At 34.9% G+C, this 57,671-nt stretch carries 49 protein-coding genes (1 of these 49 cut by a window edge); 22 read left to right on the top strand and 27 right to left on the bottom strand.

Features of this window, described 5'->3' with window-relative positions; translation table 11 throughout:
- From H8R22_RS15695 to H8R22_RS00975, 4 genes are all read right to left on the bottom strand, one after another.
- Positions 1–3,228: putative Ig domain-containing protein (locus tag H8R22_RS15695; RefSeq protein WP_187016524.1), on the bottom strand; the 3,228-nt coding region annotated here is incomplete at its 3' end.
- Between the two features lie 1,756 nt (positions 3,229–4,984).
- Positions 4,985–6,829 carry a Rad2 family DNA repair protein gene (locus H8R22_RS00965; RefSeq protein ID WP_187009387.1) on the bottom strand — a complete coding sequence of 615 codons (1,845 nt, stop codon included), beginning with the start codon at positions 6,827–6,829 and terminating at the stop codon, positions 4,985–4,987.
- A gap of 319 nt (positions 6,830–7,148) precedes the next feature.
- Entirely contained in the window at positions 7,149–9,512 is a 2,364-nt protein-coding gene (locus tag H8R22_RS00970) for a DUF2309 domain-containing protein (RefSeq protein WP_187009386.1), read from the bottom strand.
- 12 nt (positions 9,513–9,524) lie between these two features.
- Positions 9,525–10,949 carry a proton-conducting transporter transmembrane domain-containing protein gene (locus tag H8R22_RS00975; protein ID WP_187009385.1) on the bottom strand — a complete coding sequence of 475 codons (1,425 nt, stop codon included), beginning with the start codon at positions 10,947–10,949 and terminating at the stop codon, positions 9,525–9,527.
- Between the two features lie 662 nt (positions 10,950–11,611).
- Here H8R22_RS00975 and leuC point away from each other — a divergent pair.
- The 5 genes from leuC to leuB all read left to right on the top strand — a co-directional run bounded on the left by leuC (position 11,612) and on the right by leuB (position 16,859).
- Positions 11,612–13,006: a 3-isopropylmalate dehydratase large subunit gene (gene leuC, locus H8R22_RS00980; protein ID WP_187009384.1), complete on the top strand. Its 1,395-nt coding sequence runs from the start codon at positions 11,612–11,614 to the stop codon at positions 13,004–13,006.
- A 50-nt stretch (positions 13,007–13,056) separates the two neighbouring features.
- On the top strand, positions 13,057–13,410 hold the full coding sequence (locus tag H8R22_RS00985; protein WP_187009383.1) for a four helix bundle protein: 354 nt from the start codon (positions 13,057–13,059) through the stop codon (positions 13,408–13,410).
- A 59-nt stretch (positions 13,411–13,469) separates the two neighbouring features.
- Complete coding sequence (gene leuD, locus H8R22_RS00990) at positions 13,470–14,066, top strand: 3-isopropylmalate dehydratase small subunit (protein ID WP_187009382.1); 597 nt, start codon at positions 13,470–13,472, stop codon at positions 14,064–14,066.
- A 136-nt stretch (positions 14,067–14,202) separates the two neighbouring features.
- A complete protein-coding gene (locus tag H8R22_RS00995) occupies positions 14,203–15,720 on the top strand; it encodes an alpha-isopropylmalate synthase regulatory domain-containing protein (protein WP_187009381.1) in 1,518 nt (505 codons plus the stop codon).
- A gap of 77 nt (positions 15,721–15,797) precedes the next feature.
- Positions 15,798–16,859: a 3-isopropylmalate dehydrogenase gene (leuB, locus tag H8R22_RS01000; protein WP_187009380.1), complete on the top strand. Its 1,062-nt coding sequence runs from the start codon at positions 15,798–15,800 to the stop codon at positions 16,857–16,859.
- 180 nt (positions 16,860–17,039) lie between these two features.
- Here leuB and H8R22_RS01005 read toward each other — a convergent pair whose 3' ends face one another.
- Entirely contained in the window at positions 17,040–17,708 is a 669-nt protein-coding gene (locus tag H8R22_RS01005; RefSeq protein WP_187009379.1) for a LytR/AlgR family response regulator transcription factor, read from the bottom strand.
- Positions 17,701–18,750: a sensor histidine kinase gene (locus H8R22_RS01010; RefSeq protein WP_187009378.1), complete on the bottom strand. Its 1,050-nt coding sequence runs from the start codon at positions 18,748–18,750 to the stop codon at positions 17,701–17,703. Before H8R22_RS01010 ends, H8R22_RS01005 begins: the two co-directional genes overlap by 8 nt.
- Positions 18,751–18,931: 181 nt before the next feature.
- Between H8R22_RS01010 and H8R22_RS01015 the strand changes: the two genes are divergently transcribed.
- From H8R22_RS01015 to H8R22_RS01035, 5 genes are all read left to right on the top strand, one after another.
- The gene (locus H8R22_RS01015) at positions 18,932–20,335 is read left to right on the top strand and encodes a CotH kinase family protein (RefSeq protein WP_187009377.1); all 1,404 of its coding nucleotides are present in this window, start codon (positions 18,932–18,934) and stop codon (positions 20,333–20,335) included.
- Between the two features lie 206 nt (positions 20,336–20,541).
- Positions 20,542–20,832 carry a penta-EF hand family protein gene (locus tag H8R22_RS01020; protein ID WP_187009376.1) on the top strand — a complete coding sequence of 97 codons (291 nt, stop codon included), beginning with the start codon at positions 20,542–20,544 and terminating at the stop codon, positions 20,830–20,832.
- Between the two features lie 32 nt (positions 20,833–20,864).
- Entirely contained in the window at positions 20,865–21,629 is a 765-nt protein-coding gene (locus H8R22_RS01025; RefSeq protein WP_187009375.1) for a YHYH protein, read from the top strand.
- Complete coding sequence (locus H8R22_RS01030; RefSeq protein ID WP_187009374.1) at positions 21,601–22,242, top strand: toxin-antitoxin system YwqK family antitoxin; 642 nt, start codon at positions 21,601–21,603, stop codon at positions 22,240–22,242. Before H8R22_RS01025 ends, H8R22_RS01030 begins: the two co-directional genes overlap by 29 nt.
- On the top strand, positions 22,232–22,861 hold the full coding sequence (locus H8R22_RS01035; protein WP_187009373.1) for an SCO family protein: 630 nt from the start codon (positions 22,232–22,234) through the stop codon (positions 22,859–22,861). Before H8R22_RS01030 ends, H8R22_RS01035 begins: the two co-directional genes overlap by 11 nt.
- 174 nt (positions 22,862–23,035) lie before the next feature.
- Here the strand turns inward: H8R22_RS01035 and H8R22_RS01040 are convergent, their stop codons facing one another.
- Positions 23,036–23,395 carry an RNA recognition motif domain-containing protein gene (locus tag H8R22_RS01040; protein WP_187009372.1) on the bottom strand — a complete coding sequence of 120 codons (360 nt, stop codon included), beginning with the start codon at positions 23,393–23,395 and terminating at the stop codon, positions 23,036–23,038.
- A 155-nt stretch (positions 23,396–23,550) separates the two neighbouring features.
- Positions 23,551–24,033, bottom strand: coding sequence for a DUF6252 family protein (locus H8R22_RS01045; protein ID WP_187009371.1), 483 nt, complete (start codon positions 24,031–24,033; stop codon positions 23,551–23,553).
- 186 nt (positions 24,034–24,219) lie between these two features.
- Here H8R22_RS01045 and H8R22_RS01050 point away from each other — a divergent pair, with 186 nt between their 5' ends.
- The 10 genes from H8R22_RS01050 to H8R22_RS01095 all read left to right on the top strand — a co-directional run bounded on the left by H8R22_RS01050 (position 24,220) and on the right by H8R22_RS01095 (position 34,937).
- Positions 24,220–24,780: a 30S ribosomal protein S16 gene (locus tag H8R22_RS01050; protein ID WP_187009370.1), complete on the top strand. Its 561-nt coding sequence runs from the start codon at positions 24,220–24,222 to the stop codon at positions 24,778–24,780.
- 14 nt (positions 24,781–24,794) lie between these two features.
- Positions 24,795–25,319, top strand: coding sequence for a ribosome maturation factor RimM (gene rimM / locus H8R22_RS01055; protein ID WP_187009369.1), 525 nt, complete (start codon positions 24,795–24,797; stop codon positions 25,317–25,319).
- Positions 25,320–25,575: 256 nt separating this feature from the next.
- Positions 25,576–26,667 carry a prenyltransferase/squalene oxidase repeat-containing protein gene (locus H8R22_RS01060; protein WP_187009368.1) on the top strand — a complete coding sequence of 364 codons (1,092 nt, stop codon included), beginning with the start codon at positions 25,576–25,578 and terminating at the stop codon, positions 26,665–26,667.
- A 21-nt stretch (positions 26,668–26,688) separates the two neighbouring features.
- Positions 26,689–28,470, top strand: a complete 1,782-nt coding sequence (locus H8R22_RS01065; protein WP_187009367.1) for an ABC transporter ATP-binding protein — start codon at positions 26,689–26,691, stop codon at positions 28,468–28,470.
- 26 nt (positions 28,471–28,496) lie between these two features.
- Positions 28,497–29,675 (top strand): glycosyltransferase, encoded by a 1,179-nt coding sequence (locus H8R22_RS01070; protein WP_187009366.1) that lies wholly within the window; start codon positions 28,497–28,499, stop codon positions 29,673–29,675.
- Positions 29,676–29,681: 6 nt separating this feature from the next.
- Entirely contained in the window at positions 29,682–30,662 is a 981-nt protein-coding gene (locus H8R22_RS01075; protein ID WP_187009365.1) for a glycosyltransferase family 2 protein, read from the top strand.
- Positions 30,659–31,669, top strand: coding sequence for a UbiA family prenyltransferase (locus H8R22_RS01080; RefSeq protein WP_187009364.1), 1,011 nt, complete (start codon positions 30,659–30,661; stop codon positions 31,667–31,669). The genes H8R22_RS01075 and H8R22_RS01080 overlap by 4 nt, the downstream gene beginning before the upstream one ends.
- A gap of 268 nt (positions 31,670–31,937) precedes the next feature.
- Positions 31,938–32,645: a tRNA1(Val) (adenine(37)-N6)-methyltransferase gene (locus H8R22_RS01085; protein ID WP_187009363.1), complete on the top strand. Its 708-nt coding sequence runs from the start codon at positions 31,938–31,940 to the stop codon at positions 32,643–32,645.
- Positions 32,646–32,813: 168 nt separating this feature from the next.
- A complete protein-coding gene (locus H8R22_RS01090; protein ID WP_187009362.1) occupies positions 32,814–33,992 on the top strand; it encodes an acyl-CoA dehydrogenase family protein in 1,179 nt (392 codons plus the stop codon).
- A 165-nt stretch (positions 33,993–34,157) separates the two neighbouring features.
- Complete coding sequence (locus H8R22_RS01095; protein WP_187009361.1) at positions 34,158–34,937, top strand: DUF3050 domain-containing protein; 780 nt, start codon at positions 34,158–34,160, stop codon at positions 34,935–34,937.
- Positions 34,938–35,010: 73 nt separating this feature from the next.
- On the opposite strand, the gene H8R22_RS01100 is transcribed toward H8R22_RS01095, so the two are convergent.
- The 7 genes from H8R22_RS01100 to H8R22_RS01130 form a co-directional block, all read right to left on the bottom strand.
- Positions 35,011–35,328, bottom strand: coding sequence for a 2Fe-2S iron-sulfur cluster-binding family protein (locus tag H8R22_RS01100; RefSeq protein ID WP_187009360.1), 318 nt, complete (start codon positions 35,326–35,328; stop codon positions 35,011–35,013).
- Positions 35,329–35,494: 166 nt separating this feature from the next.
- On the bottom strand, positions 35,495–35,734 hold the full coding sequence (locus tag H8R22_RS01105) for a NifU family protein (protein ID WP_187009359.1): 240 nt from the start codon (positions 35,732–35,734) through the stop codon (positions 35,495–35,497).
- Positions 35,735–35,771: 37 nt separating this feature from the next.
- Positions 35,772–36,899, bottom strand: coding sequence for an Mrp/NBP35 family ATP-binding protein (locus tag H8R22_RS01110; RefSeq protein ID WP_187009358.1), 1,128 nt, complete (start codon positions 36,897–36,899; stop codon positions 35,772–35,774).
- Between the two features lie 193 nt (positions 36,900–37,092).
- Positions 37,093–37,422, bottom strand: coding sequence for an MGMT family protein (locus tag H8R22_RS01115; RefSeq protein ID WP_187009357.1), 330 nt, complete (start codon positions 37,420–37,422; stop codon positions 37,093–37,095).
- 12 nt (positions 37,423–37,434) lie between these two features.
- The gene (locus H8R22_RS01120) at positions 37,435–38,070 is read right to left on the bottom strand and encodes a LysE family transporter (RefSeq protein ID WP_187009356.1); all 636 of its coding nucleotides are present in this window, start codon (positions 38,068–38,070) and stop codon (positions 37,435–37,437) included.
- A 50-nt stretch (positions 38,071–38,120) separates the two neighbouring features.
- Positions 38,121–38,798: a tRNA (guanosine(46)-N7)-methyltransferase TrmB gene (trmB, locus tag H8R22_RS01125; RefSeq protein ID WP_187009355.1), complete on the bottom strand. Its 678-nt coding sequence runs from the start codon at positions 38,796–38,798 to the stop codon at positions 38,121–38,123.
- Positions 38,799–38,935: 137 nt separating this feature from the next.
- On the bottom strand, positions 38,936–39,445 hold the full coding sequence (locus tag H8R22_RS01130; RefSeq protein WP_187009354.1) for a nuclear transport factor 2 family protein: 510 nt from the start codon (positions 39,443–39,445) through the stop codon (positions 38,936–38,938).
- Positions 39,446–39,605: 160 nt separating this feature from the next.
- Here H8R22_RS01130 and H8R22_RS01135 point away from each other — a divergent pair, with 160 nt between their 5' ends.
- Together H8R22_RS01135 and H8R22_RS01140 are read left to right on the top strand one after the other, a co-directional pair.
- Positions 39,606–41,192, top strand: a complete 1,587-nt coding sequence (locus H8R22_RS01135) for a L,D-transpeptidase family protein (RefSeq protein WP_187009353.1) — start codon at positions 39,606–39,608, stop codon at positions 41,190–41,192.
- 100 nt (positions 41,193–41,292) lie between these two features.
- A complete protein-coding gene (locus H8R22_RS01140) occupies positions 41,293–43,335 on the top strand; it encodes a M13 family metallopeptidase (RefSeq protein WP_187009352.1) in 2,043 nt (680 codons plus the stop codon).
- A 229-nt stretch (positions 43,336–43,564) separates the two neighbouring features.
- On the opposite strand, the gene H8R22_RS01145 is transcribed toward H8R22_RS01140, so the two are convergent.
- The 12 genes from H8R22_RS01145 to H8R22_RS01200 all read right to left on the bottom strand — a co-directional run.
- Complete coding sequence (locus H8R22_RS01145) at positions 43,565–43,879, bottom strand: HPF/RaiA family ribosome-associated protein (protein WP_187009351.1); 315 nt, start codon at positions 43,877–43,879, stop codon at positions 43,565–43,567.
- 311 nt (positions 43,880–44,190) lie between these two features.
- Complete coding sequence (locus H8R22_RS01150; RefSeq protein WP_225875995.1) at positions 44,191–46,281, bottom strand: prolyl oligopeptidase family serine peptidase; 2,091 nt, start codon at positions 46,279–46,281, stop codon at positions 44,191–44,193.
- A 119-nt stretch (positions 46,282–46,400) separates the two neighbouring features.
- Complete coding sequence (locus tag H8R22_RS01155) at positions 46,401–47,690, bottom strand: DASH family cryptochrome (RefSeq protein ID WP_187009349.1); 1,290 nt, start codon at positions 47,688–47,690, stop codon at positions 46,401–46,403.
- A 52-nt stretch (positions 47,691–47,742) separates the two neighbouring features.
- Positions 47,743–49,278: a cryptochrome/photolyase family protein gene (locus H8R22_RS01160; protein WP_187009348.1), complete on the bottom strand. Its 1,536-nt coding sequence runs from the start codon at positions 49,276–49,278 to the stop codon at positions 47,743–47,745.
- Between the two features lies 1 nt (position 49,279).
- Positions 49,280–49,417, bottom strand: a complete 138-nt coding sequence (locus tag H8R22_RS01165; protein ID WP_187009347.1) for a DUF2256 domain-containing protein — start codon at positions 49,415–49,417, stop codon at positions 49,280–49,282.
- Positions 49,404–50,138, bottom strand: coding sequence for a YqjF family protein (locus H8R22_RS01170; RefSeq protein WP_187009346.1), 735 nt, complete (start codon positions 50,136–50,138; stop codon positions 49,404–49,406). Before H8R22_RS01170 ends, H8R22_RS01165 begins: the two co-directional genes overlap by 14 nt.
- Entirely contained in the window at positions 50,138–51,628 is a 1,491-nt protein-coding gene (locus H8R22_RS15700; protein ID WP_187009345.1) for a cryptochrome/deoxyribodipyrimidine photo-lyase family protein, read from the bottom strand. Before H8R22_RS15700 ends, H8R22_RS01170 begins: the two co-directional genes overlap by 1 nt.
- Before the next feature lie 218 nt (positions 51,629–51,846).
- Complete coding sequence (locus H8R22_RS01180; RefSeq protein ID WP_187009344.1) at positions 51,847–54,054, bottom strand: TonB-dependent receptor; 2,208 nt, start codon at positions 54,052–54,054, stop codon at positions 51,847–51,849.
- A gap of 217 nt (positions 54,055–54,271) precedes the next feature.
- Positions 54,272–54,664 (bottom strand): hypothetical protein, encoded by a 393-nt coding sequence (locus tag H8R22_RS01185; RefSeq protein ID WP_225878963.1) that lies wholly within the window; start codon positions 54,662–54,664, stop codon positions 54,272–54,274.
- Between the two features lie 63 nt (positions 54,665–54,727).
- Entirely contained in the window at positions 54,728–55,723 is a 996-nt protein-coding gene (locus tag H8R22_RS01190) for an aspartate-semialdehyde dehydrogenase (protein ID WP_187009343.1), read from the bottom strand.
- Between the two features lie 163 nt (positions 55,724–55,886).
- On the bottom strand, positions 55,887–56,303 hold the full coding sequence (gene mscL, locus H8R22_RS01195; RefSeq protein ID WP_187009342.1) for a large conductance mechanosensitive channel protein MscL: 417 nt from the start codon (positions 56,301–56,303) through the stop codon (positions 55,887–55,889).
- Between the two features lie 90 nt (positions 56,304–56,393).
- On the bottom strand, positions 56,394–57,671 hold the 3' portion of the coding sequence (locus H8R22_RS01200; protein WP_187009341.1) for a bifunctional UDP-N-acetylmuramoyl-tripeptide:D-alanyl-D-alanine ligase/alanine racemase. Its footprint extends 1,167 nt past the window's final position; only the last 1,278 of its 2,445 coding nucleotides appear in the window; the start codon falls outside the window, past its right edge — the gene reads right to left on this strand; the stop codon is at positions 56,394–56,396.

Genomic DNA, 57,671 nt, shown 5'->3' on the forward strand with positions numbered 1-57,671 from the left:
ATCGGTCTTGTCTAAAGTCATTGTCGCAATTCCGCAAGCATCTGTTGAACCATTGTTTACATCTGATGCAACTATCGAAACAGTCCCTGCAGCATTAAGCTGAACTGTGATGTTTTTAGTAAGTACTACTGGCGCAATTTTGTCTTGAACTGTCACGGTAAACGAACTAACAGTCTGATTACCACTTGCATCTTTTGCTGCAAAAGTATTGGTAGTAGTACCCACTGGAAATATCATTCCACTTTTCAAACCTGTCGTCTGATTCAAAGGTACAGCTGATCCTAAACCATAATTAACAGCATTTACATATAATTTTTGTATATTTACATCTGACAATACTGTCGAGTTATTATAATTCCCAGCATGTTGAAAACCAACAGCTTTTCCTCCATTTTCAAACGTTCTAATAGCAACCGCATCTCCTTCTAAAGAGGTCATTAAAACGATTGGTTGGTTACTTTGGTAAACTCTGGCTAAACCAACATTTCCTCCAGCTCTTGGCAGAACAAATGACGATGGAACTGAAGCTAAAATAGGATGCGTCAACTGCTGACTAACTTGTGTATACGTTACATTTGAATCAAAACCAGAGGTCCTGTTAAGTACCACTATATCAGACATTTCTCGCATAGTTCCTTGTTCTACTTCATATGCTGACCATTCGTCAGTTATATACATTTTCCCTTTGTTTAATACAAAATCAATCAATGCATTTTGTCCATCCAACGTCATCCCTTCGGAGAATGTTGTACCATTCAAATGAATAACAGCTTCAAAACCATCCAATGATGGGTTACTTCCGTTATAACCTGTTTCTGAAGTAGCGCTTAATGTGACTAAAAACCCTGCCGTAGTCAATGAATTCATCAAACTTGTCGTATTCGAATTCAAAACATCCCATATCAATAATACATTCTTTCCAGCACCACAATTATCCGATGCAGTTGGCAGAACAAAGTCTACTATTGCTCCACATGATTCAGCACTACCATCAACTGTTATATTTCCAGGAATCGAAATAATAGGCGCAATTTTATCTTCAACAGTAACAGTTGCATCTTTAGTTGTGACATTTCCATTAACATCAGTAACTTTTAACGTCACGGTATTTGCTCCTAAGTTAGCACATGTAAATAAAGTCTTATCTAATTCTACTAGAGCGATTCCACAATTATCCGTCGAGCCATTGTTTATTTCAGAGGCAAGTATCGAAATAGTTCCTACAGCATTAAGTTGAACGGTAATGTTTTTAGTAACTACAACTGGAGCCACTTTATCTTCAACTGTAAATGTAAAAGTTGAAATTTCCCTTCCTCCTTGACCATCATCAACCGTAACTACAACAGTAGAAGTTCCAGATTGACCCAAAGCTGGCGTAAGCGAAATAGTTCTAAGAGCATCAGATCCTCCAAAAAGTATATTCCCATTAGGTAATAAATCTGTATTTGAGGATATAGCTGTTACAGTTAAAATAGCCGCCGAAGTTTCCGCATCAGAAACTGTAAATGCGAGGTCAGTAACAGTAGTATTAGGACAAGTAGATTGATTAGAAATTACTGATATTATTGGAGAAGTATTTGCAGTAACAGTAATCGAAACAACCTGAAATGGAATACCACCAATGTTGTCATGATGATTAATATCGTGAGCCTCTATTTTAAAAGTAGAAGTACCAACATCTGCAAGCGTTGGAGTACCTGTCAGGTTTCCTGAACCATTACCGTTATCCTTTAAGGTAAGCCATGAAGGTGCGCCAATAGCATATAGGCTCAAAATGTCGCCATATACAATATCAGCATCATTCGCCATGACTTCATAACTATAAGCCTCAGCTACTTTAGCTGTAGCAGTAGGTGGAGTAGAAGTAAAAAATGGGTTTGTATTTATTAAAATATTAACTTCATGACGTGTTCGATCCCCATAACTATCCTCAGCCCAAAAATAAACATGTTTGTGCCCCCAATCAGAATCTTGAGTAGCCCAAGAAAAAACACCATTGGTTGGATTAGCAGCTAACGAAGGTAATGCGCTAAAAGAGGCATTAGAATACAACGGAATTTCTTGCCCCATCATATCTTTTCCTTTGACATTAACAATCCGAACAACATCAACAGGATCTGGATCAGACACTTGCACAGGAAAAGTAATTATTTGTCCTGGAGTAAAAACATTATGAATGCCAGCAGCCGGAGTTGGTGGCACGTCAAAACTTGGCTTAAGACTAACTTGGATAGTAACAGAAGAAAACACTTGAACACCTACATTGTCCTGTGCCACAAAATTCAAAACATAGGCTCCAAAGTCATTTGAAGTCGGTGTCCAGTTAAAAGTAGAGGTGGCCGGATTACCTGAAGCGTTAGGAAAGCTAGCTCCACCGGGAATTCCAGTCGCATATAAGTTAGATATACTCCCCCCTACATCTAGGTCTTGAGCGCTTACTTGAAAATTTACATTTTGTCCAGGCGAAACTACAATCACACTCGCATTTACAGGTGTTGGTCCATAAAGAAATTCTGGAGGGGTTGAAGGCTGAGTAATAGCGATTAGAAAATCGACAAAAACAGATGTTTTACCATCAGATACAATGATACCTGCCATATACAACTGGCCAACCATATAATTAGTAAGAGAGGTATTTACTGTAGCTAAACCAGTTGTAGCATTAATAGAAAAACCTGCTGGTTGATTTCCATTTAATTCAGTTACTGTTGCAAGACGATATGATAATACATCACCGTCTAAGTCGTTAGCAGGAACCTGAAATGTTGCTGCGGATGAACCTACCGGAAGGTTAACAGTTGCCGGTAAAGAGCAAACTGGACTATTTTTATTACCTCCTCTAAGATCAACAATTGTAGACAAAACCATACTTCCAGAACTACCGCCCCCACTCAAACCATTAATCCTACAACAGCTGCTCCATGATACGGTGTACGGTCCTAAACCTGGATAGGTCACAACAAATTTTTGTACTCTTGTCGCAACTCCGTTCACGTCGCTAACTATCTGGTTAGATGTTTCTTGAACACCTGTTACCGCTGCACCGTAGTTTAAAAAAACGTTGTCAGCAGCACCACTTCTCCAAGAAGTAGTTACAGTAAACTCAACAACTTGAAGAGAAACTTCCCTCCATGTTATAGCACCAGATCTGTAATGGCTTGCAAATACAGTGGAAGATAAAGTTAGCAAGAAAATCAATGTCAAATAAATGTGTAATTTTTTTTTCACAGTTTTTTTTTAATTAGTTAGTTTCCGTTATCCCTACATTTTATTTCATTAACAATCAAAAAGGAATAACATTATTTTGATTGCTAGATTTGTTTATTAATTTTTAACTCACCTTTTGACCGTTCTATTCAGAATAAAAAAACCGATATACTCATATTCCACTAATTTCTCAATAGACAGGAGTCGTATTAATTCTATAAATAATAGATGATATATAAAACGAAATTTCAGCATTGCGCTTTTATACTCACGGGGGCGTCTTTTATAAATTTAAAAGATGCAAAGAGTCCCCTTTTTACACAAATATTATATTTATAGAAATTAAGTAGCAATTATTTTATCAAATCTTTATTTATTTATACAAATTCGTTACAAATATTATAAAACAGATGACAACCTAATAATAATACCGTTAAAATACCTGTAAATTCGACCATATACATGTATTGTTAACTTGTTGTTAAAATTATAAGTTTTAGTACTGTTAAAACACCAATATTGCCGCCCGTAAAGAATCTATTTCAGGTAAAAGAAGACAGACGAGCTATGATATTTTGGTATTTGTACATTATTAAGATTATAACCTTGTTCCTTATGTTAAAGAGAAGGCAAAGGCCACCACTTTACACTTACATAAATCCATCCTTCCACTATTAAAATCCCCTTCAAGCATGATTGCGTATCTAAAAACCACCTTCTTTTACCTAATTTTCCATTTATAAATTAAGATTATATTTAATCAATTGTACTCAGTCATTGCAAAAAAGCACAGCTAAATGTCATACTTTTTTATAAATCAAAATCACACTACTATCCAGCGTGTAGGCACAAAAAAGCAGGAAACAACTAATAATTCTCATTAAGATAATTAACATAATAATCGTTTTATAGACTATTTAGAAAAGAAAGGCACAACATCTTTAACATAATAAATACCAAACGCTTTTTAAATACTGAGTACTAATCCAACTCTTCAGAAACACATCTCAACAATACGGATGTTGTTTTCAAAAATTTTACCCCGTGAATAGTCTAAATTTTTGCACAAATGTATAAACTAGCTCTCCATTTAAAACACGTATAAATACTTGATTTTGATGAAGAAACTACAAAACTGCTCAAGCGAAGTTTGCGTTTATTTTTAATTAATATTAGACGGCTAGTATTAGCCTATGACTGCTATAAATTAGTCATGACTACCATTAACATCTTCCTCTGCTACCAATTCTTGATAAACATTGTAAATAATGACTCATGAGTTTTATATACTTGATTTTGAGGTAAAAAAACCGAACTATTTTGCACTACTTTAATCTATTAGTCATGACTAGCATTTTAAAAAAATCATCAATCCATTTAATCTTTACAAGCTAATAATACATGCAATAAAATTGCTTTTTAAAATCATAGAAAATAAATCTAACAACAAACTAACAGATTGAATAGCGATTTAAAGTATTACCCTTATTAAAAACTAAGTAATTTGAGGAAATAACAGGAAGTTACGAACTTCATTTTATGCTTATTTTACTTCATCAGATGGATCATTTTAGACACAAAGATCTTCGTCAAACAAAAGAGTATCAGTTATGGTAATTTAAGTTTGGGAATGACACCAATAAGAAGGCCGAAGACTTAATATCTTTTTATGTCAATTTTTCACAAAAAGCCAAGCGTGGTAAGTCAGTGTCACAAATAGGCCTTAGTGAAATTTAAAAATCATTTCGTCAATCACGAGGCCTTCAAGAAAACGCATCTACTTTTTTAATTGATAAAACCTTTCGATCATTGTATCACCTTTGGCTGATTGTCCAACTTTTTGCAAAGCAGTGCCATATCTAAAATAATAAACTGGATCTAACTGATCTGTTAAATAAAAAAGCTTTTCATACCAGAGAACTGCTGTTTCCATGTCTTCTTTAAAAAAATACGAATCGGCTATTTTTTGATACAAATCGGCAGATTTATATCCTTTATTAGCTACTCTTTCATAGACTTCAATAACATTGATTACCACCGAAGCTTGTTTAGCAGGAGGTAGATCATTTTTACTAACTGATTTAGGAATCATGTTACTTAAAATAAATACGGTAATAGGGTTAAGATTAGTAGCATTTTGAGGGATAATAGAATCGGTAGTAACGGATTTAATTTTACTGACCTCAGTAACTAATTCACGTGATTTAGTTACTACCTCATTTTTTGCATCAGATTCTTTTGAATCCTTAGTCTTCTTAGATTTATTTCTAGGAGAATCTAACGATGCAATCTTTGCTTTTATCTTTTGTTTATTTTTTAGAGTATTATTTCTACTACTAGCAGCAATATCAACTTTACTATCTTGTTTCAATTTCGTGTCTGTCGATTTACTATTACGTAATTTATTTACCTTAAAACTCTTGGCAGACAACTCCATTTTTTCTCTTTCCAATCCCTTAAGACTATCTTCTAAACTATTGATTGTAATACTGTCCTTTACATATTGTGTATTTGTATTGTATTTTGTTTTATCATAACGAACTCTCGATAAATCAGAACTTTCCTTTGCAACCTTAATTTTACCTGCTTTGCTAGATTTAGCCTTTTCCCTATTTCTATTTTTAAGCTCTTTCTGTGATTTTAGCTTTGGTTCTTTTATACGCGCTTCTTTTTTAGCTGTTTTTTTATCTACAACTTTAAGTAAAGTTTTTCTTTGCTTTTTTTCTTTTAAAAGACGTGACCTAATATTGTTCTTACTTTCGCTTATATTTCGGATTGCATTGGGTTTAGAGCTATTTTCTTTTTCACTTTGTAATTTTAAACTAGCTCCCTTTCTAGCCAAGAAGATGCTGTCACTTTTTTTTCTTCTATTTTCCTGAGCTTTATTATTAATCAATTTCGCATTAACAATACGTTCATTAAATCCTTTAAGTTTCACATCTCTCTCAGTTCGTATATCTATGTTACTTTTTTTCAGATTATCCTCTCCAACGTTTGAATTAGATTTAGTAGTGAGTTCTTTTTTAGGAACTAATTTATAAAGAGAAACTTGTTCAGGTGCCCTATTAGCTTTTTGAGTTGCCAATCTATTATTTTTTGACGTCAAAGCGCCTGCATTTTTATTAACAGCTATGTTTTTATTGGTATCTTTTATTTGAGGCTTAATATAAGGTCGCTTATTCATAGGAACCTTTTTATTTAAAATTTGTAGGAGAGCTGCTTTTTCTAAAGGATCAGCTTTAGCGTTATTCTGAATCTTAATTTTATTATTATCTGTTGTGATTTCATAGACTAAGTTTACCTCTCGACTTCTTGATCGCCCTTTTGCTGCAGTCATGGACTCAACATAATACTTTTTACTTGGCCTTCCATCTTTATAGATGGGAGTTATGATTCTAATATTTCCTGGTCCTAAGTCCACTTTGCTAATGAGTCTCAAATCCGAAACATTGTAATGTGTGCTACTACCTCCAAACCTCATCACGATAATTTCATCTACTTTGTAAGACAACACATTTTCAGTATCAATACCGCTATATATCGCACTTTTTTGGCCGTAACCAACATAAGTACAACATATATAGATAGTTGCCATTATCGCTGCTATATATTTAGATTTCATAGTGTATAAATTCACTTCTTTTAAACTTATAAAACAATTAAATTTAACAAGTAAAACAACAAAGATATAGCTCTAGATAAAATAACCGCAGTAATGAGACAAATATTAAAAGTAGAGTTCCACTACTTAACCAATTGCTGTTTTCAATAATTCACCTATAAAAACTTTTATTTACACTAATTTCCAGCAAAAATACTTGAAGCCATCGATACAATTAGAAACTAACTTTAGAACTTTACTTTATACACCACCCCCTTTTTTATTAAAAAAAAGCCGTTCCTAAATTAAGAAACGGCTTTCTATATAATTTGTTCGGTGGCTATAATACTACTTCGGCAACTGTGCTGCTAGAAATACTTAGTTTTTTAGTTTTTATCCAATTGCCTTTTTCACTGTACTGATATACTTCATTTCCCTCCAAAGGATCTATTACCATCAAATATATCCATTCGTTATTAAGTAAATCTTGAAGATGCTCGTTTCGTAACAGTATTTCGGATACTCTCGATACAGGCGCATGAATAACGACAGACAATCGCAAGGGTTGATGGTACATTTCGATATCAGATTGCATGAGTGACTGTAAAGGCAACCCCATCTTTAGATCGCCACCGTTGCCTTCCACAACGCCAAATTTGCCAGTAACATTATGAGTGATTTTAGAACCTCCACCAAAAACGCTATTATCAACAGTCGAGAAATAATAATGATTATTAATCCATTGGGTAACAACCATAGGACCTTGCATTATACCTTCGAGAGCTTTACCTGTAGTATCCATCTCCCAATCATAGGAATGAAGAAAACATCGGCCTTCGAGATTGGTCTCTTTCGTTAATTGTCGTGAACCAATTATAAAAGCTGCATTTTTAGCTAATCCCCATTCTGGTCTAGTTTCTGACCAGTCATTTGCTTTTTTCTGCGCTAATGCCACACTTTTATTTCCAGTTCCTAATCGCTCTTGCGTAGCTGATTGTTGTGCTCGGGTTAAATCCAATTTTAGATTTTGAACCTGTAAATGATATTGCTGTGGAATTCCTGAATCGAATAATACAATTTCGTCTGTAGTTGTATTGTGCTCACAGCCAATAAATATGGTGCTGTTTGGAATTTCAATTCCGTGCTCTTCTCTTAATATTTGCTTTACATCGGTTTCATTAGCTAATGCAGCTAGCATACGGGCATTATGCCTGCCTGGACTTGCAGCACAAGCACCACAATCTAAGCTAGATCCAAAAGCATTATTTGCCGAATGGCTTCCGTGACCAACAAAAAGAACTAGTGGCGCAAATTGTTTCCACCCCATTAAATCAAAAGCTGATTTTACGATAGCAACTTTCTGATCCAAAGGAATACTAGAAGCTATCATTTCACTTTGGTCATAACTTTTAATTTCAGGCTGACAAAGTGATTCATAATTAGCTGAATATTTTTGATTCAATCTATAAATAGATCCAGGCAAAAGCGTTCTTGCTGTTAGTGATAATCCATAAAGCAATCCAGATCCTTCTACAAATCCAAAAGCAGAAGGCAACATATTTTTCATCCTTTTCAAAAAATAATCCTTAAACTTCAAAACTTCCTTTCGTTGATTGAAAGCATTTAGTTTTTCGGATTGTTGTGACTGTGCAACCTCGCAAACGTGATAGGCAGAACTTACAATTGGAGGACATGATTTTCTAGTAAATCCATCTTTTAAGTTTTCGTAATCCATTGCAATTCCAAAAAAACCAGCATACCCAAAGGTTTCATAATTGCCTTTGCTCTCTACATGCCTGCGAATACTCTCTGATCGCGTATCAATGCAAAAAACCAATTGAGCATCAGCTATTTGTTGTTCTTTTACCGTTAAAGTTAGCATTTGTTGTTCTAAGACAGTAAGCAGCTTGGTTTGCCAAGTTTTTTCCCAAGCTTTTAGCCAAACCAACTGCAGCTTTGAAATCGAAGAATCCTTTGCTGCAAATGTAGTTTCGGGATATATATGGGCTCCTATTTTTCTCGCTATCCAAAGTCGTACTGCCATATAATCAATCAATGTAATTGGATATTGCAATTGCCAGTCTGAATTTGATGCTACTCTGTAGTTAATATACCCCGTCCAACCCGGCAAAGCGGCTAAATGACTAATAAATATACTGGTGTGATGCACTGCATCAAAGTCTTGAAGAACAAAAGAAAGTGCCTCATGACTTGTTTTTGGAATTTCTGAAAGTGTTGTTTTTGGAATATCTGAGTCGTAAATCGCTAATTTGCGCCATGCTTTATAAAACCCTTCTTCTTTGCAAGGCATTTCCCATTCGGCTAACCCTTCGTCCATAAAAACAGCTAGCCATTTCGACATTATACTGTTTAATTCTTGGTTATCGCAGGAATAATCTTCTTGCTGATAGGAAGCCATTTTGTGTTTGTACTCTTCGATAGAATCAAAAAAATCATGATCTACAAGTAACTTTTCTAATATATTTTTATCGATATCTCCCTGATCTAAGGCTTGGTTAAAGACCGCTGCTTGAGGAAAAACCTCTGCATTCAGTTGGTTTTTAGCTTGTTTTACAGCTTTACCAAAAGCTATTTTTTCATAACCTGCTAAAGGATTTGAAGTCACAAAGGAATACAATGGCCAAGTCTTTCCTATTACATGAGCCGCCTCTTCAATACTTTTTTGAAAATTAAAATTCATCATACTCATTTTGATTTACTTATTAGAAACCGTTTTTTTATTAGGTTGAGAGCTATTCAATAATTTCATGTATAACCAAGGGTAGTTGCGGTAAATACCCAACTTCATGATAAAAAATCCAGTTAAAAAAACTATTCCAAATCCTACCTCAACGACAGACAAAGCGATAGGCACGTCGGTCATTGGCATATCATTCATCAAGAGCGTTACAGCATTGTACAGTAAAGCGTAACACCCAATCCCAAGAACAAATAAAATAGGTGGTAAAAAAGTTTTTTGAACTAAATTAAGGCGCTGCTCTTTTACAATATTGTACGTTATTTGCCCCACAGTGATAGCAACGATCAATATGAGGAATAAGCCACTATTTAATGCAAATCCTTTACCAGTTAAATAGGCAAATAAAACCGCTCCTAAAACACCAAACAAGAGCACAACAATGGCTTGCAGTGGTTTGATTTTAATATGTGTAGGTTTTTGAGGCTTTGAAAGACCAATTTCTTCTCCCGCCGATAAAAACAAAAAGGCTTTATAAAAACCATGAAGGATTAAGTGTACCACTGCAGCATTAAAAAAACCTAGTCCACATTGCATGATCATAAAACCCATTTGTGCAATGGTAGAGCAAGCTAGCTTTTGCTTAACATTTACTTGGAGTAATTTGGCAAATTGCGCAACAACTGCCGTTAATCCGCCAATGATTAGTAAAATAATCAAACTATTCGAAGTAACTAAAACGGTAGAAAATAGTGTCAGTAAAATTCCTGAACCATTAACAAAACCGGCATGCATTAAAGCTGAGGCTGGTGTTGGTGCGGTCATAGCCGACAGAAGCCAGCGGTGAAATGGATAAATAGCTGACTGAATAATAGCCGCGATAATAATGCACAAGCTAGCTATCCAAGTAATATATTGAGGTAAGTCGCTAACCTTTATACTAATGCCACTAAGTGTGAAATCATTTGTTTGAAATGCCAAGAGCAAAACTCCTAAACTTAAAAAAAAACTTCCCGCTGCAAAATAGTGTAGCGCAAATTTGGCAGCTGCTTTAGCCTCAGCCCACTCTTTATCGACTCCAATTAATCGTGACATAAAAATCCCCATTGAGAGCCACATTCCTAATAAAAGCAATACATGGTTAGCCATAACAAAAACAATTATGGAAAAGGTAAAACCTAAACTAAGTAGTAAAAACCTATTGTAATATCGAAAACCTATCAAGTACTTCTTTGCATAGCTATTTACAATTGCACTAAAAAAGGTGACAACGGTCCAAATTAAAACAGTAAAGCCATTAATTTCAATTAGCTCGCTATAGCGCCATTCTGGGATATTAGGATAGTAGAGTACTAAAAATAAAATGGTCGTTAAAAACAAAAGCCATAAAAAATAATTCATGGTTTTTGCTATTGCTATAGGTTGCTGATTTTTTGCTATCATCTTTAAATTTTTCTATTAAGTGTATTTAATTTTGAGGCAAATTTCATAATTTAAAAACATAAATTTTTATTTATATTTATTATACAAAACATAAAAATAATTTATGAATAATTTAAATCTAACTGCTCTTTAATACATTTAAAAACCTATCCAAAACTGCAGCTAAATATCATTTTAATCACAGTAAAACAGTTTGAAATAAGTAAATTTTAATTTTGGATGTCGTAGTATTCATATACCGAAGTAGCTAAATAAAATTATATAAACAGCGCTTCTACCAACCCTAAACTAAAACTTTGGCTCCTTGAGTCAAACGACCTTCAACACGTTTTTTCTTCTAAAATCAACACGAAAAACTTCTTTTATTGCGAATAATTTAAAAACGAGTGGCCATTAAGTCTTTCCGCTAAGGAAAAATGAATTTGAAATAATGTTAAACAAAAAAATATTTGTTTTTAATTAAGCAAAGTCCGCTAACCTAAAAAAACCAAGTCCTGAAGAAACCAACAAACCAACATTGATTTCCCTAAAAAGATTTTTTTTGGGTATCGTATAATAGGACAGATCCAAATTGACGCTTTGATTTCTTTTAATAATTTTGCTCTCTGTTGCAATCTCTAAAAAAAAAGGTGTTGTAAAAATTACAAATTAAAATTATCAAAATGAGCAAGACATTATTCGACAAAGTATGGGATTCGCACGTGGTGCGTAAAATTGAAGATGGACCAGACGTGTTTTTTATTGACCGCCATTTCATTCATGAAGTGACTAGTCCTGTTGCTTTTTTAGGTTTAAAAGAAAGAGGAATTACAGTTTTATATCCAGAGCGTACTTTTGCTACTGCAGATCACAATACACCAACTATTAACCAACACTTACCTGTTGAAGATGCGTTATCAGCAAATCAATTAAAAGCTTTAGAAGATAATGCTGCAGAATACGGTATATCACACTGGGGCTTAGGTCACGCTAAAAACGGAATCGTACATGTAGTAGGTCCTGAAAACGGAATTACATTACCAGGAGCAACTATAGTTTGTGGTGATTCACACACCTCAACTCACGGTGCTTTTGGAGCGATTGCTTTCGGAATTGGAACTTCAGAAGTAGAAATGGTTTTAGCTACGCAATGCATCATGCAACCAAAACCAAAAAAAATGCGCATTAATGTAAACGGAACTTTAAGTAAAGGTGTGGGACCAAAAGATGTTGCATTATATATTATTTCGCAATTATCTACCTCGGGAGGTACAGGATATTTCGCTGAATATGCTGGAAATGTATTCGAAGAAATGTCTATGGAAGGTCGTATGACAGTGTGTAACCTTTCTATCGAAATGGGTGCTCGTGGCGGTATGATTGCCCCTGACCAAAAAACATTCGATTTCCTTGAAGGACGTTTATATGCTCCTAAAGGGGAAGCTTGGATAAAAGCCGTTGAATATTGGAAAACCCTAAAAACAGATTCTGATGCCATTTTTGATGCCGAATTAAACATTGACGCAGCCGATATCGAACCAATGATTACTTATGGTACTAACCCAGGAATGGGAATTGGTATTTCAAAAAGCATTCCGAGCGCCAGTCAAGTTCAAGGTGGTGCAGAAACGTATAAGAAATCCTTAGCCTACATGGGATTTGAAGAGGATGATGTAATGATAGGAAAACCTATTGACTTTGTTTTCTTAGGAAGTTGTACCAACGGACGTATTGAAGACTTTAGAGCTTTTACTGAAATTGTAAAAGGACGTAAAAAGGCAGATAACGTTACGGCTTGGTTAGTTCCAGGTTCGCATGTTGTAGAAGCACAAATCAAAGAAGAAGGATTGTTAGATATTCTTACCGAAGCTGGATTCGTTTTGCGTCAACCAGGATGTTCAGCTTGTTTAGCGATGAACGATGACAAAGTACCTGCTGGAAAATATGCAGTAAGTACTTCAAACAGAAACTTTGAAGGGCGTCAAGGACCCGGTTCAAGAACATTGCTAGCGTCTCCTATTATGGCAGCAGCTGCAGCAGTTACTGGAAAATTGACAGATCCGAGAGAGCTTTTTTAGAAAGGCAACAGGCTATGGGCCTTGGGCTATGAGCTCAAAGCCCATAAATTATGAGAGATTTTAGAAAATATAATGTTTGGCAAGAAAGTCATTTTTTTACACTTGAAATTTATCAGGTAACGAAAGACTTTCCAAAAGAAGAATTATTTGGATTAACAAGTCAATTGAGAAGAGCAACATCTTCTATTCCAACAAATTTCGCCGAAGGTTGTGGTTCTAATTCCGAAAAAGAATTTGGAAGATATTTGAATATTGCAATCGCATCCTGTTCTGAAGTTGAATATTTATTATTACTAACTTCTGACTTGAAATATTTAAACATTGATTTGCATCAGAGTTTAGAAAGCAAAATAATTCAAATAAGAAAACAAATTTATCAATTAAGACTTAAGTTAAACCAATAATATTGCAGTCTTCGCCCAAAGCCCAAAGCCCAAAGCTGACTGCCAAAAGCAATAAAAACATGGCATACGATAAATTTAATATCCTTACTAGCAGCGCAGTGCCGCTACCAATAGAAAACGTAGATACTGACCAAATCATTCCTGCTCGTTTCCTGAAAGCAACAGAACGTGTTGGCTTTGGAGATAACCTTTTCAGAGACTGGAGATATAATGGAGATGGTACTCCAAAGGATGATTTCGTACTGAACAACCCAACATACTCTGGGAAAATTCTAGTTGGAGGTAAAAACTTTGGTTCTGGTTCTTCTCGTGAGCATGCTGCGTGGGCAGTATACGATTACGGATTCCGTGTAGTAGTTTCTTCTTTCTTTGCAGATATCTTCAAAGGAAACTGTTTGAACATTGGTGTTTTACCGGTTCAAGTAAGCCCTGAATTTGCTGATGCCATCTTCAAAGCTATTGAAGCAGATCCTAATACAGAATTGGAAATCAACTTGGCAGAGCAAACGATTGCTTTGAAAGCAAGTGGTGAAAAGGAATCTTTTGATATCAATGGATACAAAAAAAACAACATGATCAATGGTTTTGATGATATCGATTATCTACAAAGCATGAAATCAGAAGTAGTAACTTTTGCTGAGAAGCTACCTTTCTAAAAAACATAATTGTGACGCATCATTTGTATCTGCATTAATGTAAATTAATGAAGGTGTTAATGATTACACTAATTAATACAGTACTTTTTTAACGGTTTACTTTGAAAAAGAAAACTTGCAAGCATCAAATTTTAAAATGGAAAAAAGAAAAATTGAGATAATGGACACGACGCTTCGTGACGGGGAACAAACCTCGGGAGTATCATTTTCTGCTGCAGAAAAACTTACCATTGCACAATTATTATTGGAGGAATTAAATGTAGATCGCATTGAAGTTGCTTCTGCTCGCGTAAGCGAAGGAGAATTTCAAGGTGTAAAAGGGATTATGACATGGGCCAATGAAAAAGGCTACAATGACAGAATCGAAGTTCTAACTTTTGTTGACGGTGGCCTATCTATTGAATGGATGAAGAAAGCAGGTGCCAAAGTTCAAAATTTATTGACTAAAGGATCGATGAATCATTTGAAACACCAATTAAAGAAAACACCAGAGCAGCATTTTAATGAAATTGCCCAAACAATAGCTTTAGCAAAAGAAAATAATATTGCGACCAACGTTTACCTAGAAGACTGGAGTAACGGGATGCGCAACTCACCTGAATATGTTTTTCAGTTTTTAGATTTCCTAGTTACACAAGGGGTGAAACGAATTTTACTTCCGGATACTTTAGGAGTTTTGATTCCGTCAGACACTTATAATTTTGTTGCTCAAATAACAGCAAAATACCCAGACATCCATTTCGACTTCCATGCTCACAATGATTACGACTTGAGTATAGCAAATGTGATGGAAGCTTTGAAAGCAGGGATAAAAGGATTGCATGTTACTGTAAACGGAATGGGAGAACGCGCTGGAAACGCACCACTTGAAAGTACCGTTGCAGTAATCAATGACTTTATGCCTGAGATCGAAATCAACGTCAAAGAATCGTCATTATACACCGTGAGTAAATTAGTCGAAACATTTACTGGCTACAGAATCCCAGCCAACAAACCTATTGTAGGGGACAATGTATTTACTCAAACAGCAGGTATTCACGCCGATGGTGATAATAAAAATAACTTGTATTTTAATGATTTACTTCCGGAACGTTTTGGTCGAAAACGACAATATGCTTTAGGAAAAACATCGGGTAAAGCAAATATTGAAAAAAACTTGCAAGAGTTGGGTTTGCAGCTTAATCAAGAAGATATTAAATTAGTCACACAACGAATCATCGAACTTGGTGACAAAAAAGAGACCGTTACTAAAGAAGACCTCCCTTATATAATATCCGACGTTTTACACAGTAAGATTTTTGAAGAAAAAATCGTAGTCGAATCATACATATTATCTCATGCTAAAGGAATGCGTCCATCGACAACTCTATCCTTAAAAATGGATGGAGAGGTAATTGAAGAGCATGCTCAAGGTGATGGGCAATTTGATGCTTTTATGAATGCCTTAGGCAAAATTTACAAAAGCAAAAACTTAATATTACCTAAATTAATCGATTATGCGGTTCGAATTCCACCAGGTAGTAGCTCAGATGCCTTGTGCGAGACTGTTATCACCTGGACAAACAACGGAAAAGAATTTAAAACACGAGGATTAGATTCAGACCAAACGGTTGCTGCCATTGTTGCAACGCAAAAAATGTTAAACGTAAAGTGATCTAATTGTTCTCTTGTATTATAAAAATCAAAATACTAGCAGAGGCAACTCGCCTAATGCTTAAAACACATACAATTATGAAATTAAAAATAGCCCTTTTAGCCGGAGACGGAATCGGACCAGAAGTAATCAATGAAGCAGTAAAAGTTTCGGATGCCATTGCAAAAAAATTCAATCATGAAATCACTTGGACACCAGCTCTTACAGGAGCTTGTGCTATAGACGCAGTGGGTGTTCCCTACCCTGATGAAACACATGAAATATGTATGGCAGCTGATGCTGTTTTGTTTGGAGCGATTGGTCACCCAAAATACGATAATGATCCAACTGCTCCAGTGAGACCAGAACAAGGATTATTGTTAATGCGTAAAAAATTAGGTTTGTTTGCTAATGTTCGACCAACCTTTACTTTCCCTTCTTTGGTTGACAATTCTCCTTTAAAAAGAGAACGCATTGAAGGAACTAATCTAGTTTTCTTAAGAGAATTAACTGGCGGAATCTACTTTGGCGAAAAAGGAAGAAGAGACGGTGGAGAAACTGCTTTCGACAACTGTGTCTATACAAGAGTTGAAGTACAACGCTTAGCAAAAAAAGGTTTTGAATTAGCTATGACACGAACTAAAAAATTGTGTTGTGTAGACAAAGCAAACGTATTGGAGACTTCTCGTTTATGGAGAGAGACAGTACAAGCCATGGAAAAAGACTATCCAGAAGTAGAGGTAAGCTACGAATTTGTAGATGCTGTTGCCATGCGATTAGTACAATGGCCAAACTCGTATGATGTACTAATTACTGAGAATTTATTTGGAGATATATTAACGGATGAGGCTTCGGTAATTTCAGGATCAATGGGATTAATGCCATCTGCATCGGTAGGAGAACACACTTCACTATACGAACCAATTCACGGTTCTTACCCACAAGCAACTGGTTTGAATATCGCAAATCCATTGGCAACTGTATTATCTGCAGCAATGATGTTTGAAGATGCTTTTGGTTTAACCGAAGAAGCAGCTGCAATTAGAGCCGTAGTAAATAAGTCACTCGAACAAGGAGTTGTTACCGAAGATTTAGTTACTAAAGGTGCTACAGCATATAAAACAAGTGATGTAGGTGATTGGCTAGTAGCTAATCTGTAATAGAAAACATATACTTTAGAAGCTGTCTCAAATCTGGGACAGCTTTTTTTGCGTGTAGGCGCAAAGTTTATTCAGAATCATATAAAATTATTTTGACATTTCAGTAAATTAAACCCATAATTAAGGCAATTATAATTCTGTGAGATGTCCAAATACATTTATAAAACCCTATCAAAAAACTCACCCGAACAATTCCTTTTTTACATTTTCATAGTAGCTATCACTGACCGGTATCAAGATTGATCCCAGAGACAAATCCCTACTCTTAAGTCCAGTAACCTTACCTCTGTTGACTATAAAAGAGCGATGTACTCTTATAAAAACTGATACATCTAATGATTTCTCCAAAGATTTTAGGGATTGCAGACTCATGATTTTTTTGCCTGACGTATGAAACACAACGTACTCGCTATCGCTTTCTATGTGAGTAATATCACTGTACTTTAATTTAAAAAGGTCGTAACCACTTTTAACGGTGATGGTATCAATTACTTCTGCGTTTCCTTTTTTAATCTTTTGTACAGCTTTCAAAAAGCGCTCAAACCCTATCGGCTTTAATAAGTAATCTAAAGCACTTAACTCAAAACCTTCTAAAGCATAATCAGAATAGGCCGTCGTAAATATTACACTTGCTGTTGAGGGAATCATTTCAGCAAAATCTGTTCCTTTGATCTGTGGCATTTGAATATCTAAAAACACGACGTCAATAGTTTCGCTCTTTAAAATAGGTAATGCATCCAATGGATTTTCGAAACTACCCACCAGTACTAAAAAATCTAATTTTTGAATATGGCTTTCTATTAGTTTTCTAGCAAGCTCTTCATCATCAATTACAATACATTTAAGCATTTGTCATTATTTTTAGTTGTACCCTAAAGATATTATTATTTTCGACTATTTCAATAGTATGCTTGTTTTCATACAATAAACTCAGACGCTTTCGAACATTAACAATTCCGATCCCTCCTACACCATCTTGAACTTTGTTTCCTCTATCAAAGCTATTTTCAACAATAAAATCAATGGAGTCATTTGTTGCATGGAGTTCAATAGTGATAAAAGCGTCTTTAACACTTTCTATATTACTATGTTTAAATGCATTCTCGACAAAAGGGATTAACAGCATTGGAGCGATTTGCAAGCCGCTGTTTTTAATTTCAAAAGTAGATCTAACTGGGTATTTTTTACTACTCTTTACTAAAAACAAATTGATAAAATCCTCAATATAAGTAACCTCTTTTTCGATCGCTACACTTGGTTTTTCACAATCATACAGCACATAGCGCAGCATGTCCGAGAGGTACAATATGCTTTCTTGCGCCCTAGACGCATCAATAATAGACAGGGAATAGATGTTGTTTAAAGAGTTGAATAAAAAATGAGGATTAATCTGAGATTTTAAAAATTTGAGTTCGTTTTCAATATTTTCTGTCTTGCTTAAAACCAAGGCCTCTTCTTTCTTTTGTGCAAAAGAAAATGTCTCTAAAAAAATTGCTAGAATATAGGAAACACAAAGCAATAACAAGTTAATTATCATGGGCGAAGGAAGTCCGTTACCTGCTCCTCTAAATGGTGGTGGTCTATTCATTCTCACATCATTTACTTGCGGCAGCTCCTGCAATCGTCGTGCATGATCTATCATGTTGCCAGATAAAAAAGAGAAAAACAGCAATAGAAGAATCGAAACTAAAACAAAAACAACATGTTTTTTTTTAAAAAGTAATTTTGGCGCAAGTATATAAACAAGAACAATAATTAATAAAGCTTGAGAAATATAAGCCAAAAAATTATCTCGAAAAAAATGTGGAAAGTCGTTTTGATTAATACCCATTATTATCCAAACAATAGCCCACAAAAAAAGCTGAAAAACGGTTCTATAAAATCTTGTCATAATACAAATAAATAAAATAAAAACGAATCAATTCTCGAAAAAGAGGATTTTAAACCTTTGAAAGCGAACTTACACCCCTTGAATTTAAATCATTCACTGATTTCTTTAGCCTGTTCATTGAATTTAAAAACTACACTTTAATTAATTATTGAAATTTGTTGAAAATTAAAGCAATAGCATTATGATAACCAAAAAATTTGCTGCACTAGTATTAGTTGCGATTCAGATAGTATTTATGAGCTCTTGTTCAGACGACCAAACAGTTGATGAACAAATAGAAGAAGTTGTGGAAGCAGAAAATGTCAATTTTGAAATTCCTGATTGGACTTCAGCAACCCACAGTAAAAAAGCAGACCCAAACTTTGCAGAAGTTTTTGATGACAATAGTGTAAAACGCTTAGATATAGTAATAACAAAAGCACGTTGGAAAAGCATGCTTGCAGATATGACTACTACTTACGGCACTTTTGGATCAAAAGCTAACAGTAATAACCTTGTTTCCTCTAACGAAGACCCATTGATGGTACCTGCTGAAGTGTTTTACAAAGGAAAAGAATGGTACCGCGTTGGTGTTCGCTTCAAGGGAAACTCAAGCCTGCAATCTACATGGTCTAGTGGAAACTTAAAGCTATCATTTAAATTAGACTTTGATGAGTATGAGGATACCTACCCTCAAATTGATAACCAACGTTTTTACGGTTTCAAAAAATTAAGTTTAAAAAACAACTACAATGACAAATCGATGCTGCGAGAGAAAGTAGCAACAGATATTTTTAGAGCGTCAGGAGTTACAAGTTCACATGCTGCATTTTATGAACTCTATGTTGATCATGGTGACGGCCCTATTTATTTTGGTGTGTATACCTTAGTTGAAGAGGTAGACGACACGCTAATTGATGAGTTCTCCAACAATGACGGAAATTTGTACAAACCAGACGGTACAGGTGCTAGTTTTGCTAGCGGTACTTTTACCCAAGATGTATTTGTGAAGAAAACGAATGAAGATGCTGCAGATTACACGGACATCCAAAGTTTATTTACAGCCTTGCATGCAAGCAACAGAACAACTGATGCTGCTGCTTGGAGGACAAATCTTGAATCTGTTTTTGATACGAATACTTTTTTGAAATACCTTGCTGTTAATACAGTAATTCAAAATTGGGATACCTATGGACGCATGACTCATAATTATTATTTATATAATAATCCAGACACAAAAAAGATCTTTTGGATACCTTGGGATAATAATGAAGCATTGCAATTAGGAAACCAAGGAGGCTCATATGCTCTAAATTTCTCAGGGCTCAATGCAACATCATGGCCACTGATTGGATACCTTTATAATGATCCAACGTACAAGGCGAAGTATGATGTTTATGTAAAAAGCGTTATTGATAATGCGTTTAATGAAACGGCTATGAAAGCTAAGTATACCGCTTATGGAGCACTAGTAAAACCATATGCAATAAAAGAGGTGAAAGGTTATACTTTCCTCAACAGTACATCCGATTTTCAAACGGCGATAGATGCCTTAAGTTCTCATGTTACAGCTCGAACAGCTGCAGCCAATGCCTATTTGAAATAATTTATAACAAAATAATCAGTAGTATTGATTCAAGGCTCATTTGCACTATGTACCTATAAAGCAGAACTTTTTTGTAGTACTTTAGATAAAGTATGGCAGTATTATAAGCACATACTGATAACTTAACGGCATTCACTGAAAATGTAAATTGTATATTAATAAATAATGCAACTTTGTATTAAGAAATAATTTAAAAAAAAATAGTTATGAAAAATAAAAGATTAAAAAGTATACTAAGTGTAGTGTTTTTTGCCACTGGTCTCACCCTTTTTGCACAACCAAACGATAAAGACGGCAAGAAAAAACCACCTAAAGCAGAACAATTACTAAAAGAAATGGATGCTAATAAAGACGGAAAGTTAGCTAAATCAGAACTAAAAGGTCCTATCAAAGATGATTTTATTAAAATCGACACAAACAAAGACGGTTTTTTAAGCCTCGAAGAATTAAAGAAAGCGCCCAAACCTGAAAGACCTAGACCTGATGACAAAAAATAATTTAAGATAAATTAATCGTAAAAATTAAAAAGATGAGAAACAACAAAAATTGGATTAAAGGGTTTGCTATTGCCTTAACTATTGTAGGATGCAGCAAGAATGATTCAGACACAACCACGGATACAACGTCAACAGCAACAGGTGTTTCTATTACAAGCGCAGTACAAGCCAAATATAAAAGCACTGTAACAATTTCGACAAGCGGTAACAGTATCACATTAAAATCTAATGGAACACCAGACCACGTTTCACCCTATTATGGTGTTGGACATCCCTTGTATGAAGAACAAATGGCTGGTTCAACGCTTAATCCCGGAACTATTGGAGTTCAAAATTACGCAATGACGATTCCTACAAATCCTGTAGAAGCATCAGCCAAAGAAGTGACGACGTTAGGAGCAATTGGTATGGCGTTAAATGGCGTTCCAATCTATAATGATAGAGAAGGCGGAAATGTACCTGTAGACGCAGGTGTACTTGGTTCTTTTGATAGAGCAGGTGCTCACCCTGGACCTGGGAATACTTATCATTACCATTGTACTGGCGATTTTATGGGGAATGATGATGCAAAATTAATAGGATTTTTAAGAGATGGTTTTCCAATTTATGCAAGAAAGGATATGGATGGTAGCTACCCTACAAATTTAGATGCAAATGGTGGTCATATAGGAACAACAGCAGATTTCTCAACAGCTATCTATCATTATCACGCTAGCAATACAGCATATTTAGGCAGTAGGTTTTACATCTTAAAATCAGGAAGTTACAATGGTACAAAAGGAACATTTACTCAATAAATTTATTATTCTATTGTTTTGTCAACTTATATTTAGTTGTTCAGAAACAGCGAATAAAAAATCAGATAACATTTTTGAAAAAGTTGATATCTCGCAAGTGCCAAATACTTCAATTTTTTTAAATGACAACAAACTGAAATTAGAGAACGGGGTTTATTATTTTAATAATAAGCCCTATTCGGGTTGCATAAAAGAAATTTATAAAAACGATGTTGTAAAAAGTTTCGCCTCCTATTATCAAGGAAGACAACACGGAACGACCAAAACTTTTTTTGAAAATGGAAAGTTGGAAACAGAACGAAATTATAAAAACGGTATTGCCTACGGACGGCACTACGGTTATTGGAAAAATGGCAATATGAAATTTGATTTTTCTTATTTCAACGATAAACGTGAAGGCATGCAAAAACAATGGTATGAGAGCGGAAGTCCCTATTGTTTTTTAATGTATAAAGATGATAAAGAAGACGGCATGCAAAAAGCGTGGCGTGAAAATGGCAAACCATACATTAACTACGAAGCCAAAGAAGGTCATCGCTATGGCTTGCAAAAATCTAATATGTGCTATACTTTAAGAGATGGTCAAATAAAAACGAAATCAAATGAAAATTAAATTCTTAGTACTTGCACTAGCCCTCTTTGCCTTTTCATGTAAGGATACAGAAAACATAAGAAAGCTACCTTACTATAATTCCTCTGCTTTCACACCTATTTGGGAAAAACCCGAGGATGCCTCTTTTCATAAAATTCGCTCCTTTCAACTATTAGATCAAGAAGGGAAAACGTTTTCGGAAAAAAATTTAGATGACAAGATAACCGTAGTGGATTTTTTCTTCACTTCCTGTCCCGGGATTTGCCCAAAAATGGCCGATAGCATGACCAAACTGCAATCTGAATTTGAAAATAATGACGACATACAACTAGTTTCTCATACGGTAACTCCTGATATGGATTCTGTTTCTACTTTAGCGGCTTACGCCAAAAGGAAAAATGTTCATTATAAAAAATGGAAGCTTCTTACTGGGAATAAAGAAGAAATATACAACCTAGGAAGAAAATTTTATTTTGTCGAAGAAGATTTAGGAGAAAACAAAGACAGCTCCATTTTTCTGCACACGGAGAATTTTGTTTTAATTGATAAAAATAGGATTATTAGAGGGATTTATAATAGTCTTGATCCAACAAGTATGGCTTCACTGTCAGAAGATATAAAAGTTCTAGAACAAGAATAATTCATTTTCTATTACATCCTGATTTGTCTTTGGTAAAATTAGATTCTAAAAAAAAAAAAAAAATTAAAAGTATTGTACATAAATACACTACACTATATGTTTATCAAATTACACAAAAACAAAAAAGGTATCAATTTACATTGATACCTTTTCTTATAGTTGTAAAAAAGAATATTAATATCCTCCTCTGTTTCCACCACCACGGTTATCTCCACCACGGCTGTTTCCACCATAACCACCACGAGAGTCTCCTCCACCACGGTTGTTATTAAAACTTCTTCTTTCTCCTTCTGGCTTAGGCTCAGATTTGTTAACTACAATTGCACGTCCTTGAACAGTAGCTCCGTTCAATTCGTCAATCGCTTTTTGAGCTTCGTCATCATTTGGCATCTCAACAAAACCAAATCCTTTACTTCTTCCTGTAAATTTATCCGAGATAATTTTAACTGAATCAACTGCTCCGTAAGCCTCGAAAGACTCTCTTAAATCTGCTTCCTCAATACTGAATGGAAGGCTTCCAACAAAAATATTCATATGTACTTATTTATAATAATTGCAACAAATGTACTCTAATTATTTCGTAATCTACTATATATTAGCTTATTTATCAATATATTTAACTCTGACTCTTGTCTCAAACAAATAGAAAAATTAGAATCCAATGATAATAACCTATAAAACAGCGTTTCTTAAGGCACTACAGGTGTTTTGATTGGCACTTTATAGAAAACTCCTTGCTGAAAATTAAGAGTACTTCCCCCTAAAGGATTATTAAAAACGTTTTCTAAATTAAATTTAAAAGTCCCTGAAACGGTATTATTCGCATCATCATACTCTGTTATTTCTATTTGGCCATTACCAATATCAATTCCGCTAGAGAAAGTAAGATCCCCTGCTGTATTTGTTAAAACATAGGTCGCTGTCTTTGAATCGCTTGTACCTATAGGATAAACCTGAACAGTAGTTGAGGTCGTTTTTAAGGTCACAATTTCATTAGCTGTGTATGCTTTTATAATCAAAGAACCGTTTGCTGCTATGGTCCCTTCAGACTGTATTGCTCGCCAAAAAATATTGTCCTTCACCCCTTGAAAAGAAGGGTTATTGAAACGAACATCTTCTCCGCAAGAATTCAGGAACGTCATTGCAATTACAATGTAAACATATTTTTTCATAGAAACATAATTTTAGACTAACAAAAGTATAATTTTTTAGCGAATTCCTTGGCTCAACTCATTAAAAACTAGTCAAAATACTATCAATCAAAATAGTAAGTTGTTCATAGTAAATTCAAAAAATTAGTATATCTTTGCACCCTTAATTAATCGAGGTCGAGTACCTCAAAATTTAATCACAAGATTATGTCAGTAAAAATTAGATTACAAAGACACGGTAAAAAACAAAAACCTTTTTACTGGGTTGTAGCAGCAGATGCTCGCGCAAAAAGAGATGGTAAATACCTAGAAAAAATTGGTACTTACAATCCAAACACAAACCCAGCAACTATCGAGTTAAATCTTGAAAGTGCAGTAAAATGGTTGCACAATGGTGCACAACCAACTGATACTGCTAAAGCAATTCTTTCTTACAAAGGTGCTTTATTGAAACACCACCTTGATGGAGGTATTCGTAAAGGAGCTTTAACGCAAGAGCAAGCTGATGCAAAATTAGCTGCTTGGTTAGAAGCTAAAAACGGAACAGTTGATGCTAAGAAAGATGGTTTATCAAAAGCGCAAGCTGATGCTAAAGCAAAAGCTTTCAAAGCAGAGCAAGAAGTTAATGCTAAACGTTTAGCTACTGCTGCACAAGCTGAAGCTGATGCTATAGCTGCTGCGACTCCTGCTGTTGAAGAAGAAGTTGCTGAAGTTGAAGCTGAAGAAGCTCCTGCTGCAGAAGAAAACAACGAAGAAACTCAAGCATAATTTAGTAAGCGACTATGCGTAAAGAAGATTGTTTCTATTTAGGTAAAATCGCTAAAAAATTTAGTTTCAAAGGGGAAGTTCTTGCCTATTTAGACACGGATGAACCTGAGTTATACGAAAACTTGGAATCAGTGTTTGTTGAATGCAACAAACACTTGGTTCCTTTTTTTATTGAAAATTGCTCTTTACACAAAAATGATTTTCTTCGAATTCGCTTTGAAGACATGAATACCGAAGAAGATGCCGATGCCATTATTGGTAACGACATTTACCTCCCACTTAATATGTTACCAAAACTCTCTGGTAACAAATTTTACTATCACGAAGTTATTGGATTTGAAGTAGAAGACAAACGCCTTGGCGTTGTCGGAAAAATAGAATCTATAAATGATAGTACCGCGCAACCACTTTTTGAAGTTTTAAACGGTAGTGTCGAAATTCTGATTCCTATGATTGATCATTTTCTGGTAAAAATTGATCGCGAAAACAAAAAAGTAATCATGGACCTTCCCGAAGGACTTATTGAAATGTATCTTTAGAAAAATTATACAGTAGCTTGATTTATAGAATCCTAAAATAAATCAAAAGAAGGCTGCTGCATTAAATAATTATTCATGAAATAATTTATCTATCCTTACAAAAATGCAAACGCTTTATTTTTCGAATTTAGCTTATTTTATAAAAGGATAAATATTTTACCATTAAAAACTTTTAGTAACATATTTAAATAATTTTAACGGAAATTAAAAACGTCTATTATTAAGAAAATTCAAGACGTTAACCTAAAAAAAAAATGTGAACAATGTTTTAAACATACAAGATAAATCACCAAATTCAGAGATTACACAATCCATAGATAAAGGTGTGAATTACTTATATCAGCATCAATTACCAAATGGTGAGTATATAGCATATGCATCTGGAGACCCAGGTATGTTAGCGTGGACATTTCCTGATAGCACTTTATTTTCCACTGCTATAATATGTCATAACCTAAAGTATATTTCCAGTAAACAATCGGAAAAAATACAACATAAAGCTATGATGTTCTTAGGTGGTGAAAAATCAAAAAACGGACTATGGAACCACTTCACAAAATTGCATATTTATAATAAAATTTGCCCGAATGATATAGATGATACCTGTTGCATATCAAGCTTATATAAGGACAAAGGAATTAACTTTCCGTATCCTTCAAATATCCCTTTAATTATGACAAACATTAATAAAAAAGGGCTATTTTATTCCTGGTTTCTATTCAGAATGAAATCAATATGTAATAAACAAATACTAAAAATTGGTTTAGAAAGGTTACCTAATATTGTTCGAAATACATTTTTTTGGATTAAAACAGAAGCATGTAGAAAAGATATTGATGCAGTTGTAAATGCAAATGCACTCTATTACTTAGGAGAATCAAACCAGACTTTACCTATTATTGATTTAATTATAAATGTTATAACGCAAGAAAAGGAAGGGAATTGCGATTTATGGTACCGAGAACCCTTTGTTGTTTATTATTTTTTTTCTAGAAATTATTATAAAGGTATTATGAAATTAGAACCAATAGTAGAGCCAATTATTAAAAGAGTATTAAGTAAAGTAAAACCAGATGGAAGAATTGGAGACACTATTCTAGATACAGCTTGGGCAATATGCACACTTTTGAACTTTAATTGCAAATGTGATGAACTAAAAAACGCTGTCAATTTTTTGATACAAAACCAATCGAAAAATGGCTGCTGGCCTCGATGGATCGCGTACTGGGGAGGCCCTAAAAAATTACAGGGATGGGGTAGTGAGGAATTAACAACTGGATTTTGTCTTGAAGCGATAGCTAGATACAAAGATTTTATTGTAAATAAAAATCATAATGGTAGCTATTAACCAGAGAAGAAACACGCATAAATGATCCAAAAAAAAATTTCACTCACAAAACAATTTCCCAAAACCTTCCTCTTAATTCTATCATTATCAAAATGGTGGACATTAGTATCTGTTATATTAATGATTCTGGAAACATTATTCTATCTATATAGCTTTTATACTTTTAAGATTTTAGTTGACATACTTACTCAACACAATTTAATTATTGAGAAACAACAAATAGTTTTGCAGCTGTACAAACTTATTGGGATTACCATAGCCTACCTACTGATAAAATCGGTTTGTAATTATGTTGCAGAAATAAACTCTTTTATTTTGTCAAAAAATATTGATAAAATAATTCATGAAAAAGCGGTTATTCTTGATCTTGAGTATTATGAAAACCCCAGTTATTTCGACACTTTAAAAAGAACATTCGAAGAATCTGAGCTTCGTTTAATTGCAATACTAAATAATATTGTTGAAATATTCAAAAATATTATTACCGGAATTGGATTTTTATCGATCATTATTTCAATAAATTGGATGTTACTTCCATACATAATATTGATGATAATTCCTTCCTACTTTATAAAAGTGTATACCAATAAGAGATTATATAAATGGCATTTGAAGAGGACCGAGATGGACCGAAAACTGCAGTACATCCGTTCTGTAATTACTGGTGACATCTTTGCAAAAGAGTTACGCATCTTTGGCTTTGGCACAATACTAAATAGCAAGTATATTAATTTAAAGAATTCAATAATTAATGAACACATTAAACTTAAGAGATTGATAATCACAGTAGAAACAATAGTTGCTATTTTTTCTTCATTAGGCTTCATTTTGTGTATTGGATATTTATCTCTAAACATTGTAGAAGGAAAAAATAGCGTAGGTGATATTGCAATGTTGTTACTTGCATTGTTACAAATATTTACTGTCATGCAAAGCTTAACTTCAAATATTTCACAACTGTTTCAAAATAATTTATACCTAACTAGTCTTTTTGAATTCCTTGATTTAAATCCGAAAATAGTATCGTCGGAAGTTGATCAACTATCGGAAGTTGATCAACTTAGTGAATTAATTGTAGAAAATGTGAGTTTCGTATACCCAGGAAGCGATACAAAAGTTCTAAATAATATAAGCCTAAGGATCCAACCTGGTAAAATAATAGCAATTGTTGGCTTGAATGGATCTGGAAAGTCAACATTAATAAAGTTACTTACTAGACTTTACGATCCAATTAGCGGCACTATTAGACTAGGGAAATCAAACATTAAAAATATAAATTTAGAAGATTACAGAAAAGAAATAAGCGTAGTTTTCCAAGATTTTGGCAAATATAATCTTACTGCGGGAGAGAACATTCATTTGGGCAATCCCAATATTGAATACGATGCAAATAAAATTCGAATAACCGCTGAAACTTCAGGCGCAGATTTATACATCGAAACGTTCCCGGATAAGTACAATACCGTAATGGGAAAATTGTTTAAAGATGGACACGAAGTTAGCATTGGTCAATGGCAAAAACTTGCAGTAGCTAGAGCTCTATACAAAACATCTAGATTTTTAATTTTAGACGAGGCCACTAGTGCTATAGATTCCTTGGCTGAGAACAATCTTATAACTAGACTAAGTCTAGAAAAAAGCAAGAGAGGGGTTATTTTGATAAGTCACAGACTTCCCGTAATCAAACATGCAGATTATATTTATGTTATGTCTAATGGTCATATTATCCAAGAAGGCAGTCACAAAGATTTAATTACAGACAAAAACGGCTCATATTTCAGACAATTTATAAATGATCTTTAAAAGCATTTGTTTAAAACAAACACATTATGCAAACTAATAATAAAAGAATACTCTTTTTTAGTACTATTGAAGAGGATTGGGGAGGTAGCGAAGAATTATGGGCAGCCAGCATACCTTATTTACAGTTGAATAATATAGAAGTCATTTTAGTAAAAAAAAGAATTAATAGAGGTCACCCAAAGTTTGTCGAATTACATAATTGGAATGTAACTCTAGTAGATTTAGAAGTGAAGTCAGAAAAAATTCGCATTTTAAAAAGGGTAATATTAAAATTATTACGAGTAATAAACTTCTCAAGAATTAAAATTAAAAATCAAAGTTTAGAAACCGATTTTATAAAAAAAATAAAGTCAATCAACGCAGATTTAGTCATAGTAGCTCAAGGCATCAATTTTGATGGTCTTGAATATTCGTATCAATTATACACTTTCAAAATTCCATTCGCTGTTATTTCACAAAAAGCGGTAGAATTTTATTGGCCGCATAAATGCGTGAGGCCCTTTATGAAAATTGCAATTAAGAATGCGTTGAAACTATTTTTTATTTCTCAACACAATTTGAAGTTAACCGAAGAACAATTTGGAATGAAAATAGACAATAGTCAAGTACTTCAAAATCCAATAAAGACAAAAGGAAAATTAATCCCAACTCCATCTCTAGAAGCAGAAATAAGACTTGCTTGCATTGGGAGATTATTTTTAATTGACAAAGGACAGGATATTCTCATCAGAATTTTATCCTTAGATAAATGGAAGTCAAGACCAATAAGAGTTTCATTTATTGGAACTGGAATTGATGAAATCGCATTAAAGGAGTTAGCAATACTACTTGGCGTTAAAAACATTTCGTTTGAAGGACATGTTAATAACATTGAAGATATCTGGACTACTCATCATGCATTAATTTTACCGTCTCGCTCAGAAGGCATGTCACTAGCTATGTTAGAAGCAATGGCTATAGGCAGAACTGTGATTGTAACCGACGCTGGCGGAAGCTCAGAATTAATTACCGATGGAGAAAATGGGTTCATTGGTCAAGCTAATTTTAAATCCTTTGATCAAACTATGGAAAGAGCGTGGGCATTAAGAGAACAATGGAATGATATTGGTAAAAAAGCATTAATTCTAATAGAAAACAAATACAGAGAATTACCAGGAGAAGTTTTAGGCGAGGAAATAATTAAATTAATTAACACAAATAGTTAATTATCCATGACAAACAAACCTCTTGTAACAGTTATTATACCCACATATAATAGAGTTGACTATATAAGTCGATCTATTAATTCAGTGCTAAATCAAACTTATAAAAACATTGAGTTAATCGTAATTGATGATGGCTCAACAGATCATACAGCTTCTGTCGTTAGCGAATTTAAAAACATCAAGTACGTGTATAAACCAAATGGCAGACAGGCAAGTGCTAGAAATGCGGGGTTAGCTTTGGCTAAGGGTTCCTACATCGCAACACTCGACTCAGATGATTATTGGCATTCTGATTTTATTGAAGAGTGCATTACACAATTACTAGAGTTTGAACTTGATTTGGTCTTTGCAAATACAATCATAGTAAATGAAAACGGGTCAGAACATGCTAGTTTCGACCAAGCAGACTGGTCTTCAAAATATTATAACTCTAGCGAATATCTTAATCTAATTTGGATTCATTTAAACGGACAAAAAGCACGTGAAATATTTACTAAGACATGTCCCGCACCATCTTCTGCATTAGTTTTTAACAGGAATTCTATTTCACATTTATGGGATGAAAAGTTAGCTGTTGCAGATGATTGGGATTTCACTTTAACGCTATTAGTTTCAAAAGATTGCAAAATAGCTTTTTGTAAAAAACCACTTTGGAGAAAATATATTGTTGGAGATAATATTTATGAATCACTAAGTTCAGAAGCTAAAACTAAAATTGTAATTCTTAACGATCTTAGCTATATGCTGGAAAAAAACAAAGAAAAATATTCAACTTATGAAAAATTAAATATTAAAACATTACAAATACAAGAGACACTTGTATTAAGCTATAACATGTTGCGGCATAAGAATTTTATTAACTTTGCAAAGTTGATTATACTGTCGTTTAAAATGAGTATCCCAATAACTACAAAAAAACTAACAAAAACAATTTGTTCTAGAATATTTTTTTACGGGCATTTTATCAAAATAAAAGCTGAGGCATGAAGTATCTTGCTCTAATTAGATACAATGACTGGTGGTTATATAAAGTACCCTTTCTATTAACCATCGCTTACAGCACATTTTATTTGGCCGATATTTGTGTTGAGAATAAGACATTGGAAATTATTAAAATCATAACCTACATAGTATCTGCAGCAATATACGTATCTATAATAAACGATATTACTGATATGAAAATTGATCGTTTAGTGGGTAAAAAAAATCTATTTTTAGGTCTACCTAAATCAATAGTTTATACTATTTTATCTCTTGCGGTAATTTTGCAATTAATTGTTATTTACAAATTACTAGATAACGGACAATCTGTATATTGGTATATTGCAGCAGTTGTGGCTTACTCACTATATTCTATTCCACCAATAAGATTAAAAGAGAATAGATACTTAAGCATAATAGCAGATACATGTGGAGCTCATGCTTTTCCGTCGATGTTTATAGTCACATACATCAACAGTATAACACTTGCCCCATTAGCTATTAACTGGACTTTAATAATATTTATTTGGTCGTTTTCCTATGGTCTAAGAGGTATTATTTACCATCAATATAAAGATAAAGAAAATGATTTATACTCAGGAATCCTCACACTATCTAATTCTCTCCCAATTAAAAAGTTAAAACGGTTGGTTTTGCTCGTTTTTGCAATGGAGCTAGGAAGCTTTATTTATTTACTACAGATTCTAAATAGTCACATAATTTACAAATGGCTTACATTTTACTCATTAATTATTATTGTGAGAACTTTAATCTATTCTTCTAAAATAATTATAGCTTTACCCTCATCAAAATTCTATCAAATTCTATTAGCTGAATTTTACGAAGTGTTTTTACCCATTTCATTGCTTTTAAGCTTTACAAACTGCGACAATATCTGGCTAGTAATTATATGCCAACTTTTGCTTTTTCCGAAAAGAATAATAACAATATATAACGAATGTATTGGTTATTGCAAGAGGTTAATGTTTTTTCTATGTAAAGCAAGGATCTGACATTAACGTTATGAAAATAATTATAGTTAAAAAATCTACTCACAACTTAGTAAATAGAGAAAATTTTAAAAATAAAGACGGAATCAAATTCTCAACATTTAAATATTCAAAAAATTATGACAGCAAGGTGATCCCTTTTTAAAATCGACAAAAGGGACAAACTTTAGAGTCAAAATAAATTTATATTACTATGTATTAGATTTGATGTGGATCTTATTTGTACATTTATTTATAAGTAAAACATAAAATCATAAAGGCAAAATCAATAATGTTTCAATTTAAACAATTCTCTATTGAACAAGACCGCTGCGCAATGAAAATTGGCACTGATGGCGTTCTTCTTGGCGCTTGGGCTCCCGTAAACCATAATCCATTTAGTATTTTAGATATTGGTGCCGGAACAGGTGTAATTGCATTAATGCTTGCACAAAGAAGCAACGCGCAGCAAATTGACGCTCTTGAAATTGACGAAGACGCTTACGAACAAGCGACAGATAATTTCGAAAATTCTCCATGGAGTGATCGATTATTCTGTTTTCATGCAGGCTTAGACGAATTTGTAGAAGAACCCGAAGATGAATACGATGTAATTGTCTCCAACCCTCCTTTTTATACTGAAGATTACAAAACGGATAATGATCAGCGCGATCTAGCCCGTTTTGCTGATGCCATGCCTTTTGAAGATTTGATTGTGGCCGCAGATTTATTACTTTCGGAAAACGGAATATTCGCCGCAATCATTCCTTTTAAAGAAGAAGAAAATTTCTTGGCTATAGCCAAACAATACGAGCTGTACCCTATCAAAATCACTAGAGTAAAAGGAACTCCTACCACCGAAATAAAACGTAGCCTTTTGGCTTTTAGCCGAAATGAAATAGTTGATGTTGCAATTAACGAATTAATTATCGAAACCGAAAGACATATTTACACTCCAGAATATATTGAATTGACCAAGGATTTCTATTTGAAGATGTAATATAAATTTTATAGCTCATCAGCTCACTACTGATTAGATTACTTTCTACCAAAAAAATTTGTTTTCATACAATACCCCTTTTAAAGTGTCTTCTTGAAATTATAACAATTGTTAATCGTTTTGTTATATTTCTTTGTGTAACTTTGTAATACACAAATTTTCAAAACCATGAAACCAGACTTATTCCAATCACCTGATTACTATAACTTAGACGATTTACTTACCGAAGAACACAAACTAGTACGTGATTCTACACGTGCTTGGGTAAAAAAAGAAGTATCTCCTATCATAGAAGACTATGCACAACGTGCTGAATTCCCGAAACAAATTATCAAAGGTTTAGGTGAAATTGGTGGTTTTGGTCCTTATATTCCAGAAGAATATGGTGGTGCTGGTTTAGACCAAATATCATACGGATTAATCATGCAAGAAATTGAGCGCGGAGACTCTGGTGTTCGTTCTACCTCATCTGTTCAATCCTCATTAGTCATGTATCCAATTTGGAAATACGGTAATGAAGAACAGCGAATGAAATACTTACCAAAGTTGGCAACAGGAGAATTCATGGGTTGCTTTGGGTTGACGGAACCTAATTATGGATCTGATCCAGGAAGCATGATTACCAACTTTAAAGATATGGGCGACCATTATTTATTAAATGGTGCTAAAATGTGGATTTCTAACGCTCCTTTTGCAGATATCGCGATTGTATGGGCAAAAAATGAAGAAGGTAGAATTCACGGTTTAATAGTAGAGCGCGGTATGGAAGGCTTTACAACTCCTGAGACTCATAATAAATGGTCACTACGTGCATCATCTACTGGTGAGTTAATATTTGACAATGTTAAGGTTCCAAAAGAGAATCTTTTACCAAATAAATCGGGTCTAGGAGCACCACTTGGATGTTTGGACTCGGCTCGTTACGGAATTGCTTGGGGCGCTATTGGTGCAGCAATGGATTGCTACGATACTGCTTTGCGTTACGCAAAAGAACGCATTCAGTTTGACAAACCAATCGCTGGAACACAGTTACAACAAAAAAAATTAGCCGAAATGATTACTGAAATCACTAAAGCACAATTACTTACTTGGAGACTTGGTGTATTAAGAAATGAAGGTAGAGCAACTACCGCTCAGATCTCGATGGCTAAGAGAAATAATGTAGACATGGCCATAAATATCGCCCGTGAAGCAAGACAAATTTTAGGCGGAATGGGAATTACCGGCGAATACTCTATCATGCGTCATATGATGAACTTAGAGTCGGTCATTACCTATGAAGGAACGCACGATATTCACTTATTAATTACTGGAATGGATATCACTGGAATACCCGCTTTTAAGTAGTAATAAACAACTATTAAAGTATCTATAAAATTGATAACAAAAGCTCCTCGGAAACAAGGAGCTTTTTTATCTTTGTAGTGAATACCATGACAGATAGGATCTCAGCGATTTTTAATAAAAATTAACTCCTGTAATCCTTTTAAAACCTACTCTAAAATAATTATTATGACTATTGAAAGCATAAACAAAGCAATTGAGCCCCAAAAAAATAGCTTGCTGCAGCACCCATTGTACCAAAAAGTACAAAGCATTGACGATTTACATGTTTTTCTTGAAAATCATGTGTATGCCGTTTGGGATTTTATGTCGCTTCTAAAAGCATTACAATCCAAATTAACATGTACCACCACTCCATGGTTTGCCACTGCGAATCCTGAAACAAGGTATTTAATTAACGAAATTGTATTAGCGGAAGAAACTGATTTAACGATTGATGGTCGTCGCCAAAGCCATTATGAGATGTATATTGAAGCAATGGAATCATGTGGTGCGAATACAGAAGGAATTTCTAATTTTTTAGCAGAAGTGAATTCGTTACAAAATATATTTGTGGCTATCAAAACAAGTACGCTACATCCTAATATTAAAGAATTTCTAGATTTTACTTTTAGAGTAATTGACGAAGGAAAAACTCACGAAATTGCAGCAGCATTTACTTTTGGAAGAGAAGATCTTATCCCTAGTATGTTTACTGCTATCTTAAAGAATTTTCAGCAAAATTTCCCTCAAACTGACCTGAGTAAATTGATATACTATTTCGAAAGACACATTGCCCTAGATGCTGATGAGCACGGACCTATGGCTATGCAAATGATAACAGAACTATGCGGTGAAGATCCTAAAAAATGGGCCGAAGTAGAACAAGTATCTGTTGCAGCACTAGAAAGACGCATTGGTTTATGGGATGCTATTGAAGCTAGTTTATTAAAAGAAGAGATGGTATAAGACTCGTAAACGTCTATTACCAGCTAATTTACAAAAGCATAAAAAAAGCGAGAATTACATCTCGCTTTTTTTATTAACTTTCTGGAGCTAACTCTAATTCTAAACCTTCTAGACTCTCTGTGATTGGTATTTGGCAACCCAAACGACTGTTAGACTTTACATAAAAAGCTTCAGACAACATAGCTTCTTCATCATCACCCATTTCAGGGAGAGCCACATTATTAAGGACATAACATTGACAAGAAGCACACATAGCCATTCCGCCACAAGTACCTTCAACAGGGAGCTCGTATGCCTTGCATAACTCCATTATGTTCATTGCCATATCAGTGGGAGCTTGCAATTCGTGTACTACTCCTTCACGATCTTTTATTTTTATAAGTACATCCATTCTATTGGGTGTTGAGTTAGAAATTTAGTTTTGATTACAGCACTTAACTGCATGAGGGATAGTAGCTAGCTACCGAAGTAGCGCGTATAGCCCGACGCTTATCGTAAAAAAGGCGACTAACTACCTTAACTGGTAGCCTTTTTTACGATAAGGGTCATGCCACAAATTATAATATATTTACAACAGTCTCTATCTGTGGAGCAAACTTTTTAATCGTAGTTTCGACTCCTGCTTTTAGTGTCATTTGGTTTACACTGCAACTTGTACAAGCTCCTTCGAGACGCACTTTGACGTGCTTGTCATCCTCGATAGATATCAGGGTGATATCACCGCCATCAGAATTCAAGAAAGGTCTGATTTCCTCTAACGCTTTATGAACTTCGATTGTTAATTCTTCTGTTGTCATTTGTTGTTTTTTAAAGAAACAGTGTTCCTATTCCTTATTATTTTTTAACGGCAGAACATCCTGCCATTGTTGTAATTTTAATCGCTTCGGTAGCTGGTAAACTGTCATTTCTTCTTACTGTTTCCTCTACTACTTTACGTGTGATTTCTTCAAAAACAGATGCTACCACAGATCCTGTTTGCATGGCTGCTGGACGACCGTAATCCCCTGCCTCGCGAATAGATTGTACGATAGGCACTTCTCCTAGGAATGGTACTTCTAGATCATCTGCAAGATTTTTAGCTCCTTCTTGTCCAAAGATGTAGTATTTGTTTTCTGGTAGCTCCTCTGGTGTGAAGTACGCCATGTTTTCGATAATTCCTAAAACTGGTACATTGATAGCTTCACTCAAGAACATTGACACTCCTTTTTTAGCATCGGCAAGAGCTACAGCTTGCGGTGTACTTACTACAACGGCGCCAGTAACAGGTAACGACTGCATGATCGAAAGGTGAATATCTCCCGTTCCTGGAGGTAAATCGATAAGCATAAAGTCTAATTCTCCCCAATCAGCATCAAAAATCATTTGGTTCAGCGCTTTTGAAGCCATAGGTCCTCTCCAGATTACGGCTTGAGATGGTGAAGTAAAAAATCCGATAGAAAGCATTTTTATATCGTAGCTCTCTACTGGTTTCATTTTAGATTTTCCGTCAACGGTAACCGAAACTGGTTTTTCGTTTTCGACATCGAACATGATTGGCATCGATGGTCCGTAAATATCAGCATCTAACACACCTACTTTAAAACCCATTTTCGCCAAAGATACTGCTAGGTTTGCTGTTACAGTAGATTTCCCTACTCCCCCTTTTCCAGAGGCAACAGCAATAATATTTTTTATTCCAGGAATAGACTTCCCTTTAATTTCTGCTTTCTCGGGTGTTTCTACCTTGCTATTGATTTTGATTTTAGCATCCGGAGACACTTTTTCAAGAATTGTTTTTCTGATATCGTCTTCTGCACGTTTTTTGATGTGCATCGCCGGTGTGTGTAAAACTAAATCTACGACTACCTCATCTCCAAAAGTGATAACGTTTGCAATGGCACCACTTTCTACCATATTTTTTCCTTCTCCAGCAATAGTAATTGTTTCTAAAGCCTTTAGGATTTCTTTTCTATCTAATTTCATTATAATTGTACTATTTTCTATTGAGGATTATCCGCTTAAACATTATGTTTATTTAAACTGATTTCAGATTACAAAGATAAACGATTAAGTTCTTAAAATAAAGAAATTAGATTGGATTTATTGATGGATAAATCAACTCCATTTATAGAGCATAATTACGAAAAATCGTTAGTAAGAATAGTATAAATCCATCTTACAACTCCCTCATTGGTGGTTGCCAAAAATGAGTTTCAAAATCGATGATTTGATTCTCAACTACTCTAATTCCTTCGCTTTCCAATAATTGTTGCATAAGGTTTGTACCATCAAAATGAAATTTGCCCGTGAGTAATCCTTTTCTATTCACGACACGATGTGCGGGAATATCATCCCTATTATGCGACGCATTCATGGCATAACCCACCATGCGTGCTGATCGAGCAGCTCCAATGGCTCTTGCAATAGCGCCATACGAAGTTACTTTACCAAAAGGAATTTGCCTCGCTATCACATATACTCTCTCAAAGAAGCTTTCGTCTATCATGTAAAATAGGATTTATTGTAGATAGAAACGAATAATATTAAACAATGTTACCACCGAGATCAAGCCCGTAATGGTCCCAATAATTTTGTTCATATTTCGCAATAGATAATCGGCTTTTGATTCTATTTTTTGAAAAAACTGGATGTAAAAATAAAACACGATAGAAGACCCAAGTACCACTCCTGTTACGAACGTTAATACCGAAGCAAGCTCAAATGAGAAAAAATCGTAGGTAGAAAGTGTTATACTTACGAATACGTAGTAGGGAATAGGGAAAAAATTTAACGCCGAAAGTAGCATCCCCAGAAAAAACCGTTTCTTTTGGCTGCTTTTCTTAATCTTTGCTTTTTTAATTTTGGGTGTCTTCGCAATCCACAAAAAATAAACGGTTAATGCTCCAAAAATCCCAAAACCAACCTCTCTCAACAGGGCAACAATATCAGGACGAACATTGATTACACGCGCAAAAAGTATAGCTACATATGCTTGAAAAAAAATAATTATAATTGCACCAAGAATAAACCATCCCGCATTTCGTCTACCTTCTTTCAAATTTACCTTTGCGGCTGTCATATTTAATAACCCAGGAGGAGTTATCCCTATAAAAGCAGTCGCAAAACCAGTAAATAAAGAAATGAGTAAATTCATAAAGAAAAATCGAAATTGAAATAAGAAAACAGTTACCGTACGAAACTGATCTAATCTTTAATTTTAAATCTAATATACGTAATTGCTTTATTAACTTCCAAATATTGTTTTTCGTAAAATGTCTGAAAAGCAGTTACTTCCTCTGGACTTCCTTCATTTACGTAAACATTGTGATTAGCATACAACACTTCATGACCTTCTCCATGCAATAACCCTAGGGTATAGCCGTGCATAAACTCGCTATCGGTTTTTAAGTTTACTACACCGTCTTTTTTAAGGATTTTTTTATACAATTGCAGAAATTCTGAATTGGTCATACGATGCTTGGTTCTCTTGTACTTGATTTGCGGATCTGGAAAGGTAATCCAAATCTCGTCTACTTCGTTTTCGGCAAAAACATGATTGATTAATTCGATTTGGGTACGAATGAAGGCTACATTGTGTAAACCTGTTTCAACTGCTGTTTTAGCACCACGCCAAAAGCGGGCTCCCTTAATATCGATTCCAACAAAGTTTTTATTAGGGTATCTCTCGGCTAAACCAACTGAGTATTCTCCTTTTCCACAACCTAATTCAAGTACTAATGGATTGTCATTCTTGAAAAAATCTGCGTTCCATTTCCCTTTTAAAGGAAATAAATCACCTACTACTTCTTCTCTTGTTGGTTGAAAAACATTAGTAAATGTTTCGTTTTCCCTGAATCTCTTTAATTTATTTTTGCTTCCCACTTTGTCTCAAATATTTTTACTTCGTACAATTCGACTTTTAATATCGAATGGCAAAATTAAGGAATTATATCAGACCTAGAGGCTACCAATGAAAATTTAATCAATAGTCGAATAAACCAAAATTATATTGTTCCCTTTTAGTTGACGCTTAATTTTTCTAACAATGCATTTTCGATCGGTGTTTTGATCTTTACCACCTCAGTAACGTTGTCATTAGGCACTGTCATTGAAAGTACATAATGCTGTATTTTCCAGTTGGTCCCTACTTTTATTAAAACACCTGAGCCTCTACAAATTTTCATTTGGGTGTTTAACAATTCATCAAACCAAGCTGTTTTTCCTGATTTATCAAAATAAATATGGCGTTCAACTGCCGTAAAGCTCCATGCTTTTCCACGGTCAAAAAAGGGCTTTGCAAATGCTTGAAATTGCGTTTTGTTCCAATTCTCAGTGGCATCAGTACCTATAAAAATAGCGTCATTTGTCATTAAATTGAAATAAGTATCGAACTTCGTTTCAGCAGCAGCCTTATGCCAAGTGTCAAGAACTAAATTGACTTTTGCTTTTTCGTTGTCAGAAGTAGCGCTTACAGAATTGAAGGAGCAGAATAAAAACAGTAGGGCTAGATAAGTAAAACTACTTTTCATAATAAGGAAATTTAAATAAAATAATCTAAAAATTAAATTTTGATAAAATCAAAGAGTAAAGATAACGTTTTAACAATAGTATTTAAAATTTGATGCTATTCCGGGTAATATTTAGCCTTTTTATGTATTTTTACAGTACTGTAAAACCAAGATGAAAGGCATGAAAAACTCTGCTATAACTAACTTATTACTAGCTGCTTTAACCCTGCTTTTTTTTGCTTCTTGTAAAAAAAGTGCTGATCAAGACTTGGCAGCAACCCAAGTTCAAGAAACACTAGATTTGAGTAAAATTCCTTTTGACAGTACGTTAGTGTCGTCATTTTTTGAGAAACATCCGCTTTTACAAAAATATCAACTCGATGTAAACAAACTCTATCGAAAGTACGATTACCACTATTTATGGTATGATAAAAATGGCTCTAACGAGTTTGCCAGTGTTGTTTATAACAAAATAATTAATCTTCCTGAAGAAGGAATTGAAACTACTATTCCTTATCAAACCGAATTAAATTTGGTTTATGACAGCGCCAAAGAATCTACATCACCTAATACCATTTCAGAATTACTCACTACGGCATTGTATTTTTTTTACATTGATAAAGTCTACCACGGCATCGACGCGGCAAAGTCGAATGAAATGGAATGGTTTTTACCACGAGAAAAACAAACCTACACTACCTATACTGACTCGCTGATTATTGATCCCACCTTACTTAAAAAAGACAAAAAAACATTATTTAGCCAATATTATCTACTGAAGGAACAACTTAAAAAATACCGTGAAATAGAAAAAAAAGGCGGATGGGATAGTATTAGTCTACCCCAAGGATATAAAACTTTAAAAATTGGAGACAGTGTACTAGCTATAGCTCAGGTTCGTAAAAGATTATTTCTTGATGGATTCATAAAAACAAATACCGAAAGTTTAGTTTATGATGCTGACTTAGCAGATGCTTTGGTACAATTCAAAAAAACGCGCGGATTTGATGGCGACAAACTTTTGTATGGTTCAACTTTGAATTACTTGAGCACTCCTGTAAGTTCACTTATCAAAACGCTGGTCGTTAATATGGAACGCTGCAGATGGGTATCGAAGGACATCAGTAAGGCTAAAGAACTAATTGCAATAAATATTCCGTCATACGAACTATCCTATTTTAAAAATGGGGAAATTGTATTAAAATCTAATGTAGTGGTAGGAAAGACAGTAAATAAAACCGTTATTTTTAGTGCTCCTATGAAATACATTGTGTTTAGCCCGTATTGGAATCTACCTACTAGCATAATTAAAAAAGAAATTTTACCAGCTATGGCCAAAGATCCCAATTATCTGGCTACTCATAACATGGAATGGAATGATGGAAACGTACGTCAAAAACCCGGTGTAAAAAACTCATTGGGACTAGTAAAGTTTTTATTCCCAAACTCGAATGCCATTTACTTGCATGACACACCATCCAAACACCTTTTTAGCAGAGACCAAAGAGCATTTAGCCACGGTTGTATAAGAGTAGCCAAGCCTGTTGAACTTGCAAATAAAATAATGGAAGACGACCCCAACTGGAATTCCCAGAAAATTGATGAAGCCATGAATAAAGGAAAGGAAACTTGGTATACCCTTAAAAATAAAATACCGGTTTATATTGGCTACTTTACAGCTTGGGAGGACAGAGACGGGATTTTACATTTTTATGACGATGTTTATAAAAGAGATGAAGCGCTCGCAGTACTACTGTTTACGAAATAGATTTCTAAAACGCCTAATTAAAATATAAAATTCTTATTTTCAGTAATTTAACAGTAGCGTGATGATTTTTACCTACATTTGATATTGTAAAACAATATATATGAAAATCAAACGCTCCTTTTTTAAAATTACATTCTTAATCATTCCTATTCTAATTTTTAGTGGTTGCAATAAAAGTAAGACAAACGAAAAACTAGCATCCGGTTTACTTCTTAAAAACATGGACACGCTCGTAAGGCCAGGTGACGATTTTGACTCTTATGTAAACGGAGCTTGGCAGCGTAACACTACAATTCCAGCAGATAAACCCAATTACGGAGCTGGTTATATCGTTTATGACAAATCGCAGGAAGATGTCAAAGCTATTATCGAAAACGCCTCTAAAAGCGATTTTACAGATGGATCAGATGAACAAAAAATCGGCGATTTTTATGGATCGTACATGGATTCCATTGGTAGAAATAAGAAAGGAATTGCGCCACTACTACCCGAATTTAAGAAAATTGATTCTATTTCAAATTATAGCGATTTAGCAGCTTACTTTGGTCGTGCAAACCAATCCGGAAGCAACAGCCCTTTTTCAATTGGGGTTATGGAAGACCTTAAAGACCCTTCTCAATACATGCTATACGCTTGGCAAGGTGGACTAGGACTTCCAGACAGAGAATACTATTTTCTAGAAGACAGTAAATCAAAAGAGATTCGTAAAAAATATGTGACTCATATTAATAAGATGCTTCAGTTGGGTGGAGTTGAAAACTCAGTTGTATTAGCTCCTAAAATCATGGCTTTAGAAACCTCCTTGGCTGCTAAGCACATGAAAAAAGAGCAAACTCGGGATATGATGAAGCTTTACAACAAATACGCGATAACAGATTTAAAACAACTTATGCCTGATTTTGACTGGGCTTCACTGCTAACTAATGCCGGAATAAAAAATCAAAAAAATATTGTCATCCCTCAGGTCGACTATATCAAATCGCTTAATGACATAATAAAAACAACCCCATTAGCTACGTGGAAAGCCTATCTAAAATGGACTGTAGTTCATGGAGCAGCAACATCTTTAAATGCTGCTTTAGAAAATGAAAATTTCAATTTTTATGGTACAACACTTAGAGGTACAGAAAAACAAAGACCGCTGTGGAGAAGAGGAGTTGAAACAGTAAATAAAAATCTAGGCGAAATTGTTGGTAAGGTGTATGTTGAAAAACACTTCTCTCCAGAAGCTAAAGAAAAAGTAAGCCTCTTGGTTAAAAACCTGCTCAAAGCGTATGAAGAAAGTATAAAAAACCTGGATTGGATGAGTCCTGAGACGAAAAAACAAGCCTTAGATAAGGTATCTAAATTCACTGTTAAAATTGGCTATCCTGACAAATGGCGGGACTACTCGTCTTTAAAAATTAGTAAAAACGACTATTTTGGAAACCAACAAAGAGCTACTGCTTTTGAATACAAACGACAACTTAACAAACTAGGCAAAGCTGTCGATCGTACAGAATGGGGTATGACGCCACAAACCGTGAATGCCTATTACAATCCGCCTTTAAATGAAATTGTATTTCCCGCGGCTATCTTACAACCACCTTTCTACGATCCTACTGCAGAAGACGCTGTAAATTATGGTGGGATTGGAGCGGTAATTGGTCATGAAATTGGTCATGGTTTTGACGATCAAGGAAGTACTTTTGATGGTGACGGAGTGATGCGCAATTGGTGGACACCAAAAGACTTAACAGCCTTCAAACAAAAAACGGGAGCATTAGTAGCCCAATACAGTGCACTTAAGGTATTTCCTGATCTGAATGTAAATGGAGAATTTACTCAGGGTGAAAATATTGGCGATCTTGGTGGCCTATCTATTGCCTTGAAGGCTTACAAAATGAGTCTGAATGGAAAAGAATCTCCCGTTTTAGATGGTTTCACAGGAGAACAAAGAATATTTCTTGGTTGGGGACAAGTTTGGCTAGATAAAGCACGTGAAGATGATTTACGTGGTCAAGTAGCTAACGATCCACATTCACCTGCAAAATTTAGGATAAATGGTGTTGTCCGTAATATTCCTGAGTTCTACACCGCTTTTAATATAAAACCAACTGATTCCCTATATTTGGCTCCAAATAAAAGAGTTAAAATTTGGTAATTGAATTAGAACAATAATCCCTCATACACGTATTGATCGATTATGAACACCTCTTGCATCAAGTAGGAGGTGTTTACTATTTTGCAGGAGTTTGGTAGTTGTTTTTATTTGCAAATAGCAATGCCATCTACTCTATAAAAATGCTGTTAGAATATCTTCTTAACAAAAAAGGACTAACACTTATGAGTGCTAGTCCTTTTTTTATATTTTGTCCTTTACGAACTTACACTTAATGTGTTTTTTGCTTATCGAATGTGGTGCTCAATGTTTTCTTGATTTTTTCAAGAGCGACATGAAATGCTTTCTCGACTGTATCTGCATGCGCGGTAACTGCAATAGGCTGCAATTTTGCTGGACGAACTTCAATTAAACAACGTTTGTCATTGATTCCTGGTTTTGCACTATTTTCATCTCCTACATGTACCTCAATACGAGTTATTTTTTCCTCAAAACGGGCGAGCTCTTTTTCTAATTCAGTAGAAAAGTAAGCTTCTACTCTTTGATGTCCTTCTACATTTTTGTCTGTGTTAAATTGTATTTTCATAGTTTATTGTATTAATGATTGTCTCTCAAAGTTAACGAACGAAGACTCAAAAAACGAATGAATTAGTAAATAATTATGATATAAAATGAAGATTTTGTAATAATTCAGAACCACTCTTTATGCTAACTATTTCAGCAGTATTTTGTTAGAATCAAAAAACGCTATCCTCACGAATAGCGTTTTTATATTGTAAATAGGTTTATCAATTTATTGTCCTAGCCCTGATGGTAGCGGCATCCTCTTGTGGCGGGGTTCGCCACCAGAGATACAGCGAACAGCAGGAAATAGCTGTAGATTATTATTTCAATTATTTAGTTCGTAACTGGTAATTCCTTGATGCCCATATTGAACAATGTAAATGCCTGAATATCTACGTTTTCCTGGATAGTAGCTGCCACTGATTTTCCTGCTCCGTGACCTGCTTTTACATCAATACGAATTAAAGTCGGATTGGGACCCGTTTGTTTTTCTTGTAATTCAGCAGCAAATTTGAAACTGTGCGCTGGCACTACTCTGTCATCATGATCTCCTGTGGTAACCATAGTCGCTGGGTACTGCGTACCTGCTTTTACGTTTTGAACTGGTGAGTAGCCTTTGATGTACTCAAACATCTCTTTGCTGTCCTGCGACGTTCCATAATCATAAGCCCAACCTGCTCCAGCGGTAAAGGTATGGTAACGTAACATGTCCATCACTCCAACTGCTGGCAAAGCTACTTTCATTAATTCTGGTCGTTGCGTCATGGTTGCTCCTACTAATAAACCACCATTTGATCCACCACGAATAGCAAGGAAATTTGACGACGTGTATTTTTGAGCGATTAAGTATTCGGCTGCAGCGATGAAATCATCAAATACATTTTGCTTTTGCATTTTAGTTCCTGCATCGTGCCATTTTTTACCATATTCACCACCTCCACGCAAATTAGGAACCGCGTAAACCCCGCCGTTTTCTAACCAAACGGCATTTGCAATGCTAAAACTTGGCGTAAGACTTACATTAAAACCACCGTAAGCATACAGCATGGTTGGATTTTGGCCATTTAACTGCAATCCTTTTTTGTAAGTGATAATCATTGGGATTTTAGTACCATCCTTAGAAGTGTAAAACACTTGTTTGGACTCGTAATCATCGCTTTTAAAATCAACTTTTGGTTTCTCATACACAGCGGACTTGCCTACGTTAGGATCAAAAGAGTAGATTGTTCCTGGCGTTGTGTAATTAGTAAAGGAGTAATATAATGTTTTGTCTTTTTTCTTTCCGCCAAAACCACCTGCTGTTCCTACTGCTGGCAACTGGATTTCACGAAGCATTTTCCCTGAATAATCATATTGCTTCACTACTGAAACAGCATCCTTCATGTAATTAGCAAAAAAGAAGCCACCACCTGTTGATGGTGATAATACATTCTCTGTCTCCGCAATAAAATCAACCCACTTATCTGGAGTTGGCTTACTAAAGTCAACAGTTACAATACGTTTGTTAGGTGCTTTTAGATCCGTTTCGATAAATAATTTTGTACCTTCAGTCATAATAACACTGTTATCACTGTTGAAGTTATCAACGATAGTCACAATAGGACTGTTTGGAGTCTTTAGATCTTTAATATACAATTCGTTCCCATAAGTGGAATTCGCGGCTGAGATTACTAAATACGCATCATCCTCAGTTACATAACCACCGATGTATCTGCGTTTTTGGTCTGCGCCAAAGATTACCTTGTCCTCTTTTTGTGACGTTCCTAGTTTATGGAAATATAATTTGTGCTCATCTGTTTTTGCAGAAAGCTCACTTCCTTTTGGTTTCTCGTAGCTTGAGTAATAGAAACCTTCGTTTCCTCTCCATGACAAACCACTGAACTTAACGTCGACAATAGTGTCTTCGATTATTTTTTTAGAAAGGGCGTCCATGATGATTACTTTTCTCCAGTCGCTTCCACCTTCGGAGATGGCATAGGCAACTTTTGATCCGTCTTTTGAAAAATCGATTCCGCCAAGCGAAGTAGTTCCGTCTTTCGAAAAAGTATTAGGATCTAAGAAAACTTCTTCTTTACCCTTAGCATCTTTTCTATACATTACAGACTGATTTTGCAGTCCATTATTTTTAGAAAAATAAGTGAAATTCCCTTCTTTAGAGGGAGCGCCTATTTTTTCGTAATTCCACAACTTTTCTAATCTTGTTTTTAGAGCCGTACGAAACGGAATTTGGTTTAAGTAACCATAAGTAACTTCGTTTTGTGCTTTTACCCAAGAAGCTGTCTCATCAGAACGGTCGTCTTCCATCCAACGGTACGGATCATTAACTTGAGTACCAAAATAGGTATCGACTACATTGCCTTTTTTAGTTTGGGGATATTTAAGCGGACTTTGTCCAAAAGATACGGTTGTTGCAGTAACTGCCATTATTAGAATTAATTTTTTCATTAGTCTTTTTTTATTGGTTCCTCCAAAAATAAGAAAATCAATTGTCTCCTAACTCATGCAAAATGTTAAAGATTACCTCAGGCACTTTATTTAAGGATTTATTTTAACCATAAATCTCTAAATACACTGTCTTTATCGTAATCCTTAGCTTGTTTCTCGATATTAAAATAACGGTGTTTTCTCGGATCATTACCTACTCCTGCAAGATAGGCCCAATTTCCCCAATTGCTACAAGCATCATAATCGATGAGTTGAGATTCAAAGTAAGCCGCTCCTAATCGCCAGTCCATATTAAGTTCGTTACAAAAATAACTCGCCACATTTTGACGGCCTCGATTGCTCATAAAACCTGTTTGCTTCAATTCGATCATATTTGCATTTATAAAATCCGATGGTGTTGCCCCATTAATCCATTGTGAGAGTAATTTTTCATTCAGGGATTTTGAATTGGGCTTATCGGATTTAATACCGGCATACAAGAAAAATTTGGTCTGGTATTTTTTGAACATAAATCGAAAGAAATCACGCCACAGCAACTCAAAAACCAACCAATAAGTAGATTCATTGGCCTCATACATTTCCTCGTATTTTTTTACCTGATCATAAATTGTTCTTGGAGAAATACAGCCGAGAGCCAACCACGCTGAGAATTTTGAAGAGTAATCTTCACCTACCATTCCGTTTCTTGTTTCTTTGTAAACAGAAAGGTTTTTGGTTTCATAAAAATAATGATTCAACCTCGCTAATGCCTCTGTTTCTCCTCCTTTAAATTGTATGGCCGCACGAGGATCGATAGGTGTATAATCTAAACCTAATTCTTCTAAAGTAGGCAATACCAAAACCGGAATTTCAGGTGAACTAATAGCGTCTGGCTTTGGGAAAACCGCTCTAACGGTAGCATCTAATTCTGTTTTTCTTCTAAACTGAGTAAACACATCAGGAATGTTTTTGATTGCAAAAGGAAGATCTTGGGCATGATACATCGTACTTGTACTTAGTGTCTCCAGCTCACAACGCATCTTAAAAAGCGCCTCTTGTACTTTTTTTTCAGTTTGTTTTTCTTCATAGGCTACTTCCCTTTTTGCAAACACTTTTTGTGCTTTGTACTGCGCAGCAATTTTGGGAATTTCTTCTTCGGGCCTACCTTTTAAAATCAATAATCCTGAACCTATTTTACGCAAGTTAGCGTCTAAATCAGTTAAAGATTCCAATAGAAACTGTGCTCTAAAACTACCCGTTTTAGGATATCCATACGTAGTGATTTCGAACTCTGAATCATCAAAACAATAAACAGGTAGCACATTGTCTCCGTGTGCAATTGCTTTTAAAAGGGCTTCATTATCTTCTAATCGTAAATCGGTTTTAAACCAAACTATCGCTGTTTTCATAGTAATCGTAATTTATTTTTGTAGAATAAAAATCAGTAGCTCTCTACCAGTTTTACAATTCATTAATGTTTTTCAAATAATAATCGGCTTGTTCTAGTAAGGCCGTTTGTGCTTCGGGCTTCATTTTTCGCCAAACATTGTACATCATTCCGATTCGTGGATTCTTTCCTAATTTGTCTTCGTTTTTATCATAAAAGTTCCAATATAAGCTGTTAAATGGGCAGGCTTTCTCACCTGTTTTGACCTCCTTTTTATAAAAACAACTCCCGCAATAATGGCTCATTTTATCGATATACGAAGCAGAGCTTACATAGGGTTTTGTGCCTACGATACCACCATCAGCAAATTGGCTCATTCCTCGAGTATTGGTAATCTCGACCCACTCAATAGCATCGATATAAATCCCAAGATACCAAGCGTCTATTTCATCAGGATGCACTCCGGCCAAAAGCGCAAAGTTCCCCGTGATCATTAACCGCTGGATGTGGTGTGCGTAAGCGAAATTCAAAGATTGATTGATGGCATCTTTTAAACAATTCATCTTGGTCTTTCCTGTCCAAAACCAATCTGGTAATTTTTCTTCATTATTAAAAAAGTTCATCGTTGCATATTCTGGCATTTTTAACCAATAAATACCTCGCATGTACTCTCTCCACCCTATGATTTGCCTAACAAAACCCTCTAACTGATTGTATTCTATTTTATCAGGATTAGCTCGCCAAGCTTGAATTGCTTTTTCGATCACTTCCTGTGGCGAAATCATCTTGATATTCATCGAAAAAGACAATCTAGAGTGATACAACGACCACTCATTTGGCGTCATCGCATCTTGATAGCTACCAAATAAATGCAGGCATTCGTCGATAAAAAAATCTAATAATTCTAGTGACTGTTCTCTATTTATAGGCCAAACAAAATTAGCTGCATCTATTGTTCCAATGGTTTTAGCATCTGTCTTATTAACTTCTGCAAGAATTTCAGTCACGTCATTGGAAAAAACTAAAGGCGCTGTAGGCTTGTGGTTTTTGGGTAATTTTTTTCTGTTTTCGCTATCGTAATTCCACTTCCCTGTCAAAGGCTGATCGCCTTCCATGAGGACATCGTGCTGTTTACGAAGCATGCGGTAAAAATTTTCTAAGATAAACGTCTTTTTCCCTTCGAAGAAATCGGCCAAATCAGTGCGGGACGTATAGAAATGTTCTGAATCAACCACTGCTGTCGAAATAGCAATCGCTGAACAGAGCTCTTTTAAAAGTGCATCAACCCGAAACTCATCAGGCTGCTGGTATTCCAAATGCGTAAATTGGTGCTTTGCAATTAGGCTTTTAATATTTTTATCAAAAGATTGTAAATTGTCTTCATCATTCAAATAAATGTAGATTACCTCATGCTTTTTGGCTTTTAAATCCAAGTAAAAAGCTTGCATGGCAGCAAAAAAACCAACTACTTTTTGAATGTGGTGCTTTGCATAATCGGTTTCTGAGCGCACTTCCATCATCACATACACTACCGAATCATCTACGGTCTTGAACCATGAATGATTAGAATTAAGTTGGTCGCCAAGAATTAATCGTACTGTTTTACTCATTTTATTTGTTGCTTCTGCATTTATCACTGCAGTATTTTACTTCATCCCACACTTTTTCCCATTTTTTCCTCCACGTAAAAGGCCGGTTGCAAACCAGACACATTTTTGAGGGTAAATTTTGCTTTTTAACTCCTTTCATGATCAAAATTTAATCGGTTGCGTTTCCACTCTATCCCTACCGCTGAACCTTCGGCTATAAAAACGGCAGTAGGCTCCGTAGTATTTAAAACTGAAAATGCATCACCATACATTGCTTTGAAATCACAATTTATCTTGTACTTTGCTACTTTATTTACGAGCCAACTCGGATGTTGCAATTTGTATTCTTCGCTGGTATTTTCGTCAATTTTGGTATAACCGTAATAATGTTCGTATATAAATTGCTCCAAACTCTCGCTTTTCATCGGAACCGATTCAGTGCCTGCCTCAACATAAATACTATTCCATTTTTTATTACGCAGCCATTCAAAATTTACTTTTTTTGTTGTGCCTTCATCACTAATTTGGTGTTTTGTAGGCACCACTGTATAATGTTCGTTATATAATTTATTAGCCATCCAAGCTACAATGGGATACGGAATTGTTTCATTGATAAAGACAACGCCGCGTTTGACTTTGTTACCTTCTTTTCGAACCACATAAAACCGCAAATTAATTTCTTCGAAAGTGCCAAACCACGGAATGGTCACATTAAACAATTTAGTATTCTTAAACATAAAACCAACAAGACTGATGTAAGCCTTACCATCGAACAAGTCCAATTCGACTCCTTTTGGTAAAAAAGGAAGTAGAATGGCAGGATCAATTTCATAATTGGCCATTATGATGTTTTCCCACTTTGCTTTTAAAAATAGTGTCATTATGATTTTGTCTTTTTTACTCGTCGGTTAGGGTTAGAAACATGTTTCTTCAAAATACGTTTCCCTTCTTCTTTTACTTCGTCTTTCTTACGGAAACTCCATACAATATCGCTGGCATATTTTCTAGTCTCTTCGATATTTACAATTGGTTCTGGATAGTCTTTCCCTATTTCGCAATTATAAAATTGTTGTTCAATGGGGTTTAACTTCCAGGGTTCATGAATCAAATTAACTGGAATATCAGCTAGCTCCGGCAACCATTTTTTTATAAATACCCCTTCAGGATCATGGTCTTCTGAGTTTTTTATGGGACTATAAATCCGAATTGTATTGATGCCTGTCGTACCCGATTGCATTTGAATTTGCGGATAATGAATTCCCGGCTCATAGTCTAAAAATTGCCTCGCTAAAAAATGCAACTCTCGCCAATCTTGCCAAAGATTAAAGGTAAAAAAGGACACCACCATAGCACGCATTCTAAAATTAATATAACCTGTCGCTACTAAGCACCGCATGCAAGCATCGACAATGGGAACACCCGTTTTTCCTTCTTGCCAAGCTTTGATGTAGCTTTCGTTTTTTGGTTTAACCAAAACATCATAAGCTCTATTGACGTTTTCAAACTCCATTCGACATTCGTCTTCAAACTTTTGAATAAAGTGGCAATGCCAATGCAGGCGGGATACGAAGTTTAGAATCGCTCTTTTGTTCTTAGAATTCTCGTAATGCTGATTGGTATACTGGTAAATCATTCGCATACTAATATTCCCATACGTCAAATAGGGCGACAATCGACTGCAACCCGTCCTACTCAAAGCGGGTTTTGATATGTGCTTGCTGTAATTCACATAACGCTCCTTTACAAAACTATCTAAATAACGCCAAGCCCAATACTCGCCTCCTTGCTGAAAGTTTGTATTTCTGGTTGTTATTTCATCCGAAAGGTTTTCGCCCTTTAATTTATCGTAAAAAGAGAGGTCCAACTGAACAACATTTAATAATTGTTCGTTTAAAATTTTAGGTTCTGCTCGCATGACCTCTTCCCAACGCTTGTCCCAATATTGTCTTGATTTTAATCGCCTAATAACACCATGCATTTGTGACTCTTTCCAGCTAATATTATTTTGCTGAAAGAACTCTTGCATCGCTACATCTCTATCATAAGTGACTTTATTTCCTATTTCTTGATGTGAAAAAACGGTTTTTATCTCATACTGTGCCACCAATTCCTTAAAAACAGTAGCTACTTCGTCATGAAAAAAATAGATCGTGGCATTGATTGGGTTTAACTTTTTTTGTAGATCCTGAATAGACTCGTAAACAAATCGCCAATGGCGCACATCAGCATCATCATAATTCATAACAGAAGGTTCAAAAAAATAAACCAACAACAAAGGTAAGTCCGAATTGTGTGCAGCAAACAAGGCCTCGTTATCTACGAAACGCAAATCCCTTTTGAACCAAACAATATTTACGGGAGTTTTAATCACTACTACTTACTGCTTTTTTATTTTGTTTAATCTTTAAATACAATTGTTAAACAAAGATACAAAACTTAGCTTTACAATCAATCAAATTGTTGTTTTATAAACAGCAAAGGCACAAAATCAATGGTAAAATGATCTTGTGCCTTTTTGTTTTGGCTATAAAACTTGCGCCTAGTTTTACACAAATGCAATAGTTAGGTTTCTTCCTGCTTATTTAAAATTTAAATAGTGAAATTCACGCCTAACACGATGTTTCTTCCTATGTTCGGAATTCCATCATTTTTAAGTCGGGATAGATGAGCAATGTATCTTTTGTCGAATAGATTATTTCCGTTTAGGTTAACATTGAATACCGTTTTACCCCAAGTTACTTTCCCACCAAATCCTAAATTGACCAGTGTGTAACCTTTTGAACTTGTTTCGAAACCACTCACATTATTTTGATTGAATGTAGAACTTAAATTAAGTGTAGCGAAACCTTGGTCTAACCAGTTTTTAATAGAAAACTCGGTTCTGATGGTATTGTTCCAATTATTAGCAGGAATTAATGGCAAGTATTCTCCATCTTGTTTTTTACCTGTTACGGTTTCAAAACTCGTTTCGTAATGCAACCAATCTAGCGGATGTGGATGAAAATGAAATCCTATTTCACCTCCATATAATTTTGCATTGTCCTGAACGTAATTAAACACATCGTTGTTATCCAACATAAAACCCGCCGGCGAAGTGTAAATATAATTGTTGATGTGGTTGTAGAAACCATTTACAAAAAATTCAAAATGGCTATTGTTGTACTCCAAATTCAAATCTGTTTGTACGTTTTGCTCTGTTTTCAAATTCTCGTTTCCTACTTCGTATCTGTTCGTTCCTTCGTGAACGCCATTAGAAGTTAATTCTGCAAGATTAGGTGCTCTAAATCCTGAAGCAACATTCAAACGCATGGTGACATTCTCAGTTATATTTGTTTTATACCCAAGAGACGCATTAAAACTATCAAATGATCTGTCGATCGCCTTGAAATAGCCTTCATCGCCAAATACTCCATTTTCGATAGAAGTAATTTGTCGGTTATCAAATCGCAATCCTGCTTGTACTACATTTGATCCCCACTCATAATTCCCAGTACCAAAAATTCCAAAATCATTGGTCGTAGCATCTGGAATAAGGTATTCTTCTCCTGAGTTCACATTCGTTTGATGCATTCCTTGCACGCCAATAATTGATTCAAAAGCACCAACTTTAGGAAGATGGTATTTTGCATTGTAATTGAAGGTGTTTAATTTCATTTGCAAACCTGCTACATCACTATCTTCAAATTCAGAACGATCATTTGATACATATCCTAAATCGACATCTAACTTGCTGTTTTTGAAGTACACAACCGAATTTAAACTCAACAAATGGCTAAAAACGCCTTGTCTCGGGAAACCCGTATTTTTGCTTGATGATTGATCAGCGATTCCATCTTCTGGAATACCTAAATCCAATTTATTGTAATTGTATCGCAACGTACTACTGAATTTGGAGTTACTATACCCTATTCCTGTTTTAAAGTCGGTTTCGTTATAACGGGTATTCGTAACGCGTTCTCCTCCCGCAATTCGATAGTCAGAGTGTGTATTGAAACTCCCTCTCGCGAGAAACTTCCAGTTATCAGTCGATGTTTTTAACCCTAATGAAGAATTACTTCCTAGCGTATTTGAGAATAATTTTTGATTAAAATCGGCTTTAAAAGTATGTGCATCCGCAAATTTTTCTGGGTTGAAATACAAAACACCACCTATGGCATCTGAACCATACAATAGCGAAGCAGGTCCCTTAATTACCTCAACACTTTCTACTCCAGCATCGTTTAAACCTAAACCATGCTCGTCGCCAAATTGTTGATTCTCCATACGAACTCCTTGCGAGTAAACTAAAACACGGTTACCGCTCAAACCACGAATTACCGGCTTACCTATCGATGTTCCGGTGGATACTTGTGATACTCCGGGAATAGTAGCCAATCCTTCAATTAAAGTTGCCGTTCCTTTTTGCTGTAGCTCTCTGATAGTGGCATGCTCTACCTTCATTACATTTTGTGATTGTAACTTATTAAAAGCAGTGGAAACAATAACCTCATCCATCTTAAAAATGGCTTGCTCTAAATTAATGTTTAAGGTGTTACTGTTTGCCATAACTATAATTGTTTTAGTTTGATTATTAAAACCAACATAATCAAAAACTAATTTTAAAGATCCCAAAGGAACATTAGAAATAGTATAATTTCCGCTTCCATCCGTTGTGGTTCCTTTGTGTAATTCTGGGGCATATATAGAAACACCCACTATTGGATTTTTATCTTTATCGGTAACTGTTCCAGAAACCGAATTTTGTGCGTGAAGTATGGCCGAAAACCCTAGCAATAGGGTGATTATTATATTTTTCATTGAAGTGATTGTATTGTTATTACGAAATAAAGTTTCTGTTTAACAAACGAACCATACAACGTATCCATCTAAATAAAACAAAAGTATTTGTACAACTTCTATTTTATTTGGACAATACGAGAAAATAGTTCTTTGTAAAAAGAAAAATAGCTAGTTGCTTTTGACTCAAATCCGAAACGAATTTACAGCAGCAACGCCCCAAAAGGTAAGGGGTTAATTAAGTAAAAACAGTTGGTGGTCCTCTATGGGCGTACAAACTTCCTGAAAAGGATAAGATTCCTTTTGCAGTTTTATAAAAATAAGGTACTTGATTAAAATTTGTAATCAGCTTGTAAGCAATAACCTTGGGAGCTAGATAAGAGCCAAAACTAAAGTGACAAACTTTACAATCATCTACAGTGTGATGCTGGTGTGTTATTTCAGGCTCACCGTAGTTATTCTTTTTATGATGACACTCTTTGTCTGCAAATTGCTGGACAAAATGCTCATAAGTATGCAGCGATTGAAACAGTATTGAGAACAATACCGTCATCACTAATGACATACTTACAATGAGTTTTTTACTTTGCATCGCTAACAAAGGTACTAAAAACATAAAAAAGAAAACCATTTGTTTTAACAAAACATAAAGAATGTTAAAACAAATGGTTTTATCTTTTGGTTATAATTGTATTTATACTAAGTTGTGACTTCTTAAATATTCAGCAATTTGAATCGTGTTAGTAGCAGCACCTTTGCGCAAGTTATCAGCAACCACCCACATGTTTATGGTATTAGGTTGCGACTCATCTCTTCTAATACGCCCAACAAAAACTTCGTTTTTACCTTCGGCATACATAGGCATTGGATACTCAAATTCTTGTAAATTATCTTGAACAACAATACCGTCTGTTTCTTGTAAAATAGTACGAACCTCATTTACATCGAAGTCATTGGTAAACTCTACATTTAATGCTTCACTGTGACCTCCTACAATAGGCACACGAACTGCAGTAGCGGTAACAGCTATAGTGTTGTCGCTTAATATTTTCTTAGTTTCACGAACTAACTTCATTTCTTCTTTGGTGTATCCATTCTCTTCGAACGAATCGCATTGTGGAATTGCATTTCTATGAATAGGATATTTGTACGCCATCTCACCATCTATTCCAGCATATTCGTTTTCGAGTTGTTGCACTGCTTTTACGCCCGTTCCAGTAATCGATTGGTAAGTAGAAACGATGATTCTCTTAATATTGTATTTTTTATGCAAAGGAGCCAATGCTAAAACCATTTGGATCGTTGAGCAGTTCGGATTTGCAATAATCTTATCCTCCTTAGTTAATTCAGATGCATTAATTTCTGGTACTATCAGCTTTTTTGTTGGATCCATTCTCCATGCAGATGAATTATCAATCACAGTTGTTCCTACTGCCGCAAATTTAGGCGCCCACTCTAATGATGTTTCACCTCCAGCGGAAAATAAGGCAATATCAGGTTGCATGGCAACAGCCGTAGCTAAACCTACTACTGCAAATGTTTTTCCGTTAAAAGAAATTTCCTTACCAACAGATCGCTCTGAAGCAACAAGAATCAAATCGTCAGCATTAGAAACAAAATTTCTTTCTGCTAAAACCTGTAACATAACCTCACCAACCATACCGGTTGCACCTACTACTGCTATTTTCATTTTATTATAAATTTAGGACTATTGTTTATATGGAACAAAAGTAAGTAATAAAGAAATAAAAATAAGACCATTCACAAAAAGTAACAAAATGTTACAATTATAACAAAAAAGAAAAACCACCCAATTTCTTGGGTGGTTAAGTTGAACATATAATGCAGCGGTCTTATTTTTTTAACAAATCTCTAATTTGAGTAAGTAACTCTTCTTGCGTAGGTCCAGCTGGTGCTGCAGGAGCAACTTCCTCTTTCTTTTTCATTCTCTCAGCAGCTCTTAAAACTATAAATACAAAAAGAGCAATGATTACAAAATTAATAATTGCTTGTACCAAGTTACCGTAGGTTATTACGGCTGCTCCAGCTGCTTTCGCAGCATCAAGATTAACGTAACTTTCTCCGTTCAATGCAATAAACTTAGTTGTAAAATCTACACCTCCCGTTAACAAACCAACTACTGGCATAATAATATCGTCAACAGCTGAACCAACAACTTTGCCAAATGCACCACCAATAACTACAGCAGTTGCTAAACTTAATACATCGCCTTTCATTAAAGAGGCTTTAAAATCACTAAAAAATCCCATACTTCTAAATTAAAATTAATACTGTTTTTGAATAATCTAAACTATGTTAAAAAAAACTTAAAAACATAAATACACGTTAATAAGCCGTTATCAACGATAAAATACACGTTTTACTCGTTGTGAAATACTTGTCAGCACTTCGTATGGAATCGTATTAAGTTTTTTTGCTATAAAGGAGACTGTTGGTTTCTCTCCAAAAATAATAACAGAATCCCCCTCTGTACAATCAATTTCAGTGACATCTACCATGAGCATATCCATGCAAATACTACCTATAATTTTTGCTTTCTTATCCTTGATGATTACAAATCCTAATCCATTTCCCCAACCTCTCGAAATACCATCAGCATAACCAATAGGAATTGTTGCGACCTTCGTAGGTCTATCAGCTACGAATTTACGTCCATAACCCACGCTTTCTCCAGCTCCTATTGTTCTTGTTTGTGATATAACTGATTTAAGTGTCCCGACATTCTCTAAAAATTGCTGTTCGGCTGGATCGTTCGAGACGCCGTACAATCCTATTCCTAAACGGACCATATTGTATTGTGCATCCGGAAAATTACTTATTCCAGAAGTGTTTAGTATGTGACGAATTGGATTAATATCCAATTCCTTTATTATTTTAGATGATAATTTTTCGAATAATTGAATTTGTTTTAAAGCAAATCCTAGATGCTCTAAATCATCGCTTGTCGCTAAATGTGATAAAATACTTTGCACTTTTACTGTACTTTCTCCTTTTAATGCTGCAATTAGTTCATCGAGCGAATTTTCTTCGAATCCCAAGCGGTGCATTCCAGTATCGACTTTGATGTGAATAGGGAAATGTTGTAAGTTTTTTTTCTTTGCGATTTTTAAAAAAGCATACAATCCTTTTAAACAATATATTTCAGGCTCTAATTTGTGTTGTATTATAGCAGCAAAACTAGTGTTCTCCGGATTTAATACCATTATTGGTAATTTTATACCTCCGTTTTTCAATGAAATTCCTTCATCGGCGAAAGCCACACCTAAATAATCAACCTTGTGATACTCTAACAACTTTGCGATTTCTAAACCTCCATTACCATAACCAAAGGCTTTTACCATCACCATCATTTTTACTTTTGGAGCAAGCTTTGACTTGAAAAAATTTAAGTTATAGCTAATCGCATTTAAATTGATTTCTAGAACTGTTTCATGGGTTTTTTCCTCTAATAGATACACAATTTCTTCAAACTGAAAAGATCGTGCTCCTTTAATCAAAATTGTTTCGTTACTAAAATCGAGTGTTTCAAAATTAGCTATAAAATCAGCCGTAGTATCAAAGGTGGTGCAGTTTACAAAGGAATCTTTAAAAGCTGAAATAGTAGTCCCTATTCCTAT

Origin of the sequence: Flavobacterium kayseriense (assembly GCF_014305095.1) — a bacterium.
Classification (GTDB): domain Bacteria; phylum Bacteroidota; class Bacteroidia; order Flavobacteriales; family Flavobacteriaceae; genus Flavobacterium; species Flavobacterium kayseriense.

Excerpts from the sequence above, each read along its gene's own strand:
- H8R22_RS01065 (WP_187009367.1), top strand. The coding sequence starts at position 26,689 with ATGATCCAAAAAAAAATTTCACTCACAAAACAATTTCCCAAAACCTTC.
- H8R22_RS00970 (WP_187009386.1), bottom strand. The coding sequence starts at position 9,512 with ATGATGAATTTTAATTTTCAAAAAAGTATTGAAGAGGCGGCTCATGTA.
- rimM (WP_187009369.1), top strand. The coding sequence starts at position 24,795 with ATGCGTAAAGAAGATTGTTTCTATTTAGGTAAAATCGCTAAAAAATTT.
- H8R22_RS01100 (WP_187009360.1), bottom strand. The coding sequence starts at position 35,328 with ATGGATGTACTTATAAAAATAAAAGATCGTGAAGGAGTAGTACACGAA.
- H8R22_RS01120 (WP_187009356.1), bottom strand. The coding sequence starts at position 38,070 with ATGAATTTACTCATTTCTTTATTTACTGGTTTTGCGACTGCTTTTATA.
- H8R22_RS01090 (WP_187009362.1), top strand. The coding sequence starts at position 32,814 with ATGAAACCAGACTTATTCCAATCACCTGATTACTATAACTTAGACGAT.
- H8R22_RS00975 (WP_187009385.1), bottom strand. The coding sequence starts at position 10,949 with ATGATAGCAAAAAATCAGCAACCTATAGCAATAGCAAAAACCATGAAT.
- H8R22_RS01010 (WP_187009378.1), bottom strand. The coding sequence starts at position 18,750 with ATGACAAGATTTTATAGAACCGTTTTTCAGCTTTTTTTGTGGGCTATT.
- H8R22_RS00965 (WP_187009387.1), bottom strand. The coding sequence starts at position 6,829 with ATGAAATCTAAATATATAGCAGCGATAATGGCAACTATCTATATATGT.
- H8R22_RS01085 (WP_187009363.1), top strand. The coding sequence starts at position 31,938 with ATGTTTCAATTTAAACAATTCTCTATTGAACAAGACCGCTGCGCAATG.
- H8R22_RS01115 (WP_187009357.1), bottom strand. The coding sequence starts at position 37,422 with ATGATAGACGAAAGCTTCTTTGAGAGAGTATATGTGATAGCGAGGCAA.
- H8R22_RS01095 (WP_187009361.1), top strand. The coding sequence starts at position 34,158 with ATGACTATTGAAAGCATAAACAAAGCAATTGAGCCCCAAAAAAATAGC.
- leuD (WP_187009382.1), top strand. The coding sequence starts at position 13,470 with ATGGCATACGATAAATTTAATATCCTTACTAGCAGCGCAGTGCCGCTA.
- H8R22_RS01040 (WP_187009372.1), bottom strand. The coding sequence starts at position 23,395 with ATGAATATTTTTGTTGGAAGCCTTCCATTCAGTATTGAGGAAGCAGAT.
- leuB (WP_187009380.1), top strand. The coding sequence starts at position 15,798 with ATGAAATTAAAAATAGCCCTTTTAGCCGGAGACGGAATCGGACCAGAA.
- H8R22_RS01035 (WP_187009373.1), top strand. The coding sequence starts at position 22,232 with ATGAAAATTAAATTCTTAGTACTTGCACTAGCCCTCTTTGCCTTTTCA.
- H8R22_RS01155 (WP_187009349.1), bottom strand. The coding sequence starts at position 47,690 with ATGAAAACAGCGATAGTTTGGTTTAAAACCGATTTACGATTAGAAGAT.
- H8R22_RS01020 (WP_187009376.1), top strand. The coding sequence starts at position 20,542 with ATGAAAAATAAAAGATTAAAAAGTATACTAAGTGTAGTGTTTTTTGCC.
- H8R22_RS01105 (WP_187009359.1), bottom strand. The coding sequence starts at position 35,734 with ATGACAACAGAAGAATTAACAATCGAAGTTCATAAAGCGTTAGAGGAA.
- H8R22_RS01180 (WP_187009344.1), bottom strand. The coding sequence starts at position 54,054 with ATGAAAAATATAATAATCACCCTATTGCTAGGGTTTTCGGCCATACTT.
- H8R22_RS01150 (WP_225875995.1), bottom strand. The coding sequence starts at position 46,281 with ATGGCAGTTACTGCAACAACCGTATCTTTTGGACAAAGTCCGCTTAAA.
- H8R22_RS01005 (WP_187009379.1), bottom strand. The coding sequence starts at position 17,708 with ATGCTTAAATGTATTGTAATTGATGATGAAGAGCTTGCTAGAAAACTA.
- H8R22_RS01160 (WP_187009348.1), bottom strand. The coding sequence starts at position 49,278 with ATGAGTAAAACAGTACGATTAATTCTTGGCGACCAACTTAATTCTAAT.
- H8R22_RS01070 (WP_187009366.1), top strand. The coding sequence starts at position 28,497 with ATGCAAACTAATAATAAAAGAATACTCTTTTTTAGTACTATTGAAGAG.
- mscL (WP_187009342.1), bottom strand. The coding sequence starts at position 56,303 with ATGGGATTTTTTAGTGATTTTAAAGCCTCTTTAATGAAAGGCGATGTA.
- H8R22_RS01050 (WP_187009370.1), top strand. The coding sequence starts at position 24,220 with ATGTCAGTAAAAATTAGATTACAAAGACACGGTAAAAAACAAAAACCT.
- H8R22_RS01080 (WP_187009364.1), top strand. The coding sequence starts at position 30,659 with ATGAAGTATCTTGCTCTAATTAGATACAATGACTGGTGGTTATATAAA.
- H8R22_RS01130 (WP_187009354.1), bottom strand. The coding sequence starts at position 39,445 with ATGAAAAGTAGTTTTACTTATCTAGCCCTACTGTTTTTATTCTGCTCC.
- H8R22_RS00985 (WP_187009383.1), top strand. The coding sequence starts at position 13,057 with ATGAGAGATTTTAGAAAATATAATGTTTGGCAAGAAAGTCATTTTTTT.
- H8R22_RS01190 (WP_187009343.1), bottom strand. The coding sequence starts at position 55,723 with ATGAAAATAGCAGTAGTAGGTGCAACCGGTATGGTTGGTGAGGTTATG.
- H8R22_RS01135 (WP_187009353.1), top strand. The coding sequence starts at position 39,606 with ATGAAAAACTCTGCTATAACTAACTTATTACTAGCTGCTTTAACCCTG.
- H8R22_RS01015 (WP_187009377.1), top strand. The coding sequence starts at position 18,932 with ATGATAACCAAAAAATTTGCTGCACTAGTATTAGTTGCGATTCAGATA.
- H8R22_RS01110 (WP_187009358.1), bottom strand. The coding sequence starts at position 36,899 with ATGAAATTAGATAGAAAAGAAATCCTAAAGGCTTTAGAAACAATTACT.
- H8R22_RS01165 (WP_187009347.1), bottom strand. The coding sequence starts at position 49,417 with ATGAAAGGAGTTAAAAAGCAAAATTTACCCTCAAAAATGTGTCTGGTT.
- H8R22_RS00995 (WP_187009381.1), top strand. The coding sequence starts at position 14,203 with ATGGAAAAAAGAAAAATTGAGATAATGGACACGACGCTTCGTGACGGG.
- H8R22_RS01170 (WP_187009346.1), bottom strand. The coding sequence starts at position 50,138 with ATGACACTATTTTTAAAAGCAAAGTGGGAAAACATCATAATGGCCAAT.
- leuC (WP_187009384.1), top strand. The coding sequence starts at position 11,612 with ATGAGCAAGACATTATTCGACAAAGTATGGGATTCGCACGTGGTGCGT.
- H8R22_RS01045 (WP_187009371.1), bottom strand. The coding sequence starts at position 24,033 with ATGAAAAAATATGTTTACATTGTAATTGCAATGACGTTCCTGAATTCT.
- H8R22_RS01185 (WP_225878963.1), bottom strand. The coding sequence starts at position 54,664 with ATGGTTTTCTTTTTTATGTTTTTAGTACCTTTGTTAGCGATGCAAAGT.
- H8R22_RS01075 (WP_187009365.1), top strand. The coding sequence starts at position 29,682 with ATGACAAACAAACCTCTTGTAACAGTTATTATACCCACATATAATAGA.
- H8R22_RS01145 (WP_187009351.1), bottom strand. The coding sequence starts at position 43,879 with ATGAAAATACAATTTAACACAGACAAAAATGTAGAAGGACATCAAAGA.
- H8R22_RS01140 (WP_187009352.1), top strand. The coding sequence starts at position 41,293 with ATGAAAATCAAACGCTCCTTTTTTAAAATTACATTCTTAATCATTCCT.
- H8R22_RS01030 (WP_187009374.1), top strand. The coding sequence starts at position 21,601 with ATGGTACAAAAGGAACATTTACTCAATAAATTTATTATTCTATTGTTT.
- H8R22_RS01025 (WP_187009375.1), top strand. The coding sequence starts at position 20,865 with ATGAGAAACAACAAAAATTGGATTAAAGGGTTTGCTATTGCCTTAACT.